Raw genomic sequence first — 57,671 nt, 5'->3', positions numbered from 1 at the left:
TATTACTGGACCGGCATCCAGGGCCGTGGCGAGTTCGTGCGCCTGGCATTGGAAGACGCAGGCGCCGACTACGTGGACATGGCGCGGGTCCACGGCGATGCGGTCATGCAGCCGTTCCTGGACGGTGGCAGCGAAGGCGCGCAACCGTTCGCGCCGCCATTCCTCAAGGCGGGACGACAGGTGATCGCGCAGGTCGCGGCCATCCTCGATTTCCTCGGCCCGACGCTGGATCTGGTACCGCAGGCAGCCTCGCGGCGGATGCAGGCGTTGCAGCTGCAGCTGACCATCGCCGACCTCGTGGCCGAAGTGCACGACACCCATCACCCGATTGCCGCCTCGAAGTACTACGAGGATCAGAAGAGCGAGGCGCTGGCGCGGGCTGCATCGCTGCGCAGCGAACGGCTTCCGAAGTATCTGGGCTATTTCGAGCAGGTGCTGGCAGCCAATGGTGGCCGCCATGCACTGCGCGAGCATTCCTACGTGGATCTGTCGCTGTTCCAGCTGATGAGCGGGCTGGACTACATGTTTCCGCGCCGCATGCAGGCGTTGGCAGCCACCCTGCCCCTGCTGCGTGCCGTGCAGGAGCGGGTGGCGAAACGACCGAACATCGCCGCCTACCTGGGCTCGGAACGGCGCCTGGCATTCAACACCCATGGCATTTTCCGCCACTACCCGGAGCTGGACGCCGAACGCTGATACCGCCGCATACAACGTCCCTATGTAGAACCGAGCCATGCTCGGCTCTACGACACGCCCGAGGCGGAAAGAGAGGGGTAGCGCAGGGCCATGCCCGGCGTCCCCGGTCAATGATCGGTGCCGTCACCCGGCGGCTTCACCGGCTGCTTCTGCAACGACAGCAGCCCCAGCAGCACTGCAAGCGCCACATAGGCGCCGGCAAACTGCCAGCTGATGATGCGCGCCAGCCCTTCCAGGTCCCACGGCAGGTAGATGCCGCCGCGCGGGTCCACCGAATGGATCAGACCGAACAGGGTCAGCAGCGCCGCCACCAGCAGGAAGCCGCAGGCCCGGCGCAGGCGGCCGTCCACCATCGCCGCCACCGCCGAAATCCACAGCATCGAGGTGATGATGAAGCCGTTGCCGAGAGTGAAGATCACCGCCAGTTCCGGCAGGCCATGCCCATCGAGCTTGGTCAGCAGCTGCGGCAACTGGTCCGGTGCGATCCAGCCCGGTGCCTTGATCGCCAGCAGGTAGGCCACCGACGGCAGGAAACCAAACACCATCGCACCGGCGTGCTGGCGCGGCGTGGCCTGGAAGGCCTGCGTGGTGATGTCGATGGCCACGTATACGATGATCGGCGCCAGCACCGCCAATGGCAGCCACTGCACCAGCCCGGAAATGATGCCCAGCATGCCGCCGATGCCGACGAACAGGCCGGTCAGCAGCGTATAGCCGCTGCGCGCGCCCATGTGCTTGTAGGCCGGCTGGCCGATGTAGGGCGTGGTCTGCGCCACGCCGCCGCAGACACCGGCCACCAGCGTGGCCACCGCTTCCACCAGCAGGATGTCACGGGTGCGGTAGTCATCGCCGGCCGCGCGCGCGCTCTCGGACACGTTGATGCCGCCCACCACCATCAGCAGGCCGAACGGCAGCAGCAGCGGCAGGTAGGTCATCGCGGTGGGCAGGCCCTCGAGGAAGCCCAGCGTCGGCAGCGGCAGCACCACCTGCGGCGGCACCCAGGCCGGCACATGGAAGCCCGGTGCACCCAGCCCGGCCAGGCCGAGGCCGTAATACAGCACGGTGCCGAACACGAAGGCCAGCAGCACGCCCGGGCCACGCACCGGCAGCCGGCCCTTGGCGATCAGCACGTACAGCAGCAGGCCCAGCGTGGTGAAGCCGACCAGCGGCGAACGCAGGGTTTCCAGCAGCGGCAGCAGACCCATCAGCACCAGCGCGATGCCGGCGATCGAGCCCAGCAGCGCGGCACGCGGCAGCGCGCGGGTGACCGCTTCGCCGAAGAACGACAGCACCAGCTTGAGCAGGCCCATGATGACCAGCGCGGCCATGCCCAGCTGCCAGGTGGCGATACCCGCCGCGTGCGGGTCCATGCCCTGCTGTTTGAAGGCGATGAAGGCCGGGCCGAGCACCAGCAGAGCCATGCCGATGCTGGTGGGCGCATCCAGGCCCAGCGGCATGGCGGTGACGTCGTCGCGGCCGGTGCGTGCAGCCAGGCGCCGCGCCATCAGGGTGTACAGCAGGTTGCCGACCAGAACGCCGAAGGCGGTGCCGGGGAACATGCGGCCGAATACCACGTCGGCGGGGAACTGAAAGATACCGACCAGGGCCATGGCGATGAAGCCAAGGATGGAGAGGTTGTCGACGACCAGGCCGAAGAAGCCATTGAAGTCGCCGGCGACGAACCAGCGACGCGGTGCGGCGGGAACGGGAGCGGACATGGAAGGGGCGGTGGGGGTGGGGACCGCCGATGGTAGGCCCAGCGGGGCCCGGGCGCCAATTCCACGCTGGAATGATGGGTTCCAGCCAACGGCTGGGCCCTTGGTGGCGGTGACCCCGGCGTTGCCGGCCAGCGCCGGCACTACCGGGGGGCAGGCGGCTCACTTCTTCAGGAAGTTGTCCACCAGCAGATGCTTCACGTCGTCGAAGCGGCCGTTCAACACCGCCTTGGCCGCGTACAACGCCGTGCCCGCCACCTGCTTGGCCTCGATCTGCGGCGGCATCACCAGCTCGGCGCGGCTGGTGTGCACATCCAGCAATGCCGGGCCGCGCTGTGCCAGGAAGTCCTGCACCGCGTCCTCCAGATCCTCGCTGCGGGTCACAGTGCGGCCGTGGAAACCGATCACCTCGGCCAGGCGACCAAAGTCCGGATTCTTCAGATCGGTGTAGTTGTCCAGCAGGCCTTCCACCTTCTGCTCCAGCTCGACGAAGTTGAGCGAGCCGTTGTTGAACACCACCACCTTGATCGGCAGGTTCTCCTGCACCGCGGTCAGCAGATCACCGAGCAGCATCGCCAGGCCGCCATCGCCGGACAGCGAGATCACCTGCCGGCCCGGAAAGGCCTTCTGCAGGCCCAACGCCTGCGGCATCGCGTTGGCCATCGTGCCATGCAGCAGGCTGGTCAGCGTGCGGCGGCGGCCGTTGACGCGGATATGCCGCAGCACCCACACCATCGGCGAGCCGCCGTCGGCGGTGAACAGCGCATCGTCTGCGGCGTACTTCGACAGCAGCGCCGTCAGGTGCTGCGGGTGGATCAGCTCGCCTTCGCCCGGTTGCTCTTCCTGCTCGCGCTTTTTCAGCGCCTTGTCGCGACGCTCGATGCACTCGTCCAGGAATGTGGCGTCCTCGCGCGGCGGCAACATCGACAACAACGCGTCCAGCGTCGGTGCGATATCGCCCACCACGCCCAGGTTTACCGGATGGCGGCGGCCGAGGTGGCTGCCATCGCGGTCGACCTGGATGATCGTCGCCTTGTCCGGGTAGAACTGGCCCCAGGCGAAATCGGCGCCGAGCAGCAGCAGCGTGTCGCACTCCATCAATGTGTGGAAGCCGGACTCGATGCCGAAGATACCGGTCATGCCCATGTTGTAAGGGTTGTCCGGCTCGACGAAATCCTTGGCGCGCGAAGTGTGCGCGACCGGTGCCTGCAGGCGCCGGGCAAGCTCCAGCAGCTGCGCATGCGCGCCCTGGCAGCCGGCGCCGGCATAGATGCCGATGCGCTTGCCCTGCGCCAGCAGCTCGGCGATGCGTTGCAGTTCGGCGTCGGATGGGCGCAGCACCGGCTGGGTATAGTGCACTGAGAACGGCACATCGTGCTTCACCTCGGCCTGGCTGATGTCGGCCGGCAGGATCACCACCGCCACGCCGCGGCGGCTGATCGCCGCCTGGCAGGCCAGAGTGACCACGCGCCGTGCCTGCTCGGCGCTGTGCACCTGCTCGCAGAACACCGTGCAACTGGCGTACACCGCCTTGAAGTCCACTTCCTGCGGGAATTCCATGCCCAGCTCGCTGGTCACCACCTGGCTGGCGATCAGCACCATCGGCGCGCGGTTGCGGTTGCTTTCGAACACGCCGTTGATGAAGTGCAGGCTGCCGGGGCCGCAGGAACCGGCGCAGGCGGTCAGCTCGCCGCTCACCAGCGAATCGGCACCGGCGGCGAACGCAGCCACTTCTTCATGGCGGACGTGCACCCATGCGATATCGCTGCCATGCATCGCATCGGTCACATGGTTGAGCGTATCGCCGACGATGCCGTAGCAACGTCGAACGCCAGCCTGCTGCAGGGCGTCCACCACGATTTCGGCCACGCGCTTGCTCATCGGATACATCCTCGAACGGGGGAACGTCCGAGGCTAGTCCCGAGGAAGTGATGCCCCCGTGGGCAAGTTGCGCATCGCCTTGATGTGCAAACTGCGGGTAGACGTCTCGTCAATCATTGACGTTGATCCACCCCTCCACCACGCCCTGCTTCGGGTTGCGGTAGCGCAGCTTCATCCAACCGTCCTGTTCATCCAGCATCTCCACGCGGTCGCCCTGCACCAGGTAACGCTTGGTGCTGGATGCACCGGGGCGGTCGAACAGAAACACGCGCGCCGCCAGCACGGAGGCCTGCTGGCCACGCAACGGTCCCTCGGGTGGCACGCCCAGGCCATCGGCAATCGCGCTTTCCAGCCCATGGCCGGCAGGATCATAGGTGCGCCAGACTGCCAACGGCCCCTGATCGTCGGTCTGCACCCAATGCAGGGCCGCGTTCAGCGTACCGCCCAGCATCAGAAGGCGCTCGCCGCGGTACAGATAGAGCTTTGCGCCCGCAAACCGATACTGGTCGGTGTACCACATCGGGCCGCTGCGGCAGCTGCTGGTCAGGGTGCGGGTCTTTGCGTCGACGCTCAGCCCCATCAGGTCAACGCAGCTGTCGTTGCCGTGCGTTTCGGCCTGCAGCGCGCGATACGAGGCACTGCCCGGATCGAACCGGTACACCGCCACCGCTTCATTGACCATGCCCACAGAGGCACGCGCGACCAGTTCCGGGTAGCCATCGAAATCGACGTCTTCGAGCGACCACCGCGAATTGCCGTCGGCATCGGCCGCGCCTGCCAGCGACTGGCGCTTGCCCGACGGCGAGAACCGCACCGCGATGCTGCCATCCTGCTGGGGGTCGGCCTGCGCCTGCACGTGCGCGGCGACCTGGAACCGTAGCGTTTCGCCGTCGTCGCCACGGGCCTGCGCCCACGGTGCCAGCAGTCCTGCCAGCACCACGCCCAACACGCATTCCCTGTGTTTCATCATCGCTCCCTGCAGCGCCACGGCGGCACCTTCAACTCAGAACGATACCTCGACCGGCTGCCGCGACCATAGCACCGACTGATGCTGGGTCTGCTGCTTCCACGCCAGACGGATCGCTTCGATATCGGCGCGACGCTGCGGGGTGTCTTCGTGCAGCACCACCAGCACCTTGGTGCGCAGGCGGTTGGGCGTGGCATCGCCACGGAACAGCCACTGGCCATAGGCATCGAACACGGTCAGGCCATCCGGGAAGCGGGGAGTCACCTGCTTGTCCAGGAAGGCGCGCCACTGCGCCTCACTGATGGTGTCGGCCTGCGGACGGTTGCCCGCGCCCTGCTCCTCGCCCACGCCGAAGTACAGCTCGCTGCGCACCCAGCCGTGGCCGGCCGACGGGCGCGCGGCATCGCCCTTCAGTTCGGCGGTGGTGGCCGTGGCATAGGCGCTGGGCGCCTGCGAGGACAGGCTGGCGCAGCCGCTGGTGGCCAGCAGCACGGCGAAGACGAGGCCAAGGTGTTTCATCGGTACAGCTCCGGGGAAAGGGGACAGGGCGAGCCGGCAGCGTACAGCGCCGCCGGCCCGGCGTGCTGATGCCTGCAGGGCATCAGCTCATGCCGGACCGGCAGGGGCTTGCATCGGCACCGGTCATCACGCGAAGATAATATATCGCTTCATCCGGATGGATGTAAGTGAAACTATCTCCCCCTTCCCCGTCGTCGTTGTTGCTGGAGTCCCCATGTCCGTCCACCTGCCCGCGTCGCCGCTCGGCCTCGCCATCGCCCTCGCGCTTTCCTCCGCCGCCGCCCCGGCCCTGGCCCAGGACGCCACCAACCTGGACACGGTGATCGTCACCGGCACCCGCGCCGCCGACCGCACCGTGCTTGAATCCACCTCGCCGGTGGACGTGCTCACCGCCGAGGACATCCGCAAGGCCGGCGTGGTCAACGGTGAACTGGGCAGCGCGCTGCAGGCGCTGCTGCCGTCGTTCAACTTCCCGCGCCAGTCCAACTCCGGCGGCGCCGACCACGTGCGCGCCGCGCAGCTGCGTGGCCTGTCGCCGGACCAGGTGCTGGTACTGGTGAACGGCAAGCGCCGCCACCACACCGCGCTGGTCAACACCGACAGCAAGATCGGCAAGGGCACCACGCCGGTCGACTTCAACTCGATTCCGGTCAGCGCGATCAAGCGCATCGAAGTGCTGCGCGATGGCGCCGGCGCGCTGTACGGCTCCGATGCAGTGGCCGGTGTGATCAACGTGATCCTCGACAACGGCGGCGACGGCGGCGAGATCGAAGCCAGCTACGGCGCCAACCACACCGACCTCAAGCCGATCGGGCGCACCCTTACCGACGGCCAGACCGGCAACATCAGCGCCAAGGTCGGCACCTCGCTGGGCGAGGACGGTGGCTTCCTGCGTGTCGGCCTGGAATACAAGCACCGCAACGGCACCAACCGTGCCGGCTTCGACCAGATTCCGCCGTGGGACCAGACCCCGGACAACCTGGCGCTGCAGGGCAAGCGCAACTACGTGCTGGGCGATGGCAAGAGCAAGGACATCAACCTGTGGCTGAACACCGAGATCCCGGTCGGCCAGACCTCCACCTTCTATGCCTTCGGCACCTTCAACCAGCGTGATACCGAAGGCGCGAACTATTTCCGCTATCCCGATGGCGATGCGAACTGGAAGCAGGTCTATCCGAACGGCTACCGGCCGATCTCCGAAGGCGAGAACCGCGATGTGCAGGCCGTGGCCGGCGTGCGTGGCCAGTGGGGTGAATGGAGCTACGACGGCAGCGTCGATTACGGCCAGAACGACTTCACCTACCGGCTGCGCGATTCGCTCAATGCCTCGCTGGGCCCGACCAGCCCGACCCGCTTCAAGACCGCCGACTACGCGTACGCACAGACCGTGGGCAACCTCGACCTGAGCCGCGTGTTCACCCAGAGCGACAGCATCAGCCACACGCTCGGCCTGGGCGTGGAAGCGCGCCACGAGCGTTACCAGACCCGCCCGGGTGACCCGGCCAGCTACGCCGCCGGCCCGTACACCGATCGCCCGACCGGCTCGCAGGCCGGTGGCGGCCTGACCCCGCAGGATGCGGCGCGCCTGTCGCGCGATGTCGCCAGTGCCTATGCCAGCCTGTCCAGCCAGTTCGGCGAGAAGTTCTCCACCGATCTGGCTGCACGCTACGAGCACAACGACGATTTCGGCGGCGAGCTGACCGGCAAGCTTGGCCTGCGCTACGAGTTCACCCCGGCCTTCGCGCTGCGTGGTGCCATCTCCAACAACTTCCGCGCGCCGTCGCTGGCGCAGATCGGCTACGAATCCACCTCCACCGGTTACAACGCCGGCGGCCAGCTGGTGCAGGGCCGCCTGCTCTCGGTCAACAATCCGATCGCACGCGGCCTCGGCGCACGTGACCTGAAGCCGGAGAAGTCGCTCAACACCTCGCTGGGCTTCACCAGCCGCATCGGCGAGCACTTCGACCTGTCGCTGGACTTCTTCCAGATCGACATCGACGACCGCATCGCATTGTCGGAAAGCATCACCGGCGACGCACTGACCGACTACGTGGCCGCCAACTACGGCGTCAGCGGCCTGCAGAGCGCCAGCTTCTTCGTCAACGCCGCCGACACCCGCACCCGTGGCGCCGAGCTGGTGAGCAACTGGCGCCAGTCGCTGGGCGATGGCCAGCTGCTGCTGACCGGCACCTACGCCTACACCAAGACCACGCTGAAGAACGTACTGGCCACGCCGGCGCAGCTGCAGGCGCTGAATCCGGACTACGTGTTGTTCGGCATTGAAGAGACCAACACGCTGACTGACGCGACACCGCGCACCCGTGGCAGTTTCTCGGCCGCATGGAGCAACGACCGTTGGTCGCTGAGCACGCGGGTGAACCGCTATGGCAGCGTCACCCGCGTGTTCAACTTCGGTGACGGCTACATCCCGCGCCAGACCTACCAGGCCGAATGGCAGCTGGATGCGGAAGTGGAGTACCGCATCACCCCGCGCTGGAGCGTGGCCATCGGCGGGCAGAACCTGACCGACAACTATCCGGATCGATCCAACAGCGATATCCACTACTTCGGCAACCTGCCGTATGACGTGCTGTCGCCGATCGGCAGCAACGGTGCGTACTACTACGGCCGCGTCCGCTATACGTTCTGATCGCTCGGGGTGTGATTGCCGTGGGCAGGCGCGGACCGTTGGTCCGCACTGCCTGGGTTCAATGCAGGCTGACCTGCCGTGCCGACCAAGGGTCGGCACCCACCGAAGCAGGGCCGTAGCCCGCCCTCGACCCCACGTACACGCACACGCTGGCAAGCTGTGCGCCATGGCTGAACCGCTCCCCCTGCGTCCGCCACCGCCCTTGCTGGACGACGCCTGCGCGTTGTTCCTCGATGTCGATGGCACCCTGATCGAATTCGCTGCACGCCCGGATGCCGTGCAGCTGCTGCCTGATGTACGTGAAGCCATCGGCCGCATCAGCGACCGCCTGGAAGGTGCCGTGGCACTGGTCAGTGGGCGGCCGCTGGAACAGCTGGACCGGCTGTTCGCCCCCCTGCAACTGCCCGCCGCCGGCCTGCATGGCCACGAGCTGCGCGGCCAGGATGGGCACGTACTGCGCGATGACCACGACGAAGACACCGCCGAATGGCTGCACGCCCTGCACCAGCAGGCGATGCGTTTCGCGCATGGCCATCCCGGCGTGCTGGTAGAGGACAAGGGCGTCGGCCTTGCCCTGCACTGGCGCGGCGCACCTCATGCGGCCAACGAAGTCCGCGCCTTCGCCGATCGCCATGCGCGCGGCCGCGCCGGCTATCGCCTGCAACCGGGCGACCACGTGGTCGAGTTCGTGCCAGTGGGCACCGACAAGGGCCGGGCGGTGCGCCGGATGATGCAGTACCTGCCTTTCCGTGGACGCCTGCCGGTGTTCCTCGGCGATGACCTCACCGACGAATTCGGCTTCGCCGCCGCCAACGGCCAGCATGGCTGGAGCGTGCTGGTGGGTGAACGCGAATCCAGCGCGGCGGTGTTCGCGCTGCCTGACATACGCAGCGTGCACGCCTGGCTGCGTGAGAATGCCTATTGACCCGGCCATCCCCCACGGCCGCAACCGAGATGTACCGCGTGATGACCCAACCCGATCTTGATCTGGGCGTGGTCGGCAACGGCAGCTTCGGCGCCCTGGTCGACAAACAGGCCCGCGTTGTCTGGAGCTGCCTGCCCACCTTCGACGGCGACCCGACCTTCTGTGCCCTGCTCGGCCCCAACCAGCAGAGCGGTGGCGACTTCGCCATCGAGCTGGAGGACTTCGCCGACAGCGAACAGGAATACCTCACCAATACCGCGATCCTGCGCACGATACTGCGCGACCAGCATGGCGGCGCACTGGAGATCCTCGACTTCGCCCCGCGCTGGCGGCAGAACGACCGCTTCTATCGCCCGGTCAGCCTGATCCGCCAGGTACGTCCGCTGGCCGGCAGCCCACGCATCACGGTGCGCGCACGTCCGCTGGCCGACTGGGGTGCGCGCGTGCCCGAGTCCACCTGGGGCAGCAACCACGTGCGCTGGATCCTGCCCGAGCACGTGCTGCGGCTGACCACCGACGTGCCGGTGCGCATGGTGCGCGACGGCCTGCCGTTCGTGCTCAACCATCCCGTGCACCTGATCCTGGGTGTGGACGAATCGCTGGACCGCTCGATCAGCGGTTACGTGCAGGAGGCCTTCCAGCGTACCCGCGACTACTGGCGCGAATGGGTGCGTTACCTGTCCATTCCACTGGAATGGCAGGACGCGGTGATCCGCAGTGCGATCACCCTGAAGCTGTGCCAGTACGAAGACAGCGGCGCGATCATCGCGGCCATGACCACCTCCATTCCCGAGGCGCCCGGCAGCGTGCGCAACTGGGATTACCGCTACTGCTGGCTGCGCGATGCGGCGTTCGTGGTGCGCGCACTGAACCGCCTCGGCGCCACCCGCACCATGGAGCAGTTCCTCGGCTACATCTTCAACCTGGCCACCACCGACGGTACGCTGCAGCCGCTGTACGGCATCGGCTTCGAAGCCAGACTGGATGAGGACGAAGTACCCAGCCTGTCCGGCTACCGCGGCATGGGCCCGGTGCGTCGCGGCAACCTGGCCTGGGTGCAGCGCCAGCACGACGTCTACGGCAGCGTGGTACTGGCCTCCACCCAGCTGTTCTTCGACCGTCGCCTGCAGGACCCGGGCGACGCGCACACCTTCGCCCGCCTCGAACCGCTCGGCGAGCAGGCCTTCGCGCTGCACGATGTACCCGATGCCGGGCTGTGGGAGTTCCGCGGCCGCACCGAGGTGCATACCTACACCAGTGCAATGTGCTGGGCCGCCTGCGATCGGTTGTGCAAGATCGCCGTACGCCTCAAGCGCGACGACCGCGCACGCTACTGGCGCGAGCGTGCCGATACCATCCACGCGCGGATCATGGCCGAAGCCTGGAGTGACCAGCTCGGTCACTTCACCGATACCTTTGGCGGCCACCGCCTGGACGCTTCGCTGCTGCTGCTGGCCGACATCGGCTTCATCGACGCAATGGACGCCCGCTTCATCGCCACCGTCGATGCGATCGGCCGCGACCTCAAGCATGGCAATTCGCTGTACCGCTATGTCGCGCCGGATGATTTCGGCGAACCGGAAACCAGCTTCACCATCTGCACGTTCTGGTACATCGATGCGCTGGCGGCGATCGGGCGCATGGACGAGGCACGCGAGATGTTCGAGCTGCTGCTGAAGCAGCGCAACCACCTGGGTCTGCTGTCGGAGGATCTGGCCTTCGACAGCGGCGAGGCCTGGGGTAATTTCCCGCAGACCTATTCGCACGTCGGCCTGATCACCGCCGCGATGCGCCTGTCGCGTTCCTGGCAGGAGGCCTCGTGAGTCGTCTGGTGGTGGTTTCAAACCGCGTGGCCGTGCCCGGCGAGAACCGTGCCGGCGGCCTGGCCGTGGGCCTGCTGGCTGCACTGAAGGAACGTGGCGGAATGTGGTTCGGCTGGAGCGGCAAGAGCGTGCGCGATGGCAGTGGCACGCTGCACCGGCAGACCGACGGCGACATCGAGTTCGTCACTCTGGACCTGAGCAAGCGCGAGGTGGACGGCTACTACAACGGCTTTGCCAACCGCACGCTGTGGCCGCTGCTGCACTTCCGCCTGGATCTGGTCGACTACGACCGCGGCACGCGCGAGACCTACCACAAGGTCAACGCACTGTTTGCCGACAGACTCGCGCCGCTGCTGCGCGAGGACGACATCGTCTGGATCCACGATTACCACCTGATTCCGCTGGGCGCGCTGCTGCGCGAACGTGGCATCGGCTGCCGCATCGGCTTCTTCCTGCACATTCCGATGCCCTCGGCCGACCTGCTGCAGGCCATGCCCGATCATCTGCGCCTGTTCTCCGCGCTGTACGCCTACGATCTGGTCGGCTTCCAGACCCAGCGCGACGCTGACCGCTTCCAGACCTACCTGCGCCTGTTCGGTGGCGGCCGCGTGCTCGACAACGGCGAACTGGAAGCCCCCGGCGGACGCCGTTTCCGCGCGGCCGCGTTCCCGATCGGCATCGACACCGACCTGATCGCACGCCAGGCCGGTACCGCAGCGACCAAGGCGGCAGTGAAGAAGCTGCGTGGCAGCCTGCGTGACCGCCAGCTGGCGATCGGCGTGGACCGGCTGGATTATTCCAAGGGCCTTCCGGAGCGTTTCCGTGGCTTCGAACGCTACCTGCAACGCCATCCCGACCAGCGCGGTTCGCTCACCTACCTGCAGATCGCGCCGGTCTCGCGGGGCGACGTCAGCGAGTACCGGCAGCTGCGCAGCACGCTGGAGCAGATTGCCGGCCACATCAACGGCGGCCATGCCGAGCCGGACTGGACACCGCTGCGCTACGTCAACCAGAACTTCACCCATGCCACGCTGACCGGCTTCTACCGGGCCGCGGCGGTCGGGCTGGTGACGCCGTTGCGCGATGGCATGAACCTGGTGGCCAAGGAATACGTGGCTTCGCAGGATCCGGACGATCCCGGTGTACTGGTGCTGTCGCTGCTGGCCGGCGCCGCCGACGAACTGAAGCAGGCACTGCTGGTCAATCCCTACGATCTGGACGGCATGGCCGATGCCATTGCCACCGCCGCCACGATGTCGCTGCGCAAGCGCAAGGAGCGCTGGCACGCGATGATGGATCACCTGCGGACCTACGACATCAACCACTGGCGACGCAGTTACCTGGAGACGCTGGAGGGCTGAGCCACCACCGCGCCTGGCCGTCCGGATGCGACGTCACCACGTCGATGACGACCGCAAATTGACGCTTTCGGCCCGAAAGCAATTGCGACTGAAACCATTGCAACGGGCGCATGCGCGCCCTCGCGGTCTGGCTACCGATGCACTCAGCACCCGGTGAAAGCCTTTGCGCACAAGGCTTCGGCGGGCGTGGACAGCCTGCAGGCAGGCCACCGAGCGGCGTGCGGCGCCCGCGATTTCATTCGGCATTGACAGCCGTTGCCCAGAGTGACGCCCCCTGAGCCACGCGTGCCGCCTCCACGGCCGCCGCGTGGCGTTGCACATCACCTGCCGGGGAGTCACCGCATGTCCGCCTACGACCGTTTCATCGAAGATGCCGCAATACGCCTGGAGCTGGGCCATCGCACCCGTTGGGTGGTGGACGTGATCAGCGCCTGGGTGGACTCGCATCCCGACGGATTGGCAGGCCTGCAGCGGCGGTTCGAACAGGCGGGCCTGGCCGCCCGTTTCCACTCCTGGCGACAGTCCGCCACATCGCTGCGGCTGCCGATCGTGGCCAGTGAACTGGAGCGCGCATTGGGCGCGCACACGCTGGCGATGATCGCCCACCGCAGCGGCATGTCTCCGGGATCGTTCCGCGTGGCGGCCTGCCATCTGCTGCCCGGCGTGGTCACCCTGCGCTCGGGCCCGGAGGGCGCCACCCACCCGGCCCTGGCCCGGCGCGCGCACGGCACCCGCTCGCCCAGGCGCATGGCCGGCTGCGTGCCCTCGCGCGCGATGTACGGCATGGCGATCCGCAGCGTGCTGTGGATGCTGGCGGTCGCCACCGTGCTGGGCCTGACCACCTGGGTGCTGCTGAAGGCGCGCACGCCGCTGTGGACCGTGCAGGACGTTCCGCGTGAGCACACCGCGCGACTGTCCCTGCATCAACACGGCACGCAGGTGCAGGTCAGCGGCAGCCTGCCCAGCGAAGGCGAGCGACGCCGCGCCTGGAACGCATTGCGCGCCGTGCACGGTGCCTCGAACCTGTACGGAGGCATTGCACTGGACCCGCGCGCGCAGTCACCCCGCTGGCTGGACCGCCTGATTGCCGATCTCCCCCATCTGAAGGGCGACGGCCTGCACCTGGAGTTCGCCGGCATGCAGCTGGCCATCGATACCACCGCCATGGAAGACGCACAGCGGCAGGCCATCTCGCGGCGCCTGCGCCAGGACTTTCCGACGCTGGAGATGAGTGGCCTGTGGGGCCCGGGCCTGGCCGCGCTGGCGCAGCTGCCCGCCGGCGTCGACACCGCGCAACGGGTTGCCGCACTGAACCAGACGACGTTGAAGTTCCATGCCGGTTCGTCCGAGCTGACCGGCGACTCGCGGCAGACCGTGCATGCGGTCGCCGATGCGTTGCGCGGTACACCGGCCGGCCTGCGCGTTGAGATCGGCGCGCACACCGACAGCGTGGGTCACGCCGAGGCCAACCTGCAGCTCAGCCAGCAGCGCGCCGAGGCGGTATCACAGGCGTTGCAGGCGCTGGGCGTCCCAGCCACCACGCTGGTCGCGGTTGGCTACGGACAGGATCGGCCAATCGCCGACAATCGCAGCGACAGCGGCCGCGCACAGAACCGTCGCATCAACTACCGCCTGCTCGACTGAGAAAAAGACAGCGGCCCCCTGTAGTGCCGAGCCATGCTCGGCTGCATCTGCTCGGCGCTACAGGAGACGGAAGGTCAATCCAGGAACCGCGCGCTGTGTTCCGGCGCCGGCAGATGGCACGCGTCGTGGCGTCCGAACCAGCGATAGCGATTGCGCGCCAGCATCCGATACGCCGCGTCACGCCAGGCGCGCGGCAGCACACGCAGCGCGCCGCTCAGGCGCCACACACCGCCCAGCCCGGCCAGTACACGCAGGATCGCATCGGTATCGGTCCACGCCCCGTGCGCATCCAGCAGCAGGAAGGACGCCGGATCCTGCGGGTCCAGTCCATGCTGGCGCAGCAGCGCACTGCCCTGCGCGCCCTGCATGGCCGCGAACCGGTACCGCCGCTGCCGGTCGAACCGCAGCAGGAAGCGCACCCAGCGGTTGCACAGCGCACAGACGCCATCAAAGACAATCACCGCACTGCCGGCATCTGCGGCGGTATCACTGCGGTTCGAGCCAGCCTTCATAGCGGATCAGGGCTCCTGCCCAGGGCAAGGTCACATCAACCAGGAAAGTGTAGCGCTGCTCGTGCCAGGCTTCGCGGCAGCACACACCGCCAAACCAACGCGCCGGCAACGGCACGCACCCGAAGGCCCAGACCCGCCGCACCGACCATTCGATGCCGCCCTCGCGGACCTGCAGATTGAACTCGAAGCACACCGCGCCGAGCTGTTCGCGCAGATATCCCTGGTGCGCCCACAGCCGCGACACCATCGGCCAGCGACCAAAGCGCCGCGCCCAACGTTCGCCCTGCCCGTGTGCGCTGAACAGGACTTCGGTAGGCAGCCCGTCGCCGTTATGCGGCAGGCGTGCCAGCGCAGCCAGCAGCGGCACCAGCCAGTGCCGGCCACGCTCGATCCGCGCCTGCCCCAGGTAACGGCAGGGCAATGGCGTGGCGTGCAGCGCACGCACCGGGCCGGCCAGGGTGGCGAACGCCGGCCCCAGCACGCGTGCGAACAACGGTGGGGTCAGGGTGCGATCCAGGCCAGCGTCGCCATGCGCCCGGTGCGACGATCGCGCCGGTGCGAATACAGATCCGGGTCGGCCATCGTCGACAGCGTGCCGCCGTACACCTGCGCCGGGTCCATTCCCGCCGCCTGCAGGCGCTGCCGCGCCAGTGCGAACAGATCCACCTTCCAGTGCCCTGCCCGGGTCGCCACGAACGCCGATGCGGCGGCCGCATCATGGCCGACGAACGCGTGATAGACCTCTTCACCGATCTCGTAGTCGGCCGGTCCGGCAGCCGGGCCCAGCCACGCGCGCAGCTGCGCCGGCGGCGTCTGCATGGCGGCCACTGTGGCCTCCAGCATGCCGTCGGCCAGCCCGCGCCAGCCGGCGTGGGCCGCGCCCACCTCGCTGCCGTCGGCGGCGGCGAACACCACCGGCAGGCAGTCGGCGGTCAGGATCGCCAGCACCACACCGGGCACCGAGGTCACCGCCGCATCGGCCACCGGCTCGCTGGCGCCTTCCACCGGAGGCGCCGTGAAGCGCAGCACGGTACTGCTGTGCACCTGGCGCAGCCAGTGCGGTGCCGACGGCAACGCCAGCCCCTGCCGCAGTAGCTGGCGGTTGTGTTCGACGTTGGCCGGCGTATCGCCATCGGCCGCGTGCCGGTTGCCCAGGTTGAACTGCGCGAACGGCGCCGGCGAGATGCCCGCGCCATGCCGCCGCGTGGTCAACGCATGAACGCCCGGAGGCGCCGGCCAGTCAGCCTGCAGCAGGGGCAGCGCGGCGGTCATTACCAGCGGTCCCGCTCGCGTGCGGCGAAGGCTTCACTGTCCTCGCGCAGCACCTTCATCAGGTGCAGCATGTCCTCCGGTACCGGCGCGGTGTTGCGCACCGGTTCACCGGTGATCGGGTGGGTGAACTCCAGGGTCTCGGCGTGCAGCGCTTGGCGCTTGAAGCCGCGAAGCGCGGCCACCAGCTCGTCGCTGGCGCCCTTGGGCAGCTTCAGCGCGCCGCCGTAGAGCGGGTCGCCGATGATCGGATGGCGCACGTGCGCCATGTGTACGCGGATCTGGTGGGTACGCCCGGTTTCCAGGCGGCACTCCAGCGCGGTGTGCGCACGGAAGCGCTCGCGCAGGCGGTAATGGGTGATCGCTTCCTTGCCGTCTTCGCGCACCGCCATCTTCAGGCGGTCACGCGGGTGGCGGTCGATCGGGGCATCGGCGGTACCGCCGGCCACCAGTGCGCCCATCACGATCGCCAGGTACTGGCGGTGCACATCGCGCGCGGCCAGCTGCTCGACCAGCGCGGTCTGCGCCTCCAGGGTCTTGGCCACCACCATCACGCCGCTGGTGTCCTTGTCCAGGCGGTGCACGATGCCGGCACGCGGCAACACCGCCACCGACGGGTCGCGGAACAGCAGCGCGTTGACCAGGGTGCCGCTGTGGTTGCCGGCACCCGGGTGGACCACCAGGCCAACCGGCTTGTTGATCACCAGCAGGTGCTCGTCCTCGAACAGCACGTCCAGCGGGATGTCCTCCGGCTGCGCATCGGTCTGGGTTTCCAGCACCACGTTGAGGGTCACGACCTCGCCACCGCGCAGCGGGTCGCGCGGGCGCACCTGTGCGCCGTCGAGCAGCACATCGCCGGCCTTGATCCACTCGGTCAGGCGCGAGCGCGAGTATTCGGGAAACAGTTCGGCCACGACGGCGTCGAAACGGCGGCCGGCGGCGGTGTCGGGGACGATGGCCTGGCGGGCCGATTCGGAGGGTTGTTCAGACATGGCAGGGGGCATTCTTTGAAATTTTGGGGTCCCGGCGGCCGGTTTCAGTCGCTGGACAGGACACTAGGCTATCATCGACCCTTCGTATTCCAGCCGCGTCCCGCCTCGACCCCATGATCCGACGCTCCGTCATGCTCTCCGCGCCCGTCCGCCTCACCGCCCTGCTGCTGGTGCTGGTCATCGCCGCCACCGGTTGCCATCGCGGCGCCAAGAAGGGTGATCGCCCCGACGAGGGCGTGCCGGTCGAACAGCTGTATGAGAAGAGCCACAAGCTGATGCAGGGTGGCAACTGGAGCGGCGCCGAAGCCAGCTTCCGCCGCCTGGTGGCCCAGTACCCCTACGGCCCGTACACCGAACAGGCGATGATCGAGACCGCCTACGCCCAGTACAAGGCCGGCAAGCACGATGACGCGGTGTCCAGCATCGACCGCTTCATCCGAACCTACCCGACCCACCGCAACATCGCCTACCTGTACTACCTGCGCGGCCTGGCCAACTCCAACCGCAGTACGGTTTTCCTGCGCCGCGTATGGTCGCTGGACGCCAGCCGTCGCGACCTGTCCACGCCGCACCAGGCCTATTCGGACTTCAACATCGTTGTCGACCGCTACCCGAACAGCCGCTACGCCGCCGATGCCCGCCAGCGCATGGTGGAGCTGCGTGACGTGTTCGCCCAGCACGAACTGGACAACGCCCTGTACTACATGCGCCGCGGCGCCTGGGTCTCGGCCGTGGGCCGCGCCAACTACCTGCTGGAAACCTACCCGCAGAGCGCCTTCCAGTACGACGCGGTGGCCGTACTGGCCGATTCCTACACCCACCTGGGCAACAAGACGCTGGCCGACGATGCCCGTCGCGTGCTGCAGCTGAACCAGCCGGACCACCCGTGGCTGGAAGGCAAGTGGCCGAAGTACCCGTGGATGATCCGCAAGTTGAACCCGTTTGCCGGCGAGAAATCCGCCAGTACCGGCCAGCGCAACGCGCGACTGGAAAAGAAATAAGAAAGCGAAGGGCCCCGCAAGGGGCCCTTTCTTTTTGTAGCGTCGAGCCATGCTTGACGGCTCTCCCCCGCCGCTTGCCCCGTCCCACTCGGCCCGGCACTAGGAATTCTACGAATCGGCCGCCGTTGCGATGCCGCTCCCAAACCGGACCCGCACGGCCCTCCACACTCCATCGCACGGCCATTCCCGCCTGCCTGGAGTCCGCATGACCTCAACCGTTTCCCGCACCCGGCCCCTGCTGGCCACCCTCGCCGCCACCCTGCTGGCCCTGCCCGTTGCGGCCGCGGCTGCCGAGCCCGGCGATCTGCTCACGGCAGCCCCCTATCGCGCCGACTGGGTGCCGTCGAAGGCGGCCCAGGCGTACCTGCTGAGCTATCACACCCCCGATCACAGCGGGCGGCTGGCCCAGGGCACCGGGCTGCTCTATCTGCCTGCCGGCACCGCGCCGGCGGGCGGCTGGCCGGTGGTCTCCTGGGCGCATGGCACCCAGGGCATTGCCGACCACTGCGCGCCGTCGGTGTCCGGCCCCACCCGCCCCGAGCGCGACGGGCGCTTCCTGGACCACTTCCTCGGCCAGGGCTATGCCGTGGTCGCAGCTGACTACCAGGGCCTCGGCAGCCCGGGCCAGCACACCTACCTGCACGTGCGCACCGCCGCGCGCAACAGCATCGACATGGTCAAGGCCAGCCACCAGTTCCTGAGCGGCGGTCGCCTGTCGCCACGCTGGGTGTCGGTGGGCTATTCGCAGGGGGCGTCGGCGGCGCTGAGCGCCGGCCACCAGGCGGCCGACTACGCCGGCCCCGCCCTGCAGTTCAAGGGCAGCTTCACCGCCGGCACGCCCACGGCCGTGGAAATCACCGCGTTGGTGATGAGGCCCGACAGCCGCACCGCCAATCCGGGGGCACTCAACGCCTACCACGCCTACCTGCTCGATGGCCTGCTGCAGGTGGCACCGCAGATCGACCGCGTGCTGAGCGCGCAAGGGCGGGCCCGTATCGCGCTGGCCCGCCAGCACTGCCTGACCGAACTGGCCGCGCAGCTGGAGGGCGCCAGCACCGGCGAGATGTTCAGCGCACCGTTGACCTCGGTGCCGGGTATCTGGACGCTGCTGCACGACTATCTGGGCGTGCCACGGCACGGGTTCACCCAGCCGCTGATGCTGGCCCACGGCACCCGCGACCAGGATGTGCCCTACCTGACTACCCTGCTGTACGCCGCCGGCCTGGCCCTGCGTGGCGAGCCGGTGGCCTTCCGGCAGTACCCGGTCGACCACCGCGCCACGCTGGATGCAGCAGCGGCCGATGGGCTGGCCTTCGTGCACGCACGGCTGGAAGACAGCCGCTTCGACCAAGCAGCCGAATTGGCGGGTGTGGAACAACAGCTCGACGCCGCGCGATGATGGGTTGGTAGAGTCGAGCCCTGCTCGACTGCGCTTCTTCGGCCACCGTGCGGACCAAGGTCCGCACCTACTTGATAGACGCGCGGTAGATCCACGCCATACGTGGATGCACGCTACCTCAGCCCTTGTAGCCGTTGCTGATCGGGTAACGGCGCTCGCGGCCGAACGCGCGGCGCGAGACCTTCGGCCCCGGCGCGGCCTGGTGCCGCTTCCATTCACTGATGCGCACCAGGCGCAGCACGCGGTCGACCACGGCCGCGTCATAGCCTGCGGCAACAATCTCGGTACGCGACTGTTCCTGGTCGATGTAGCGGTACAGGATGCCGTCCAGCACGTCATAGGCCGGCAGTGAATCCTGATCCAGCTGGTTCTCGCGCAGTTCGGCCGACGGCGGGCGGCTGATCACCGCCGGTGGAATCACCGGCGCGCCGCCCACGGTGTTGCGCCACTTGGAGAGGCCGAACACCTCGGTCTTGTACAGGTCCTTCAGCGGCGCATAGCCACCGCACATGTCGCCGTAGATGGTGGCGTAGCCCACCGCGTACTCGCTCTTGTTGCCGGTGGTCAGCAGCAGTCCGCCGAACTTGTTGGCCAGCGCCATCAGGATCACGCCACGGCTGCGCGACTGCAGGTTCTCTTCGGTCACATCCGGCGTGGTGCCCTCGAACATCGGCGCCAGCGATTCCATCAGGCCCTTGAACGCCGGCTCGATCGAGACCGCTTCCAGCTTCACGCCCAGTGCCTGGCACTGCTCGGCGGCCAGATCATTGGACAGGCCGGCGGTGTAGCGCGACGGCAGGCGCACCGCAGTCACGTTGTCCGCGCCCATCGCGTCCACCGCCATTGCCAGCACCAGCGCCGAGTCGATACCACCGGACAGCCCCAGCCAGACCTTCTTGAAGCCGTTCTTGCGGCAGTAGTCCTGAATACCACGGGTCACCGCACGCCAGGCCAGCGCATCCATGCTCTCGTCGCCGTCGTCCATCCACACGTGCGGCAGGAAGCGGCGGCTGGCACCGTCATACTCCACCACCAGCCACTGGTCGACGAAGGCGGCGGCGGCCGGGTGCACCGTGCCGTCGCCGTCGGCCACCACCGAGGCGCCATCGAACACCAGCGCGTCCTGGCCACCGACCACGTTGAGGTAGGCAATCGCCGCCCCGCTCTCGCGCGTGCGTGCGGCCAGCACCGCATCGCGCTGGGCATGCTTGCCGCGTTCGTAGGGCGACGCATTGGGCACCACCACCAGCTGCGCACCGGCGCGCACGGTATCGGCCAACGGCTCGGCGAACCATAGGTCCTCGCAGATCAGCAGGCCCACCGGAATGCCGTTGACCTCGAACACGCAGCTGCCACCGTCGGGATCAACATCGAAGTAGCGGCGTTCGTCGAACACGGCGTAATTGGGCAGCTCGCGCTTGCGGTAGGTCTGCTCGACCAGGCCATCACGCAGCACGCTGGCGGCGTTGTAGACCACCGCACCGGCGGCCTGCGGCCAGCCGACCACGGCGGTGATGCCACGGCAAGCCGCCGCGATGCGCGTCATTGCCTGCTCGCACTCGTACAGGAAGCCCGGGCGCAGCAACAGGTCTTCCGGCGGGTAGCCGCTGACCGCCAGCTCGGGGAACATCACCAGCTCGGCGCCGTATTCGTCGCGCGCCTGGCCGATCATCTCGATGATGCGCTCGGTGTTGCCGGCAACATCGCCGACCGGGAAGTCGAACTGCGCCATCGCGATGCGGATCGAAGCCATGGGAATCCAGCCTGTGGTTGCAATGCACCCATTGTAACGCCGCGCCATGCGCGCGCCGGGCGCGCCCGGTAGATCCACGCCATGCGTGGATGGGGCCGCCGGAACGCGGGACCCCAGACGCACAAAGGCCGCCCGGAGGCGGCCTTTGTGTTTTCGCATGCAGCAGTCGAGCAAGCTCGACTCTACAAGAGCAGCCGGTCTTACTTGACCAGCTTGGCGATGGCAGCGCCCAGGTCGCCCGGCGAGCGGACGGTGACAACACCGGCAGCTTCCATGGCGGCGAACTTGCCTTCCGCGGTGCCCTTGCCGCCCGAGGCGATCGCACCGGCGTGGCCCATGCGCTTGCCGGCCGGAGCCGACGCACCGGCGATGAAACCGACGACCGGCTTCTTCACGTGGTTCTTGATGTACTCGGCGCCGGCTTCTTCAGCGTCACCGCCGATTTCGCCGACCATGATGATGCCTTCGGTCTGCGGGTCTTCGTTGAACAGCTTCAGGCAGTCGACGAAGTTCAGGCCGTTGATCGGGTCACCACCGATGCCGATGCAGGTGGACTGGCCCAGGCCGACTTCAGTGGTCTGCTTGACCGCTTCATAGGTCAGGGTGCCCGAACGCGACACGATGCCGATCTTGCCCGGCTGGTGGATGTGGCCCGGCATGATGCCGATCTTGCACTCACCCGGGGTGATGACGCCCGGGCAGTTCGGCCCGATCAGCACGGTGTCCGGATGCGAACGGGTCAGCACGTTCTTCACGCGCAGCATGTCCAGCACCGGGATGCCTTCGGTGATGCAGACGATGACCTTGATGCCGGCAGCAGCGGCTTCCAGGATGGCGTCAGCCGCGTACGGCGGCGGCACGTAGATGACCGAGGCGTTGGCGCCGGTGCTCTGCACGGCGTCGGCCACGGTGTTGAAGACCGGCAGGTCGATATGGGTGGTGCCACCCTTGCCCGGGGTCACGCCGCCGACAACCTGGGTGCCGTACTCGATCATCTGAGTGGCGTGGAAGGTGCCCTGCTGGCCGGTGAAGCCCTGCACGATCACCTTGGTGTTCTTGTTGATCAAAACAGACATTGGAATTCCTTGGTGTCGGTATCAGGCGGCGTTCTTGACAGCTTCAACGATCTTCTTGGCGCCATCGTTGATGTTGTCAGCCGGGATGATGGCCATGCCGCTGTCACGCAGCAGCTGCTTGCCTTCTTCCACGTTGGTGCCTTCCAGGCGCACCACCACCGGAACCTTGACGCCCACTTCCTTCACGGCGGCGATGATGCCTTCGGCAATCATGTCGCAGCGGACGATGCCGCCGAAGATGTTGACGAAGATGCCTTCGACCTTGTCCGAGGACAGGATCAGCTTGAAGGCTTCAATGACGCGCTGCTTGTTGGCACCGCCGCCCACGTCCAGGAAGTTCGCCGGCTCGCCGCCGTTGAGCTTGATGACGTCCATGGTGGCCATGGCCAGGCCGGCGCCGTTGACCATGCAGCCGATGTTGCCGTCCATGGTGACGTAGTTGATGTCCAGTTCCGAAGCGATCACTTCGGTCGGATCTTCCTGGGTCTTGTCGCGCATGGCGACCAGGGCCTTCTGGCGGAACGCGGCGTTGTCGTCGCTGTCGAACTTGCCGTCCAGCGCGTACAGGTTGCCGTCGTCCAGGATGGCCAGCGGGTTGATTTCAACCAGGGCCAGGTCCTTTTCGTTGAACAGGCGGTACAGGTTCACCATGATGCTGGCGAACTGGCCGGCCTGCTTGGCGGTCAGGCCCAGCTTGAAGCCGAAATCACGGCCGTGGTAACCCTGCACGCCTTCGACGAAGTCGACGTTCAGCGAGTGGATCAGTTCCGGGGTTTCAGCAGCAACCTGCTCGATCTCCACGCCGCCTTCCGAAGAAGCGATGTAGGTGATGGTCTTGGTGCCACGGTCAACCAGCACCGACAGGTACAGTTCCTTGACGATCTCGCCGGCGGTGGTCACCAGCACCAGGTTGACCGGCAGTTCAACGCCAGCGGTCTGGTAGGTGGCCATCTTGGTGCCGAGCATCTTGGCCGCAGCGGCCTTCACGTCGTCGGTGGTCTTGCAGAACTTGACGCCGCCAGCCTTGCCGCGGCCGCCAGCGTGGATCTGCGCCTTGACCATCCAGGGGCCCTGGCCCAGGGAGTTGGCAGCGGCAACCGCTTCGTCCGGGGTCGCAGCGACCTTGCCGGCCGGGACCGGGATGCCGTATTCGGCAAGCAGTTGTTTTGACTGGTATTCGTGGAAATTCATGCGTCACCGTGGGAATAGGAACGACCGCACGCAATTCCTCAGGGCCCCGGCGGGGCGCCGGCATGGACCGCGGCGGGCCCACTATTGTGGCCGAGCCGGCGCCGGGGCGCAAAGAAGTCTGTACCAAACGCCAGACCCGGCCAGTTTTCCGCCGTCATTCAGGCGGTTGCGGGCGCCGGGCGGGCCCGGCCAGGCACCCGCCCGGGCCCGATTGCGCAGGAAATCGCTTCCACAAGCCTATACTTGGAGCGGCGGTGTCGGGGTAGAGTCGAGCAAGCTCCACGCTACATGGCGCGGTTCCGATGATCGGGGGAACATCGGCTACGCTGTCGGCCACCGCCGTCAAAACCCAGTTCCAGGCAGCCAGAAGGGGAGTTCCGGCGTGTCACCCAGTGCTTCATTGATTGACCGCATCGAATCGATCCCGCGGCGCGAGCTGTACTTCTTCGCGCTGTACCGGGTACTGATCGCCGCCGTCATCGCCGGCCTGCTGTACAGCCCGCTGTCGGCCATGGTCGGCGAAGCCCACCACCCGCGCCTGGCCGATACCGTCGCGGTGATCTACCTGCTGCTGTCGTTGCTGGCCCTGGCGATCGGCCGCAATGAACGCTGGCTGCGCCCGATCGTGGTCAGTGGCGTGCTGGTGGACATCGTCGCCGCCACCCTGCTTTCGCATGCCCTGCCCGGTGCCAGCGCCGGCATCTCGATGTCGCTGCTGTTCAACATCGCCGCGGCCGCCACCCTGCTGCCACTCAGCTGGGGCCTGGGCCTGGCGCTGGCCGCCAGCCTGGCCACCGGCGTGGAGTACACCTGGAAACTGCTGGAGGGCGGTGATCCCACCCGCACCCTGGCCGAACTGGCGATGTTCGCCACCAGCTACCTGGCCCTGGCCTTCATCAGCTACCAGGTGGGCAACCGCGCCCGTCGCAACCAGCAGCTGGCCAACCAGCGCGGCGACGAAGTGGCCAACCTGTTCCAGATCAATGAACTGATCATCCGCCGCATGCGTACCGGCGTGCTGGTGGTGGACGCCGACAACCGCATCACCCTGGCCAACGAAGCGGCCTCGATGCTGCTGGGCGACAACGACGGCAACGGCGAAAGCGGCCGCTTGGATCTGGCCAGCGCCGCGCCGGAACTGGCCCGCCGCCTGCAGCGCTGGCGCAATGGCTGGGCGCAGGAAGAACTGCCGTTGCAGCTCAATCCGGACCAACCGGAAGTGCAGCCGCGTTTCGCCCGCCTGCTGGCCGGCAGCGATCTGGCGCTGGTGTTCCTGGACGATTCCAGCGTGGTCTCGCGCCGTGCCGAATCGCTCACGCTGTCGGCCATGGGACGCTTCTCGGCCAGCCTGGCCCATGAAATCCGCAATCCACTGGCGGCCATCAACTACGCCGTGCAGCTGCTGGAGGAAGGCACCGGATTCAACGAGAGCGACCGCCGCCTGCTGCAGATCATCCGCCAGCAGTGCCAGCGCACCAACGGCATCGTCGAAAGCGTGCTGGGCCTGGCCCGGCGCGAACGCGCCACGCCGGAGAACGTCGACCTGGCCGCTTTCGTCCGGCGCTTCGTGCTGGAGTACAAACAGGGCCAGACACTGGAGACGGACAGCATCGAGCCGATCATCAACGACACCTCGGTGATGGCCCAGGTCGACAGCAAGCACCTGTACCAGGTGCTGACCGTGCTGGTGCACAACGCGCTCAAGTACGGGCGCATCGGCCAGCAGCCGGCACGCGTGCGCCTGCGCGTGGCCCAGCACGAACGCAGCGCGGTGATCGACGTGATGGACCGTGGCCCCGGTATTCCCGAAAGCGTGGCCGCGCAGCTGTTCCGCCCGTTCTTCACCACCTCCGAGCACGGCACCGGCCTGGGGCTGTATATCGCCCGCGAACTGTGCCGCGCCAATCAGGCGCGCCTGGACTACATCCCGGTGCCTGCCGGTGGTTCCTGCTTCCGCCTGGTGCTGCCCGGCCCGCACACCCTGCTGCCCACCTGATTCCGATTCTGTGCGTCAAACATTTGTCGCTTCCAGCCCCCTCGTTTATCTTCTCCGCCCATGAACGAAACCCGCAGCGCCCTCGTCGTCGACGATGAACGCGACATCCGCGAACTGCTGGTCCTGACGCTTGGCCGTATGGGGCTGCGCATCAGTACCGCGGCCAACCTTGCCGAGGCGCGCGAGCTGCTGGCCAGCAATCCGTACGACCTGTGCATCACCGACATGCGCCTGCCGGACGGCAACGGCATCGAGCTGGTGAGTGAGATTGCCCAGCACTACCCACGCACGCCGGTGGCGATGATCACCGCCTTCGGCAGCATGGACCTGGCCGTGGAAGCGCTGAAGGCCGGCGCCTTCGACTTCGTCAGCAAGCCGGTGGACATCGCCGTGCTGCGCGGGCTGGTCAAGCACGCGCTGGAACTCAACAACGCCGACCGCCCCGCACCCGGCCCCAGTGCCGAACAGGGCGCGCGGCTGCTGGGCGCCTCGCCGGCGATGGACGTGCTGCGCACCACCATCGGCAAGGTCGCGCGCAGCCAGGCGCCGGTCTACATCCTGGGTGAATCCGGGGTCGGCAAGGAGCTGGTGGCGCGCACCATCCACGCCCAGGGCGCACGCGCGGCCGGCCCGTTCGTGCCGGTCAACTGCGGCGCCATTCCGGGCGAACTGATGGAAAGCGAGTTCTTCGGCCATCGCAAGGGCAGCTTCAGCGGCGCCCATGCCGACAAGCCCGGCCTGTTCCAGGCTGCGCATGGCGGCACCCTGTTCCTGGACGAAGTGGCCGAGCTGCCGCTGCAGATGCAGGTGAAGCTGCTGCGCGCGATCCAGGAAAAATCGGTGCGCGCGGTCGGCGCCGCCAACGAAGAACCGGTGGACGTGCGCATCCTCTCGGCCACCCACAAGGACCTGGCCGAGCTGGTCGAGGATGGCCGCTTCCGCCACGACCTGTATTACCGCATCAATGTGATCGAGCTGAAGGTGCCGCCGCTGCGTGAGCGCCGCCAGGATCTGCCGGAGCTGGCCGCAGCGGTATTGGCGCGCCTGGCCCGCAGCCATGGACGCGGCACGCCACTGCTGGCGCCTTCAGCCCTGGAGGCGCTGGCCCAGTACAGCTTCCCCGGTAACGTACGCGAACTGGAGAACATCCTCGAACGCGCGCTGGCGCTGGCCGAAGAAGACTGCATCGGTGCTGATGACCTGCGCCTGCCCCAGCATTCACCGCGCGCACCGGGCAGCGCCGCGCCGGCTGAAGCCGTGGCCGACCTGCAACCCGGGAGCGCCGCCCTGCCCTCGTACATCGAGCAGCTCGAGCGCAGTGCCATCCAGCGCGCGCTGGAAGAGAACCGCTGGAACAAGACCCGCACCGCGGCACAGCTGGGCATCACCTTCCGTGCATTGCGATACAAGCTGAAAAAGCTGGGCATGGAGTAAACCCAGGGTCAGATCCCTTTTCACAGGAAAGGGCTCTGACCCGACGGCGGGCCGCGCCATCCACGCATGGCGTGGATCTACCTCAATCCTTGGTCACGCGGTTGATCTCGGCCAGGCTGGTGACGCCGGCCGCGGCCTTCTTCAACGCCGACTGGCGCAGATCATTCACTCCAATCTGCTGCGCCGCCTCGGCAATCTGCAGTGCATTACCGCCGGCCAGCACAATGGTTGCGATCTCATCGGTCATCGGCATCACCTGGTAGACGCCGGTACGCCCCTTGTAGCCTTCGGTGCATTCATCGCAGCCCACCGCCTCATACAGCTCGATGCCCGCATCCAGCTGCGCCTGGCTGAAGCCTTCGGCCAACAGCGCGTGTTCGGGCAACTGCGCCGGGCGCTTGCAGTTCGGGCACAGACGGCGCGCCAGGCGCTGGGCGATCACCAGCGTCACCGAACTGGTGATGTTGTACGGCGCAATGCCCATGTTCATCAGTCGCGCGATGGTCTGCGGCGCATCGTTGGTATGCAGCGTGGACAGCACCATGTGACCGGTCTGCGCTGCCTTGATGGCAATCTCGGCCGTCTCCAGGTCGCGGATTTCGCCGACCATGATGATGTCCGGATCCTGGCGCAGGAACGAGCGCAGTGCGGCGGCGAAGGTCATGCCGCGCTTGTTGTTCTGCTGCACCTGGTTGACGCCGGGCAGGCGGATTTCCACCGGGTCTTCGGCGGTGGAGATGTTGCGGGTCTCGTCGTTGAGGATGCCCAGCGCGGTATACAGCGACACCGTCTTGCCCGAGCCGGTCGGGCCGGTCACCAGCACCATGCCGTAGGGCTTGTGGATGGCATCCATGAACAGCTTCTGCTGGTCCGGCTCGTAGCCCAGCTTGTCGATGCCCAGCTTGGCGGCGCTGCCATCCAGGATACGCAGCACCACCTTCTCACCGAACAGGGTCGGCAGCGTGCTGACGCGGAAGTCGATCTGCTTGGTCTTGGACAGGTTCAGCTTGATGCGCCCGTCCTGCGGCACGCGCTTTTCGGCGATATCCAGCTGCGCCATCACCTTCAGGCGCGCGGCGATGCGCTGGTTCAGCTTCACCGGCGCACGCGCGACCATCTTCAACAGGCCATCGATGCGCAGGCGCACGCGATAGTCGTCTTCGTACGGCTCGAAGTGGATGTCCGAGGCGCCCTTGCGGATGGCATCGACCAGCACCTTGTTGACGAACTTCACCACCGGCGTGTCATCGCCCTTGGCGTCGATGCCGGAGTCGCCACCGGCATTGTCTTCGTCGCCGAGACCGACATCGAGGTTGGCCATCCCCTCGTCGTCGCCGCCGAGGGTGTCGCCCAGCGTGTCATGGCTGGCGTGCCACTGCTCCAGGGTGCGGCGGATCTGATCCTCGTCGACCAGGATGGTCTCCACCACCAGATTGGTGTGGAACTTGATCTCATCCAGCGCGTGGGTCGGGTTGCTGGTGCCCACGAACAGCTTGCCGCCGCGTTTGAACAGCGGCAGCACGTTGTGCTTGCGCAGCAGCTCCTCGCTGACCAGGTTCATCGCGTTCTGGCTGGCATCGAACGTGGACACGTCGAACAGCGGCATGCCGAACTCGACCGCATTGGCCGCCGCCAGCTGCGAGGCGCTGACCAGCTTGTTCTGCGCGAACCAGGTGGGCAGTGGCTGGCGGGCCGCCGTGGCCTTGGCCATGGCATCGCGCGCGGTGGCCTCGTCCAGGGCACCGTCCTGGACCAGGCGCCGGGCCAGGCCGGTGATGCCGACCAGATTGGGGGGGGAAACAACGCTCATGGTCTTCCTCGTATCACTCTTGCCCTGACGGCTGGGAATCAGCGGTTGCAGCCGGTACCGTGCCGGTGGAGGCCAGGTAGCTCAGCAGGCGCAGCGGCCCGCTCCGTTGGGCATCGGGCGCGAGCGCCTTCCAGTACTGGTCCGTCAGTTGACGCGAGGCTGCGCTGTCGCCCAGCTGCCGCGCCGCGTGTTGCATTGCACCGAACAGATAATAGCCGGAGCCGGCATCGGCCAGCAGCGCCGATCCATGCTCGCCCTGCAACAATCGCCGCCCTTCCGTGAGTACGGTGTGGTGATCATCGGTGGCCACTGCGGCCACCAGCGCCAGGCTGGCCGAAACGGTCGGGCTCTGTGGCGCGCACGCCAGCCACGCCGGCTGCGCCCACAGGGCCGCGCGTTGCGCGGTCGGCAGGAACGGCGTGGTGTCACCCGACAGCGCAAACACCAGCTGCGCGCTCTGCAGCGGAGCCTTGTCCAGTTCACAGCGGCTGGCCAGGCCGCGAAGTGCCTGCGCGCGCAGCCAGTCGGCGGCGCGAACCTCCTGCGCCGACGACGGAGTGCCCTGCAGGAAGGCAGCCAATGCGCGAGCAGCGGGGCGCGGGTCGTCGCGGCTCGAATCGGGCTGGGCCCGCTGCTTCACGCTGTCGCCGGCATGCATGTCTTCCGGTCGTGCCACGATGGCCCAGGGCGCCACCATCACTTCCTGGAAGTCGCGGGTGAACGCGCTCTGGAAACGCGCCACCGGCGCTTTCAGCTTCAGTGTCGGGAAGTAGTCGGAGTTGCGCGCGGCCGGGTACAGCGGCACGAACGCCCTCAGCGCTGCATCGTCCATCGACAGCGTGTCCTGCAGATCGGCCAGCGAGTGCACACCGATCCGTGCCAGCTCTTCGCGCAGCGCCGGTTGCTGGAACAGGCGGTCGTTCATCGGAGGCAGCTTGCCCTTCGGCGTGGCCACCAGGATCAGGTCGCCGCGGTTGGCCAGGTAGGCGCGCGCATCGGAGAACTGCTCCAGCATGCCTGCCAGCACCGAGCTGACCAGTTCGGGGGTGATCTCGTACATCTGCAGCCACTGCACGAACACGCCGCCTTCGTTGAGCTGCTGCGGCACGAACCTGTAGAACTCGTCACTGAACAGCGCCGCCGTGCCACCCACCCACGGGTTGGAGGGTTCGGAGATGATCAGATCGTACTTGCGCGGGCTCGCGGCGAAATAGGACTTGGCGTCATCGATCACCACATGCGAGCGCGGGTCCTTGAAGGCGCGTTCGACACGTTCACCGAACAGGCGCGCGCCCTCGACCATGGCCGGCTCGATTTCCACCGTATCCACCCGGCCGATGCGGCGATCGCCCAGCAGCGTGTGCGTGCTGAGGCCGGAGCCGAAACCGATCACGCCGACGCGCTGGTAGTCCTCGCGCAGCGCCAGCGGCAGTGCCGCCAGCAGGATCATGGTCGACTCGTCGCTGGTCGGCGCCTGCTGCATCGACACCGACATGGCCGCATCGACCTTGCCGTTGGTGGCGATGGCACGCATGTGCCCGCCTTCATGCGGGTTTTCGTAGACCGCCACGGTCGCGGTCTGGCCATCGCGCGAGAACAGCATCCGCGCGGTATCGGCCAGGCGCACATTGCCATGGCGGTAGACGGAGGAGTTGAGCACCAGCGGGTCGAACCGCACCAGCAGCACCGCCGCGATCACCGCGGCGATGCCCAGCGCACCGGCCCGCAGCACCGGCGAGCGCAGCCCGCGTTCATCCGCCGCCCGCACCCGCTGCAGCATCACCCAGCCCAGCGCGATATCCACCACCGCGGCCACCAGCAGGGCGTACTTCAAGCCCAGCAGCGGCATCAACAGATGGATGGCCGCCAGCACGCCCACGATCGCACCCAGCGTATTGAAGGCGTAGGCCTGGCCGATCGAGCGCTCGCCATGGCCGCTGCGCAGCAGGGCCAGGGTCAGCAACGGCAGCGTCATGCCGGCGAAGAACGCGGCCGGGAACATCACCAGCCCGGCAATCACCGCACTGGCCAGGTTGTACAGCACGTAGCCATCTGCGCTGCGCACGATGACCCGCATCAACCAGCCTACCCAATCGAACGCCTGGGCGTATACGAACATCGAGGCCAGCGCGGCCAGCCCCATCCAGACCTGCACCCAGCCGGCCACACGCAGCGGTGACTGCATGCGGTCCGCGCGCCGGCGCAGCCACAGCCCACCGAAAGCGATGCCCAGAATGAAGGCCGCCAGCATCAGTTCGAAGGAATGCAGCGTGGTGCCCAGTGCCAGCGACAGCATGCGCACCCAAGTGATTTCATACACGAACGACGATGCGCCGGTACCGGCGGCCACCAACAACACCAGCAGCACCGGCACCGCATTGCGGCGCGGCCCGTCGGATGCCGGTGCGGGCGCCGGGCTGGCGACCACGGCCGGGACGCTGGCGTCACGGGCCAGGGGATAGACGACGATGGCGACCACGATGTTGAGCAGGCCCGCACTGAGTACGGTGCCAGGCAGACCCACCGCTGGCAGCAGCAGGTAGGTGGCCACCAGCGCACCGGCCGCCGCGCCCAGACTGTTGGAGAAATACAGGCCGGCGAGCACTTCGCCCTGCGCCATCGGCTGCAGGCGCATGTAGCCGGCGCTCATCAGCGGGAAGGTTGCCCCCAGCAGGATGCACTGCGGCAGCACCAGCGCGGTGGCCAGCGCCCAGCGCAGCGCGGTGGAGGACGATCCCTCCATGCCGGGCATGAGGTGGGTGTAGGCCCAGCCGGTCACGCCCTGGAACAGGCCGTCGAAGCCGATGCCGAGCACACCGATTACCAGCTCGATGATCGCGTAGGCCAGCAGAGGCCGGCGCAGCAGCGCGCTGCGCCGGCTGACCAGCCATGCACCCAGTGCCATGCCGCCCATGAACAGGATCAGCACCAGCGACTGCGCATGCGAGGAATGCCCGAGAAACAACCCCAGGTACTGCGTCCAGATGGACTGGTAGATCAGCCCGGCGAATCCGGACAGGATGAAGATCAGCAGCAGCCATGGGACATGGCTGTTGGATGGACGGTTCATTGCGGCTCCCCAGTCGCACGGTCAATCGTCAACAAGACACCAACGCTGCACAACGTGCAAGTCCCGGAGGGTCGAACGACGTGGATCGCTTCCCTGCACAGGCCCTGGCGCAGCCTTCAACCCCAGCAGCATCACTCCTCGATGCGTGGAGGCTGCTGCCGCACCACCGTCATGACCCGCAGCGCCGTGGCTGCCTTGATGAATGGGTTGCACATCTGGACCAGGAACGCGTTGTGCCCAGGTTCGTCCAGCCCGGTCGGCTCGCGGCACGCGCTGGGCACGTAGAACGTACCGAATGCCTGGTCGAACACTGAAAACACCGTCGCGAAGTTCTTGCCGACGCCCTCCCCCTGGCGCACGTGGTGCCACCGGTGCATCGCCGGAGAGACCAGCACCCGCCCCAGCCATCCAAATGTCCATGGCACGTTGGCATGGGTCAGCAGGCCGTAATAGTGCCTGACCAGCGCATTGGCATAGATCGCCCAGAGCGGCACGCCCAACAGCAGCAGAATGCCGATATCGATCAGCGCGGCATTGAGCCGGTTCAATGGGTGCTGGCGATAGGCCGAGAACCAGCTCAGCTCGCGATCGCTGTGGTGCATCGCATGGATCGGCCAGAACCAGCGGGTATGTTCGAGCCGGTGCCGGACATAACTGATGCCGTCGGCCACGAACAGCACGATCAGCAGCACGCCCCACGCCGGCAGCGCATTCCACAGCTCCGCGGTCCAGGCCATCTGCCAGCCCCGGCTGGCCCGATACATCCAGATCAGCAGCATCCCCAGAAGCGGCATCAGCAGCACCACCTCCAGCGCCAGGCACAGCAGGTTCACGCGGGCGCCCTGTGGCCACACGCGCCGCAGGATGCCTGCAATGTTCCGGCGCTGCAGGATCAGCGCAAGCAGCAGGAAGGCCCCGGCCTCGACGCTGACCGAGGCATAGGCTTCATACAGTTGAGCGCCCAGGTCGAACTCCATTTTCGGCACCAGAACCGCCAATGCACCCATGGAGCACCTCCAGATCAGGATTCCACGCAATCAACAAACAAAAAGGCCCCGTTCGCACGGGGCCTTCTTCAATCGCACTCAGCCGCAGCGCTTACAGCGAGGCTGCCGGCTTGCCCTGGCAGGAACCCGGGCGGAACTTGGTGTCGATCGAGCCTTCGCAGGTCCATTCCGGGATCACGCCGTTGGCCACCTTGCTGGAGTCCGGGGTCAGGGTGATGGTCTTGCCGTCGATGTTGCCGTCACCAATCGCCTGAGCCTCGGCGATGATGGCCTTGCCATCCCACGACAGCGACTTCACATACTTGGTCGGCTGGAAGTCCGGCTGCCACTTGTTGTCCGGCAGCTTGTTGTTGCTGGCCACGTATTCCGACAGGTCGGTACGCAGCGAAGAAGCCGCCAGGATCACTTCCGAGACCTTGGCCTTCTTGGTGTAGTTCGAGTAAGCCGGCAGCGCGATGGCGGCCAGGATGGCGATGATCGCAACGACGATCATCAGTTCGATCAGGGTGAAGCCCTTCTGGTTCTTCATGGTGGTACATCCCCAAGATGAGTGGTGGTTGATGTCGGGGCCGACGGCCGGCCGGCCAGATGACCGGATGAGCAGGCTGCCCGTCCCCGCGGGTGGATCGACGCAGGTAACGTGCCAATCTCCCATGGCAGCGTCTCCCCGATTTCCCCGCGCCAATGATGGCAGCAATTTCGCGGATGGGAACCCCCCCGCGTCGAATCTGCGATGGACGCGGCAATGTGACGCGGTACGTCACCTTTCGTCTCGGCAGGTCGAAAACCCTGCGCAGCGTCACGCCAGCGGGCTCCCCGGACGGCCCCGAACCGGCTACCATCGCCGGTCAGGATGCCCGCCTGGGGATGGCGGGCCTTGGGGAGCCAACATGTCTGTCAGTCGCAGTGCGATCAAGAAAGAGCCCGTGGCCCGTGCCACGATGGAGCTGCAACCGTTTGTCTGGGAGGGGACCGACAAGCGGGGCATCAAGATGAAGGGCGAGCAGTTGGCCAAGAACGCCAACCTGCTGCGTGCCGAACTGCGCAAGCAGGGCATCAACCCGGGCCAGGTCAAGCCCAAGCCGAAGCCGTTGTTCGGTGCCGCCGGCAAGCCGGTGACGCCCAAGGACATCGCCTTCTTCAGCCGGCAGATGGCCACCATGATGAAGTCCGGCGTGCCGATCGTCTCGGCGCTGGAAATCATCGGCAGCGGGCACAAGAACCCGCGCATGAAGAAGATGGTGGACGGCATCCGCGCCGACATCGAGGGCGGTTCCTCGCTGTACGAGGCCATCAGCCGCCATCCGGTGCAGTTCGACGAGCTCTACCGCAACCTGGTCCGCGCCGGCGAGAGCGCCGGTGTGCTGGAAACCGTGCTGGACACGATTGCCTCCTACAAGGAGAACATCGAAGCGCTGAAGGGCAAGATCAAGAAGGCCCTGTTCTACCCGGCCATGGTGCTGGTGGTGGCGTTCCTGGTCAGCACCATCCTGCTGGTGTGGGTGGTGCCGCAGTTCGAGGAGGTCTTCCAGAGCTTCGGCGCCGACCTGCCGGCGTTCACCCAGATGGTGGTGAACCTGTCGCGGTTCATGGTGTCCTGGTGGTGGCTGATCGCCATTGTGGTGATCGGTGCGGTGGTGGCCATTGCCATGACCTACCGGCGCTCGGAGAAGATGCAGCACACCGTCGACCGGCTGGTGCTGAAGGTGCCGGTGATCGGCCAGATCATGCACAACAGCGCCATCGCCCGCTTCGCCCGCACCACGGCGGTGACCTTCAAGGCCGGCGTGCCGCTGGTGGAGGCGCTGGGCATCGTGGCCGGCGCCACCGGCAACAAGGTCTATGGCGACGCCGTGCTGCGCATGCGCGACGACGTGTCGGTCGGCTACCCGGTCAACATGGCCATGAAGCAGCTGAACCTGTTCCCGCACATGGTCATCCAGATGACCGGCATCGGTGAAGAGGCCGGCGCCCTGGATGCCATGCTGTTCAAGGTGGCTGAATACTACGAGCAGGAAGTGAACAATGCCGTGGATGCCTTGAGCAGCCTGCTCGAACCGATGATCATGGTGTTCATTGGTACCATTGTCGGTGGCTTGGTCATCGCGATGTACCTGCCCATCTTCAAACTCGGCGCCGTCGTCGGCTAAAGGCATCAATGGCATTTCTCGACCAGCACCCCGGCCTTGGCTATCCCGCCGCGGCCGCTTTTGGACTGCTGCTGGGCAGTTTCCTCAACGTGGTCATCCTGCGCCTGCCCAAGCGGCTGGAGTGGCAGTGGAAGCGCGACGCGCGCGAGGTGCTGGAAGAACCGGACTTCTACGAGCCACCACCGCCGGGGATCGTGGTGGAGCCCTCGCACTGCCCCCACTGCAAGCACAAGCTGAGCTGGTACGAGAACATCCCCCTGTTCAGCTGGCTCGTTCAGGGGGGTAAATGCCGCCACTGCAAGGCCCCCATCTCACTGCAGTACCCGCTGGTGGAGGCGCTGACCGCTGTGCTGGTGCTGGCCTGCGTCTGGCAGTTCGGCTTCGGCTGGCAGGGCTTCGGCGCCATCGTGCTGACCTGTTTCCTGGTCGCCCTGTCCGGCATCGACCTGCGCACCCAGCTGCTTCCGGACCAGCTGACCCTGCCGCTGATGTGGCTGGGCCTGATAGGCAGCATCGACAACCTGTACATGCCAGCCAAGCCCGCCCTGGTGGGCGCGGCGGTGGGCTACCTGTCGCTGTGGACGGTCTGGTGGCTGTTCAAGCAGCTGACCGGCAAGGAAGGCATGGGCCACGGCGATTTCAAGCTGCTGGCGGCCCTCGGCGCCTGGAGCGGGCTGAAGGGCATCCTGCCGATCATCCTGCTGTCTTCGGTGCTGGGCGCCATCATCGGCTCGATCTGGCTGTACAGCCGCGGCCGTGACCGCGCCACCCCGATTCCGTTCGGCCCGTACCTGGCCATCGCCGGCTGGCTCTACTTCATGTGGGGCGCGCCGCTGGTGGAGCATTACCTGGTGTTGAGCGGGCTGCGCTGAGGGGATCCCCCATGAGCCGTTATGTGGTGGGCCTGACCGGTGGCATCGCCGCCGGCAAGAGTGAAGTGACCCGGCGCTTCGAGGCGCTGGGCATCGTGGTGGCCGACGCCGATCTGGCCGCCCGCGCGGTGGTGGAGGCCGGCAGCCCGGCCCTGGCGCAGATTACCGCGCGTTTCGGCGCCGGGATGCTTCTGCCCGATGGCCAACTGGACCGGGCCCGGCTGCGCGCCCATGTCTTCGCCGACCCGGCGGAACGGGCGGCGCTGGAAGCCATCACCCACCCGGCCATCCGCCGGCTGATGCAGCAGCAGTGCGAACAGGCCCGGAGCCCTTATGCGATTGCGGCCATTCCGCTGCTGACCGAGGTGGGTGGCCGGAAAGCCTACCCATGGCTGGACCGGGTGCTGCTGGTGGATGCACCGGAAGGGGTGCAGCACGCCCGCCTGATGCAACGCGACGGCATCGATGCCGCGCTGGCCGACCGCATGATTGCCGCCCAGGCCAGCCGCACACAGCGCCAGGCACTGGCCGATGACGTGGTGGTCAATGATGGGCAGCCGGACGACCTGCAAGCGCAGGTGGAACACCTGCATGCGCAGTACCTGGGGCTGGCCGGGGGCTGAGGCGGGTTGCCGGCCAGCGGCCGGCACTACCCAGGCGCATCCAGCGCGCGTCCTGGATCTGAGGCGTTCCGAATCCGCGCGCAGGCTTGCCGCAGCTATTGCAGGGTTGCTGCGCCACGGGCCATTTCGGCCTGCAATTGCTGCTGCGCGTAGCAGGTCAGCTCGCGCGCGGCCAACAGCAGGCCTTCGATGGCATCCGGTGGCACGACCTGCAACGGACCTCCGCGGGTGCGCGCGATATGCGCGGCATACATCATCCGGGTCAAGGTGGAGATGCCTGCCACGGTGTGCCTCAAGCCGGCCGGGGTGCCGGCCTGCGGGGGCTTCAAGCCGGCGCGCCGCGCAGCGTCTGCGGTGAAGCCGTCGACGTCCATCTGTGCCATCAGGATCGGCATCAGGCCATCGGGCCGGGACAGCACATCCTCGACGCGCTGGGCGACCGCGGTGGAGAGCTGGCTGACCGAATCGCCAACCAACTGGTGCAGGTTCGGGTAACGGGCATGGTGTGACACAAGGAGGCTCCTGGCAGGCGACGGACGATCCGACACTGGCATCTGGCCATCTGCGCTTCGGCCCGTCAGGAGGCAAACGCGTCAACGAGGGTGCGGGTGCTCGGAACCGTGAGCCACCGCACGCCGAGGCAGGCGGAAACAGTCATGTTCCGGTAGATCCACGCCATGCGTGGATGGCCGATGCCGAGTACCGGGCATCAATGCCAACCCAGGTTGGCACCTACCAGGGCAGCGTCATGTGCCAACCCGGGTCGGCCACGCCGCCGTTACAGCGGCTTGGGCGAGAACGTCAGTGTGGCGATCACGCCGCGCTGGCCACCGGGCCGCACACTCACCTGCCAGCCGTACAGGTCGCACAGGCGGCTGACGATCGACAGGCCGATGCCGCCGCCCTGCGAATGGCCCGCGTGGGTACCGCGGTAGCCACGCTGGAACAGCTTGGCCGCGTCTTCCTCGCTCAGGCCCGGACCGCTGTCGGTCACCGAGACGGCGTTGGCGCCCACATGCACGCGCACTTCGCCATCCTGGGAATACTTCACCGCGTTGCCGATCAGGTTGCCCAGCGCCACCGACAGTGCGGCTTCGGGTGCGTCGATCACCAGATCACGCTCGCCTTCCAGCGCCAGCTCCAGCGGCTTGCCGCCCAGCTGCGCGCGGTGTGCATCCAGCAGCTGCTCGGCCACGCGGGCCACGTTGCTGGTGCCTTGCCCGCGCTCGTTGCGCGACAGCAGCAGCAGCGCGCCAATCAGATCGCTGCATTGCTGTTCGGCACGCTGGATGCGCTGCAGGCGCTGCAGCACCTTCTCGTCCAGCCCGGGGCGGGTCAGCAGCAGTTCGGTGGCGCCACGGATCACCGCCAGCGGCGTGCGCAGCTCGTGGCTGACGTCGGCGTTGAACTCGCGGTCACGCTGTACCACTTCGGTCAGCCGCGAGGAGTAGTCGTCCAGCGCCTGTGCCAGCTGCCCCACTTCATCATCGGGGAAGCGCGGCGCCAAGGGCTCCGGATCACTGGTGCCGCCACGGTAGGCACGCAGCCGCGCCGCCAGATCCGACACCGGCTTCATCACCTTCGAGGCCGACCACCAGCCGAGCACCAGCGACAGCACGCTGAACACCAGCACCGACAACACCAGCGCGCGGTTGAGCTGCTTGCCACCGCGCACGCTGTCGGTCATGTCATAGGCGAGGAAGAACCAGGCGTCATCGGCCTTGCGCACCGCGAGCTTGTAGGCGTAGGGCTGCCCCTGTTCGTCGGTGCCACTGAGGTTGTAGTTGCCGTTCTGCAGGTCGGCCCACTGCGGCCAGGACTCGCGCGCCTTGTCGAACTTGTCGGCCGAGTACGCGTAGGCCCGGATCTGCTGTACCGGCACTGCCGGATTCCGACCAGGATGCTCGTAGAAGCGGCGTGCGTACTCTTCGATGTTGTGGTTGATCACATCCTCCACCAGCTGGTTTTCCACCCGCATGCGGGCCCAGTTGGTGGCGAAGGCGAACAGTGTCGTCAGGCAGAAGCCCAACAACACGAATGAAACGATGATGCGGCTGCGCAGACGCCGCCGATAGGGCGTACGTCGGCGCTCCCCCTTGGTTGCCACGGAATCAGGCTTCCGGGGTGGCGATGCGGTATCCGATGCCATGGCGGGTCTGGATCAGCGGCACTTCAAAGGGCTTGTCGACCACGGCGCGCAGGCCATGGATATGCACGCGCAGCGAATCCGAGTCGGGCAGTTCTTCGCCCCACACGCGGGTTTCCAGTTCTTGGCGGGTCACCACGGCCGGGGCCGCTTCCATCAGTGCCTGCAGGATCTTCAGCGCGGTCGGGTTGAGCTGCAGCAGCTTGCCCTGGCGGCGCACTTCCAGCGTGTCCAGGTTGTATTCCAGATCGCCGGTCTCCAGCACGCGGGTCTGCACGCCCTTGCCGCGTCGCGACAGCGCGTTCAAGCGCACTTCCACTTCCTGCAGCGCGAACGGCTTGATCAGGTAGTCGTCGGCGCCGGAGTCGAAACCGGCCAGCTTGTTGTCCAGCGAATCACGCGCGGTCAGCATCAGCACCGGGGTCTGCTTGCGCGCTTCGTTGCGCAGCTTGCGGCACACTTCAATGCCATCCATGCCCGGCAGGTTGAGATCCAGCACGATGGCGTCGAACTCGTGGACCACCGCCAGGTGCAGGCCGGTCACGCCGTCGGCAGCGAAGTCCACGGTGTGGCCACGATCCTCAAGGTAGTCGCCAAGGTTGGCGGCGATGTCGCTGTTGTCTTCGATTACGAGAATGCGCACTGGAACCTCTGGTTCTTGAAGGGTCGTCGGGGGCCAGGCCCACCGCCCCAGAATGGCCTGGGGGCGGTGGACGCGACGTCTACCTGCTGAACGATACAGGTTCCAGTCTTAACATTTCGTACCGAAGGCACGAGGCGGATAGGCCCCCGTGGGCACCGCTCAGCGGCTGAGGCGCTGCTGGTCGGTCAGTGCCTGGCGGCTGTCGTCCTGGGCCTTGCGGCGCTGGGCCACGGTCAGGCACACGCTCTGGGGCATGTTGCTGCCGGTCAGGCGCTCGCGGCGGCAGATCATGCGGCTGTCGGCCTGGGCCCGGCTCATGATCGTGTTGACGATCTCCTGCTCGTTGAAGACGTCCGTGCGCTCCTGCGCTGCCAGCTCGTCAACCTTCTCGCGGCCGTTCATCTTGACCTTGATCCGGTTCAGCGCCTGCTGCACGCGGCTTTTGTCTTCCAGGCCGATCTCGCTGTAGTCCTCGCTGCCCATGGCCGTTTCAACGCGGCGGATCTGCTCGGAGACCGGCGTGGTGGCGTCCATGCGTACGGCCTCCTTCTGTGCCTTGGCCTGCACAGTGGCTGCCAGGCCCAGGGAAAGCATCAGCGCGAGCGTGGTGGTGCGGTACATGACGAGCTCCATGTTCGTCCGTGAATAGGGCCCCGACTTTACGGTTCCACCGATGCGTTCACAAGGGACGCACGGCAGGGTGACCGTTGGCGGGGCCCTGCCAGAACGCCAACCATCAGCGCCTGAAGTTCTTGTCGTCCGCCGGGAAGCTCTGGATGCCATTGAGCACCTTGCGGCTGTCCTCCTGCGCCTTGCGCCGCTGGGCGACGGTCATGCAGACGCTCTGCGGCATGTTGCTGCCGGTCGAGCGCTCGCGGCGGCAGACCATGCGGCTGTCGGCACGGGCCCGGGTCAGGATCGTGTTGATCACTTCCTGGTCGTTGAAGACCGCGGTCTGGTCATTCGGGCTGAGCTGCTCAACACGCTCGTGCTCGCCCATCCGGTCGCGGATACGCACCACCGCCTGCTGCACAAGGCTCTTGTCTTCCAGCCCGATCTCACTGTAGTCGTCGCTGTTGATGGCGGTTTCCACGTTGCGCAGCTGTTCGGCCACTGGCGCGCTGCCATCGAGCTTCACGCTGGCCTTCTCGGATTTGGCCTGGGCGGTGGTGGCCAGGGCCAGGCCCAGCACCAGGGTGAGGGAAATCATGCGCTGCATCGTTATCTCCATGTCATCCATGAGTGGAACGTCCGAGCTGCGGTCGCACCGGCGCCCCGCAGGGCAGCGCCGGCACAGGCCGACAGACGGTGCGATCAACGCCCCGCGGGCGGCGGTGCGAGGGTGTTGTAGCTGCGCTGGTCATTGATCAGCGCCTTGCCCTTCTCTTCGATACGGCGCCGCTCGGCCACCGTCAGGCAGCGGCTCTTGGGCATGTTGCTGCCGGTGGTGCGCTCGTACCTGCAGATCTGCCGGCTGTCGTCGTGCCCGCGCACCAGCAGGGTGTTGATCCGCTCCTGCTCGTTGAAGACTTCGGTCTGCAACTGCGGCGGCAGTTCCTGCACGGTCTGCCGCTCACCCATGTGCTGGCGGATGCGCGACAGCGACTGCTGCACCTGGTTGCGGTCTTCCAGGGACAGTTCAGCGTATTCCGGGGTGCCCAGAGCGGTTTCCACCTGGCGCATCTGTTCGGCCACCGGCGCCTGCCGGTCCATCTGTACAGCGGCTTTCTCTGGTTTGGCGGCAACACCGCCAGACAGGCCCAGCAACAACGCGATCATCATGATGCGGTACATGCCAACCTCCCGATCCATCCCGGAACGAAGGCCCAACTCTACGACCCTCACGCGGCCTCCACAAGGGACCGGCGCTGCTGCCCCGCAGCATAAAAAAGGCCCAGACGGTGCACCCGCCTGGGCCTGAAGTCGTATCCCGATTACCGATCCTGCTGAGAGGCAGAGCTGCGGTTCGCTGAAGCCTACGCCGGGTCCGATTAAAGCCTTGTTAAAAGTCCGGCTCACCCGCCATGAGAATCTCAAGCTACTGAATAATCAGGGCTTTTTCAGCTTCTCGACATGCGCAATGATGCGCGTGGCGACATCGACTCCGCAGGCTGCCTCGATGCCCTCCAGGCCAGGGGTGGAGTTGACCTCCAGCACCAGCGGGCCACGGGCGGAGCGGATCAGGTCCACCCCACACACCGACAACCCCAGCGCCTTGGCCGAGCGCACCGCCACCTGTTGTTCGGCGCGGCTGGCCTTGGCCGCCACCGCGGTGCCACCGGCATGCAGGTTGGAGCGGAAGTCACCTTCAGGGGCCTGTCGCTGCATCGAGGCCACCACCTGGTCGCCGACCACGAAGCAGCGCAGGTCGGCGCCCTTGGCCTCGCCGATGAATTCCTGCATGAGGAAATTGGCGTACAGGCCGCGCAATGCCTCGACGATGCCGCGCGAGGCGCTGGCTTTCTCGGTGAGGATCACGCCGCGGCCCTGGGTGCCCTCGTTGAGCTTCACCACATGCGGCGGCGGCCCGAGCATGGATAGCAGGTCCACAGTGTCATCGGGGTTGTCGCCGAATACCGTCACCGGCATGTCGATGCCCTTGGCCGCCAGCAGCTGGTGCGCACGCAGTTTGTCGCGCGAGCGCAGGATCGCGTCGGAGGGATTGGGGGTGCGTGCGCCCATCAGCTCGAACTGGCGCAGCACGGCGGTGCCGTAGCGGGTGATCGAGGCACCGATGCGCGGGATCACCACATCCACGCCGGTCATCGGCCGGCCCTTGTAGTGCATCGAGAAGCCATCGGCGGCGATGCGCATGTAGCAGCGCAGCGGGTCGAGAATGCGCACCGTATGGCCGCGTGCGCGCGCCGCCTCGACCAGCCGGCGGGTGGAATACAGGGAGCTGTTGCGGGACAGGATGGCGAGCTTCATCGCGGCAGGATCGGTCGGCAGGCGCGAAGCATAGCGCGGGCGTGTGGCGGGCGGATGATGCTCCGCAGGCCGCCGCATCTGCGTGCATGCCGGGGCTGTGCGAAGATGCCTTTCGCCGGCTACAGGACAGGACACGGCCGGCCTACATAATCCAAGGAGAACCACAGATGCGAATGGGAATTCCGCTGTTGTTGCTGTTTGGCCTGGTGGGGGGCGCCGCGCACGTACAGGCTGCGCCGACCCATGCAGTCTCCCGGCTCTACTTCGATGCCAACAACACCCTGATCGGCCAGGGCCTGCGTTACTGCACGGGCAAGACACAACACCAGGGCGTTGCCTCACACGCCAATACCCGCTGGATCGATGTTTCCTACGCCTGCCAGGGCGATTCGACAGACGTTTCCTACGGCAGCTGGGTGCCTGCGCAACTGCGGCAGGACTTCTGCACGCTGTATGACGCCTGCACATCACTGATGCCGTGGCCGGAACCCGGCCTGCCCGGCACCCTCGGCAATGGCTTCTACTCTGACTGACAGCCGATAGCCGCCCTGCTGTCTCCGGCGATGGCAGCATCGTCGCCGGAGATTCCACCCACTACGCCCCCGGAGACTTCATGCCGCTGACGATCCTTCCGCGATTCTCCGAAGTGGACGTACTCGGCCACGTCACCAACACCGCCCTGCCCGTCTGGTTCGAGGAGGGCCGCCAGGAGATCTTCCGGCACTTCAGCGGCGAGGCCAGCATGCGCGACCTGACGCTGATCCTGCGCCGCTACGAGATCGACTTCCTGCAGCAGATACAGGCAGGACGCGAAGTGCGTATCGAGACCCGCATCGAGAACATTGGCCGCTCCTCGCTGTCGATCGTGCAGCAGGCATTCCAGCTCGATGTACTGGTCGCCAGCGGACGCTGCGTGATGGTGCATTTCGACTATGCGGCCAATACGTCGCGCGAGATCGATGCAGGGCAGCGACAGGCGTTGTCGGCGCTGTTCACCGAGGAGTATGCGCAACGGATGCGCGAAGCAAGCGAGCCTGCCACCCAGGCCTGATCAGGGAGAAGGGATGCGAAGGCTGAAGCGTCCATTGCGAACCCGCAGTGCCAACGGAGTGTCCCGCCACTCCACAGGAAGTTCCAACGACGTGTGTACTGTCGGGCAACGCGTGATGTCGTCAAACTCCCAGCGTTCCTCGTAGGCCTCGCATCGGAGCGTGCCGTCATCGGCGGCTTCGATCACGTCGATCCAGGCTCCACTCCGGGCCTTGCCGCTGCCGCCCATTGCACGGCGGCCAATGGCCTGCCAATGCCCCTGCCAATGTAGGAGCCACACGCCCTCGATGGGACGCAGATCCCCATCAAGCACGCTGCCCGCCACCACCACGCATCGCCCCGCCGGGCTGCTGATCACCGTATCCAGATCGCAGGCATGGCGGTCACTGCGTTCGCCATCAAGACACAGGGCGTACGGACAGATGCGCGTGAACAGGGTCGGATGCGCGGTCAGACGCAGGTCGTCGGGAATCAGCGGGATGGCCTGCAGCACCCGGGCATCAGGCAGGACATGCCGCAATGCCTGCGGCAGCCCGGCGGCCAGCGCCGGATGCCCCTGTTCCAGCCATAGACCCCGACAGGGGCGCAGCGTGGTCGATCGGCTGGGAAGACCACGCAGCCACATCGCAGCTTCGGCATCCCCGCCACGCTGCCGATGCTCGTGCAGTACCTGCCAGAACAGGCTGGGCACCATCGCCTGCAGGTGCATCACCCGCTTGTCCGCTTCGTCGTAGACGATCACCGCTTCGCTACGATCAATGTAGCCACTGGCCACACGCAGCGCGCTGCCCGCCAGCGTCTGCCACTCGCCACTGGCATCATGGCTGCCGCCGGTAGACACGCCTTCCACAATGGCGCCATCGCGCAGCATCTGGGTGCTGTAGGCCGGCCCTCCCATGCCCAGCTCGCCCCACTCCAACAGAACATCATGGATGGGCGGCCGGGGAGCAAAGGGCCGCTGCGCCCGCGAGCGCAGCCGTGCGCCGCCTACAACATCACCGACCAGATCCAAGCGCTGCAGCACGCCGCCCACTGCAAGGCACGCGGCAAGGGCGACAACCACGCCCAGCGGAGACCACCAGGCCACACAGACAGCGACCAGGACCAGGAACGGCAACCATTGGGTGAAACGGCGGAGAGCGATTCGATCAGCGGACATGCGGGCATGCTGGCTACGACTGCGCACCATTCAAACCTTCAAGGTCGTGGCAGGCAATGCCTGCCCACAGTTTCCTTCCGACCTGGTGGACTTCGTCCCGCGCTGAGTCAGGCGCCTGGCAGGCCGGAAATGCCGCCGAATCGATTCTCCTCCTCGCTACCCGGCAGGAGCATGACAGGGAAGAGGACGAATACACCCAACGGGATGAAGGCGATCACGACGTACCAGCCAGACTCGTCGATGTCGTGCAGTCGTCGCACAGCCAGGGCCAGCATCGGTGGAAGGAGGACGATGACGGCGCCAACCGTCATGAACCACCCCAGCGTCCGGAACGGATCGAAGGCATCCCCATCGAGGAGCACGGTGCCCGTCAGCCAGTATCCGCCGTCCATCAAGGTGTAGCTCACCGCCACCACCAGAGCAGCAAGCAGGGAGTACGACCAGAATTCCTTGCGGTTGGATCGCCCTGAAAAGTCAAAGCAACGCCTGATGGGCACAAGTGCGGAAATCATTCACGCTCCGGGCAGCGGACGATGGGGCAACGGTTAACGGTCTTTTAGCATCGCCAGGCCCAGCACCAACTGAATCCTGCGGCGGTACGGCCCCGGCAGACAGCGCAGGTTGCCTGAGTCAGCCATCGCGGCCAGGGTCGTTGCTGCGCAAGCGGGCGCATGAGCCACTCGGGCAAGTGCCGTGAAGTCTCCAGACGGTCAGCGCGAGCCTCGGCAGAAGAGCTGCGTGCCGCGACGAGAACAGCCAACGGCGAGAAGGCCCCCAGAATGTAGGGGCCAACCCGATGGACATAGGGAGGGAGCGGAAGGAGCACCGGGCAAAGATCAAATACGAACTACTACAGGGCAACTCGGATTGATCAAATTCCAGATGCTGGCCAACTAACCAATTGCCAGCACTCTTTGGATCCCGGCGATCACTGGACCATCGTTGGCGGGTCGACCGTTACTCTGCCGCAGCAAGACCCACCGCCGCCGGTTCCACCACCGACCCAGCCACCACCACCGCCACCGCCACCGCCACCGCCACCGCCACCACCGCCACCGCCTCGTGCGGGAGGCGGAAGGATGTTCGATACTTCCTTGCCAGAGTCGAAGTTCTCACCGCGCCAGGTGTACTCGACACAGGAAATGCCATTGCAGACGGTAACAATGTCACCGACCATGATGCGATCAGGTCGTGTGACCTGCCAGATGCTGCCGCGCGTGGGATTGCGGCGATCTATTTCGTCGGAAAGAAGTTTACTTGTTCCCTCGTCTGGATTCGGTGTAGTCAGCATGCAACCTATGCTGCACTGAATAACTCCTGGATGCTTCCTTGCCTGGAGGCTTCCGGACGCCAGCAGCAGTGCGACCCCGAACAGAATTGAGATAGCCGAGCTATCAAGAGAAACAACACTCAGCGCATTCCTAACCTGCATAGATAGTCCTTATCTTGAGATGCAACAGTTCTTGAAGATTTCCTCAGACAGCGCGAGCGCCTCGGATCGCTGCCTGCTTGTGAGATCGTTCTCGGCTTTGACAATGTCGTTATTGTCGTAAAGCTGGGGATTGATGCGATTCAGAACACGCGTATAAGCAAGTGCTGCAACCGGATCTCTATCGCGTGTTCGCCCATAGCTGTAGGCCCTTCTTAAACTTCCCAGCGCCGCAATGTTTCCTTGATTGGCCATCTCGTTGAGATACCTGGATGAATTTTCTTTCCATTGAGCAAGCCTTTCTGGATCATGGATGACTTCATCGAGCGACCCGAGGACTTCTTGTGGCGACACTGCATAAGCGAGCATTGCCTCTTGCGACCCCATGGCCGCAGCTTTTGATAGCCAATCGGCGTGATAGATATCTTGATCCAGCGCCAGTGATTCACACTCCTTGAGAAGTCGTTCTGATCTTTCAAGGAACCAGCCGCCGGAACCGAGGCTGGTAGCGGATTGGGCCAACTCGTCGGCGCGATCAGAGGTGAATGCCTGGCATTGCTCGATGGTGAGATAGATTTCGTAGGTCGCCGTGGCGTCACCCGCTTCGGATCGCCGAATCAGCTGCTTCACATGGGCCAATGCGTCGCCTGGCGCACGGAATTCACGACCACGGATGATCTCGTAGGCTTTGGGGCCCAAAGGCTTGTATGACCCTGGCGGAATTTTTTTTTCGGCCTCCAGTTTATGGGCTGTCGTTTCGCGCAAGGAGGCTGAATTCCCGTTCTGAACGGGCGCATTCTCTTGCACCTCGTTCTTGTCGAGCGTTCGCTGAGCGTCATTCGTTTGTGGCCGGTAACCCCAAACCACACCGATCACAATGCTCGTCGCCACTACGGCTACTCCGATGCCGATTAGCTTCTTCTTCATCTATTGATCTCACGTCTCCGTCGAAACGGAATGGTTACAGGGGGAGGCAAGGTTCTAGTTTTACCGCCGACCTGTACAGAGTAAAAACGTTGAACGAAGCACATCCCCCCCGGTGCCTGCCGGGACCGGATTCATGATTCGTTCACATGATGGCGTATGAGCAGAAGAGGCGCTGCTTGGGCAGATGCGACATGAACACCCAGACTGTCCGATGCCTGTCAGCGTCGTACTCGCCGGCACTGTTTAGACGTTGCGTCTGGAGAGCGCAACAACCGCCAGAACACTGAGGTCGCAATACAGCGTGTGCTTGGTTGCGTTTCCGGGCCGATCTTCCACTGCGTCCATGCAAGCGGACACCCGCCGCGCCCCATCGCGGCAGGCTGATGAAGAGCACGAACGAGGAAGCGCGAACCAATGAAGGCACGCAGATCGATGGGCGCAAGAAAGCGGGCATGTAGCCCACCGGGACGGGGAAGAAGCAACGGTTTGGGGAAGAACGATACCTACGCAGGTCGTTTGAGCATTCGTTCTTCTGCCGGTTCACCTGTGCGCCATCAAGACCCTGGGCGCAGATCCGGTGACAAATGGAGCGGGCGATGGGAATCGAACCCACGTCAGTAGCTTGGGAAGCTACGCAATAAATGATTACAAATCAATCACTTAAGTTTAATTACCGCTCCGCAATTGCGCTATTCCACTGCTAGGATTCGCCTCCTTTTTAAGGGTCCATGCGCCGATTGCGGAGCGGAGCCGGCTCCCATCTTCCGTCAGTGGCGGAGTCGCAGCTAACATGGCTTGAACATCAGGGAGGGGACTGGATGACCATCAGCGATTGGATGATTGTGTGCGCCACATTGGCCGGCCCGATCATCGCCGTGCAAGTCCAGAAGGCGATTGAGGCGGCGCGAGAGGCGAGAAGCCAAAAACGGTGGGTCTTCCATCAACTGATGACGACGCGGGCCGCGCAGCTGTCGTTTCAGCACGTTCAGGCCCTGAACATGATTGATCTGGCGTTCTATGGGAAAGGCCCTGGGAAACGCAGCGTCAAGGAACAGCGGGTCCTGGATCTCTGGAAAGAGCATCTCGACCTGCTCTCGGATCGAGCCCTTCAAGACCGAGACATTGACGCCTGGATCACTAAGCTGCAGGACTCCCATGTCGAACTGATGATGGCGATCGCAGATGACGTGGGCTACCACTTTGACCGTGTCGTGCTCCGTAAGGGCGCATATAACCCGGAGGCCCATGGCGTCGAAGAACACGAGCAAAAGCAACTTCGCCGCTTGGCTATTGGGGTACTTGAGGGAAGAAACCCCCTCACGATGAACGTTGCCAGCTTCCCCATCGACGAAGACGCACAGAACGCTCAGACCGAACTATCAAGGCGGCTGAGTGAGCTGGTCTCGGAAGGAGAGTTAAAGGTTAGGCTCTCTCAGCCGGAAAGGACCACCTCCCCGCCTGATGAAGGGACGGCTTAGAAGTCTGCCTGACTCTATAAGAACATCAATAACTTGCATTGAATTCAATTCTGGAGCCGCCCGTCTGCAGCCCTTCAGCCGCCAGGGGATGCGCATCAGTTTTCTGAAGGTTCCGGGGCTTAGACCGTATGACGCAGCGGGTGGTGCCCTGCCCTCACCCACGCCTTGTGGGCGCCCCACGCGCGGGGCTTGGGCGCCGCCGGCAGTGGCCTGGGCGGCTCCAACGCTTCCTTCACTCGCGCGGTGGCGGTGGCCGTTGCCTCGACGAGGCGCCGGGCCTGTTGCTGCTGCTCTGGCGTCGGAGGGAGGCCGGGCAGCGGTTCGAGCGGATCGCTAGGCGTCGCGGCCAGCAGCTGGGCAACGGCAGCGCGCAGCCTCATCTCCGGGTACAGTCTGGCCGCGCACCAGCGTTCGGCGTAGCGCTTGCCCTGGGTGAAGCTGGCGGCGCGCTCATCCTTGGTCTGCCACATCTTCCGGGCGTCGAGGTGCACACGCACGCCATGGTCCTTGGCCGGCGTTATCTGGGCAATCTGTCGTCCACTCCACCACAGCACCCAAGCGTCGCCCATCTGGACCCAGCCAGAGGGGATCGGAGCGGTACGAAATCCTTGGTAGCCGTGTAGGGGAAGCATTGCCGGGAGAATACGGTTGGCCGTCGCAGATCCTGCGAACACGGCAGCGACCTGCCTGAATCGTTTGGACTGCGTGCCGGCGCGGCGCTGCTCACGCGCCCCCGGGTTGAGCTGCCTGCGGCCCCGGATCCGGCATGGTCAGGATGCCTGCCCGTGCGGCTCCGCGCTATCGGGCAACCACCCACTGACGTTCGGGGTTCTCCCTACGCAGCCAGCTTGTGCTCGTAGAACGGGTGCCGCTTGTCGTCAAAGATCCAGTACAGCGCTGCCAGGTCGCCCGGGTCTGGATTGAGCCAGGCGTCCACATGCTCTGGCTTGATGTTGATGATCGTCCGGTCGTGGCCAGCGGCGGCCACCTCTGGCTCCGGGTCGTCGGTGATGGCGGCGAACGACAGCAGATCGGGCTCCTTGCCGGCCGGATCCTTCCAGTACGACCACAGGCAGGCCACCAGCATCGGCTCACCGGTGCGCGGCGTGAACTGCACCACCTGGTTCTTCCCATCCGGCCCCTCGACGTTCTCGTAGAACGTGTCCACCACCAGCAGCCCGTGCGTATGGCCGAAGGCCGGTGCCCAGAACTTCTCCAGGCTGTCGCGGCGGGCGTTGTAGGTGCCGGGGAAGCGCTGGTCGTAGTTGACCGGCTTTCCGGCCAGACGGCACTGGTAGCGCATGGGCCGGATCACCAGCTTGCCGCCCTCGGAGACAATCACCGGGGCATACACGCCGGGGAAGATGCGGCTATCACGGTCCTTCGGCTCAGTGCGCTTCAGGTCGGCCAGTTTGGCCAGGGCGCGATCGATCTTGTTGCCGGCGATCCGCACATCCTCCCGGGCCTTCTTGGTTTCCTTCACCTGCAGCGCGCGCTCGGCATCTGCCAGGCGCTTGCGGTTGGCAAACAGCTCCTGCTCCAGCACCGCGGCCTCGGTCCGATTCCACTGATCCACCTCGGCCCACACCGCCAGCTCCGCCGGCGACGCGCCGGCCCGGAAAGCATCGTCCATTGCCTTCGGGGTCTTGGGCCGTTTCTTGCCCAGGTCGTGGGTGTAGAGGGCGGCGAACTCCTGCAGCGACAGGGTGGCGCCGGTCATCCGGACCAGCTTCTGATAGGCGGCGGTGATCTGGGCGGAATAGCACATTGGCGAAGTCTGGCCGCAGCCGGCGTCTGGGTGGCGTGATGGCTACAGGCCGCTCACGTCCACCACCATCACATCCATCCCGTTGCCTACCGCCACCGGGGCGGGGTGACCGAAAGCGGCATAGGTCCCCTCCCCGCTGTTCCAGCTTTCAATGTCGTACCCGTCGCCGCGGGAGTAAACGAACCCGGTAGAGCACGCCCATTGCCAAGGTGCCGTAGGCGTAACCTGAACCCCATGCCATCGGTAAGCCGGGCGCGTGACGGCATAAGCGTACTGGCCACTACCCGCAATCCGCACCTGTGCGCTGGGGGACACACCTGGCGTAGTGCGGAAGTCAGCCACGCGCATGTACTTTCGCGTCGAGTCGTAGACGATCCGCCCCTGGGCATCGAAGGTCTGCATTCCATACAGGCCGGTTGCATGCGGTCGATCGAAGACGAACACCTCTATCGTGTCGCCCGGTGCCGCGCCGGCACCGTGCCGGCTGATGAACCCAAACTCGAATCCGCCCGCGACCGGACGGGCCCGGCAGACCGTGAATGGATGCGCGCAGCGCGCGGCGACGATGGGTGCATCGCCCTGCACGGTCAAGAACGCCTGATTCCCGTAACCGCCAGTGACCGGTCCACCGGCATTCTGAAACACCAACGTGTGCTTGCTGATCAGCGCGTAGTTGAAGAATCTCGAATCGATGATGACGTGATTGTTGGTGTTGATGATCTCAAATCCGCCCTCTGCCATCAGTAGGTCCCATAGTAGAAATCGGATTCAAATCCCCACGAAACCGTGGTTCCGCTGAAGGTCACCTGCCCGAACTCCTTGGGGTACATCAACCCGTTCTGATCCAGAATCGGAAAGAAGAAGGGCTGCCCCTGTGCCAGCGCTGCGTCCTGCGCAGAGCCATTCTGCGAGGAGGTGACCCTGCCGAGAAGCCGCGTCATCCTTGAGTTCACAGAGACCTCAAGCTGCCCTTGCGGGCCGAATGCCTCAAATCCAGCGGGCATGTCTATTCCTCCAAACCGATGAGGGGCGCCCCCGCAAGGCCGCCCCATTCCAATCAACCCGAGTTCCCCCAGACACCGAAGCGCGCCCGCATAACCCCGTATTCGTCGTAGCAACGCCAGTGGCCATCGCTGTACTCGGTGCGCCGGCCGCCAGACGGAGAGGAAACGCGGAACACTTCAGCGAGCACGTCGAAGGCGCTCACCTGCCCATTGACGCCCAGCTTGATGCCGCCAATCTTGGCTCCCGCCTGCACATCCACCCGCCACTCGGCGGAAGACTCCAAGCCGCCAGGCGAGTAAGGCGACGGCTGCGTTTGACCTTCCCTGGCCTCCTCAAGCATCACGTTCGTGTGCCAGAAAAAGCCATCGTTCGCCGTCTGCCCTTGCGTCCCGCCCCACAACTCCACCATGGCGAACACCGCACCAGCCGGGGCCTGCATGATGACGAAGCCACGAGCCCAGCTCGCCAGCGACCTGCCGCCCTGTGCAGTAACAGGCTGCGAGTAGATTGCCGCCACCTGAGTGCCTGCGGCGTTGTAGAAGCCGAGACCGATGTGAGCACCGGCACGATGCGCAGCCATGTATGCCGAGAAGATATAGAACTTTCCAGCGACAATCGGTATGCGCTGCTGATTCCCATACACGCACCACTGGTCATTGCCAGGAGCACCCGCGCGCGTACCGCCAATCGACTTGCCGCCTTCCGGATCCCAGTCGGCGCCCGCAGGGGACACGGAGCCGCTCCATCCACCGGGATTCCAGGTGATGGCCCAGCCGGCCGAACCACTCCGGAAGGCGGAATTGGTCAGGAGGTTGCCACTACCGGCCTGCGAGGCCCGCATGGTCTGAACAACAGACGCGTCGGCCTTGCCATCCAGTGAAGTCCGCACTCCCTGAATCGCAGTGGCGTTCGTCTCAATGTTCTGGCCATCCTGGACAACTTGCGCCTTGAGCTGATTGAACCCAGCTGCACTAACGTCCCCGACCTGGGTCTTGAGACTGGTCAGATTCTCCGCAGTCGCATCCAACTTGCCTCCCTGCTGGGTGACAGTGGCACTCAAGGCGGTGAGAGCCGAGGCGTTGGCCGAGATGGTGATCTCGTCCGTCACATCGTAGAACTCGATGCGATCAAACAACACCGTCGCGTCTGCGGTGCCCGCCCCCTTACCGACCCATACCTGGCACATGACTTCGGATCGGTCGTCGCCTACGGGGTGCTCCAGTTCAAAGCGCTGCCACGCCGCCGAAAGCGTGGTGATGGTCTGATCACTGCTGCCCTCGCCACTGCTACCGCGAATCCGGCAACGTGCGGTGATTGTCGGCGTGCCTGCGGCAGCCCGAGCCACGATCACGCTACGCAGCTTTCTGCCGCTTCGCCCCACCTTGAGCGGTATCCAGGCGCCGTCGTTGGCGTAGATAGTTGGGGAGGCGGCTGATCCGACCTTGTTGGTGATGCTGGCCGCACTACCTGTCTGTCCGCCGCCGGCTACCCACTCAACGAGCCCGTTCGTAGCGCTGGCGTTCGCCACGCGCCACGGGTAGAGAGACCCGTCGAACAGCGCATTGGTGTTGAGATTGTCCCCCCGGTTGAACGTCGCAGCGAGGCCCGAGCGCAGGTCAGTGATCTGCTGCGCCGTCGCGTCGATCCTCCCCTCCGTCGAGGTCAGGCGTGTGGTCAAACTGGCAATTGCCGCCGAGTTGGCGGTCGTTGCGCTGATGGCCTCCTGCCCACTCGGACGGTACTCGCCCGCAACCAGCCCCCTCTGCAACATCACGTTGTCGAGCTCCAGGGCACAACCACCGGGAGCACCACGCGCGAACATGCGCCCGACGAACACTCGCGCGGTCACGGCATCGGCCGGCGCCTTCATCGTGAGCACTGCGCGCTGCCACTGGGAGGTAAGGACCAGGTCCGGCATCGTGCTCGTGGCAGCGACGCCTCCGTCCACCTTCATCCACTGCACATACGTGCGCGCAATGTTCCCCTGCGTACCGCGCAGGTAGGTAGAAAGGACGTAGTCCTGTCCTCCTTGGATCGGAACGCGCTTGTCGCTCGCGTTCGGCGTTGCCAGACCTACGTACTGATCCACCGCGGTACTGGTAGCGCTGATGCGGAACGCACGACCTCCACCTGGAAGAGGCGACGGGACGTAGGAGTAGCTGACGGCCGTCATGGTCCCTTCGGTCTGCCAACCCGTCGGCACACTGGTGTCAGTCGGCGAAACCTCATAGCTGCTGTTTGACAGCAGGTTGTCGCCGCCGATGCCGTCCAGCTGGCTGCTCAACTTCGTCACGCTGGAGCTGACGGTCTCGATCTTGCCTTCCGCACTCGTGACCCGATTGCCAAGCTGCTGCAAGGCTTCCGCGTTAGCGTTGGTGCGGCCACCCACGTCGGTTACGTCGTTGCGCAGAGCAGTGATCTGCGACGATTGGGAATCGACGGTCGATCCAAGCTGACTGACAGTTGAAGTCAGCCCTGACAGCGCCGAAGCAGTCGCGTTGATCGTGCCTTGCAGCTCATTGGTGCTCGCCGACCACTGCGTTGCCACCTCACCCTGCTGGAACTGCACGTTGTCCCAGTCCATCTGGACGGTGATCGCAGCGCCGCTGTTGGGCAGGACCGTGCGGTAGTAGACGCGGGCAAATGCCGCGTTTGCCGGCGCAGCGCGCGGCGTGCTGACGATGCGTCTCCAGGTGTTCTCATTGTGGGTGAACACATCCTGCGCCGCACTTCCAATCGTTGCCCCACTGGCATCGAGGAACCAGATGATCAGCGCGGGTGATGCCGGGCCGCCGCCATTTCGAACGAAGGCACTGGCCACGTACTTCTGCCCCGGCGATACCTTCAGAGCCTTATCCGGGGTGCGCGTCTCAATGTACTGGCCCGCCGAGGCAGTGGCCACCGAGGCGACGCGAAGCGCCTTCACAGAACCCGGCAGGTCGGAGTCGACGTAGCTGCGCGTGGTCGAAGGCGCGTTACCGCCCCAGACCCACCACGTCGGCGGAGACGTGTCGTTCGGGCGATCCTCGAAGCTGCTGTTTGGCAGCAGGTTGTCCCCTCCAATGTTCTGGAGCGAGACGTTGATGCTGGTGATGGACTGCGCCAGCGCGTTGGTGGTGGTGGCAGTGGCCTCCTGCAACGCCGTGACGGAGGCTGCGGTTGCCAGCGAGCCCGTCCCAGCCGGCATGCGGGCTTCCATCGTGCTGATGCGCTGCACCTGCGCCTGGTCCGCCGCCACGCGAGCGCGCAGCTCCTCGTACGCAAGGCCCGCGGTCAGCTGGGCCGGGTCCGTTCCCGTGTAGTTGCCACGCATCTGCACCGCCAAAGCCGTGCGCTGGCTCGCCTCCGCGGCGTCGGCAGTGATACGGGCCTGCGTCTCCTCCTGCACCAGCGCCACCGAGGCGCCAGGCTGAGGCCGCCCCACCGCGATGTAGTCGACCAGGTAGTAATTGGCGACGGTCTGCGCCGGGCCCAGCTGCAAGCGGATCGCGTCAACCGTGGCCGGCCACCAGGCAATGTCCTGCACATCAACGGTGGCTACGCCGTTCACGTCCCACGCCGGCTCGGCGATAGCGGCACGCTTCTGCGCGTTCCACGCCTGATCCGCCGTGGTAATCCACTGCAGGAAGCCGCCCCATGCCGGCGCGCCCACCCTCTTCACGCGCAGCTTGACGAAACGATAGGCGCTGCCATCAATGGCCAGCGCCACCGGCGACTGTACCCACGGCGCAGAGGCATGGTTGGCAGGCCGCAGCCAGCCATCCACGAGCGTCGGGGCACCATTGCCCGTCCATCCTTCGATGGTCTGGTTGAACGGCCACAGCTTGATGCTGTCGAACTGTGTACCGCTGCCGGCGGCCACCTCCGACACAGCGCGCGCCAACGACTCATCGGCGCTCTGCCGCAGCTGCTCCTCCCTGGAAATGGCCGCCTCACGAGCCAGCTTCTCGTTCAGGATCGCGTCGATACGGGCCTGGGCCTCTGCGCTGATCGCCTGCAGGGCTTCGCTCACGCCCTGCTGCCGCAACAGCGCCTCGGCTACCAGGTCCTGTGCCGCCTGCGCCAGCCCGGCGGCACGCGCCTCCGCCTCATCTGCAATCGCCTGGATGCGAGCGCTGATCTCGGCAGCCAGCTTGGACTGTTGCTCTGCGAGATCCGTGGACGTGGTCGGCGGGGTGACGCCCACCACGGTCCCCGCTCCGGTCTTTCCCCGCACGGTCGGGGTGATCTGAAACCACCAGGTGTTCCCGCTCCCGTCGTTGTAGACGTATCGGGTCTCGGTGGTGCGGTGGATCTCCAGCCACGGCCCGTTCTGGCTCTCGCTCCGCGAGATGACGTAGATCACACCCTCCAGATCGACGGCATCCCATTCAAGGACAACGCCGTCGGCTACCGGCGTGGGATTGACCCCATTGGCCGGCGGTACATCCGGCGCCTTGAACGGCACCGGAAACCAGGTTGAGAACCGCGGCGCCACCGGAGACGCGGACGGCAGCCCGCCCACGCCGATTTCCACCAGCGTGAGTTTCCTTGCTTGCATTGCTGATTACCTCGCGTTGAGTGCTTCGCGCAGCGCTGCACTGCTGGCGGCGCGTACGCCCTGGGTAGTGGTAGACACGAGCTGGCGGAGCAGCTGGTTCTGCTCGGCGAGCAGAGCGTTGCCCTGCTGTACGGCGGCGGTGGTTTGCGTCTGAGCCTCGTTGTTCACAACCAGGTCGAACACGGCCCGGCTGAAGTTGTCCGGCAGCGCCTCGATGGCGTCTGCCAACGCCCCCATGCTGGTTCCGTCCGGCTGATTGAGATCTCCGACCTTCATGCCATCGATGAGGCCGGTGACTCGGCCATACAGGCTGTTGTAGTCCTGCCCGCTGGCGTACAGGTTCCGACCGAAGCCCAGCGCGGCCTGAGCTGCCGCCTGCGCGGCGCTGGTGTCGCCACCGGCCACGGCCCGCTCCAGCTCCTTCATCGCTTCGCCCAGCTTCTCCTGGTCCGTCAGCGGCGAAAGGTCACTGATCGAAAGGCCGTACTGCATGGCCTTCTTGTCCTTGTCGATCTGCGCCTGCAGCTTGCCCATGTTCGTGGCGCGTAGTGCCTCGATCTTGGCCAAGTCCTCCGCGCGCGCGCCCGAGAGGCCGAGCGCCTTGGCGTAATCGTTGGCCGACTTCACCTGTTGCCGATACGTGCGCTCAATCGACAACGCCTGCGACTGGTACTGCGTCAAGTTGGCCGTCATCAGCTGGGTGCTCACGTCGGCCATGAGGCTGGCATAGTTGCCGAGCAGCCCGGTCACCTTCTCGACCTGGGTGGCCAGGTCTGTGCCGGCGACGCTGGCCAGGTCCTGGAAGTAGTCCACCGCCTTGTTGACCTTGTCGACCTCCAGTCCATTGAGCGCCCGACCCAACTCGTCGGCGTTGCCAACGGCCAGCGCAATCGACGCACTGAGCGCGGTGAACACGTCCGATGCTTGGAAGTAGCCGTCCAGTTGGCCATCAAACCCCGCCGCCTTGACCGCCTCGCTGTAAAGTCGGTCGGTCATGTCGCCGAGGTAGGCTTCCAGCTGTGCCTTGGCCTCGGTGGAGTCGGCCGACAACTGGAGCTTGCCGAGATCGACGCGGACGGCACCCAGCTGCCTGGTAAGGTCCACGCCCAGCTGCTTGGCCAGATCGGTCGCAGCACCGCGCACCTGCCGCGCGGCCATATCGAAGGTCCGATCAATCCCCGGGTCTAGCGCGCCGTACTGCGTCCACTTCTTGTCGCTACGGAACAGTCCTCCCTTGGCCTTGATATCGGCGTAGCTCTGCGCGTCCATTCCGCCGAAGCCGTAGCTGCCGACGATGCCCTGCCCCGTGACCTTGGGCGCCTGGCGGCCGAACAGCTTGGCGTGGATGCTGGACCCGGACAGGATCGAGGCGACTTTGTCGTTGAAGCCCAGACCACGGAACGCCTTGTCGGCCAATCCGACCGCGCCGGCCGTGGCGATCTTGCCGGCCCAGCTCTCACCGTTGGCGATGTTCCAGCCCTGGTCGAACAGCTGGGCGTTCTTCATCATGCCGGCCACGATCCAGCCGATGATCGGCACCGCCGCTGCGGCCGAGCTTGCAGCACCTGCTGCCCCAGCCCCCGCTCCTGCACCGCCACCACCGATCAGACCGGAGAAGCTGGAGCCGGTCATGCCGGCCATGCTGGTCACGTCGCCGAAGCCGGTCAGGGTTCCCGCCGCAGCGCCGGCAGAGCGGCCAAAGCCGAACAGGCCCTGGCCCTTGGAAAGCAGACCGGCCACGGTGCTCACGTTCTGCCCACCGGCCGCCGAGCCGTTGCCGCCGAACAGGCCCATCAAGCTCTGCAGGTTCAGGCCACCGCCCTGCCCGTTGGCCGAATTCAGAATCTGCGTCTGGATCGGGATCACCAGCTTCTGCTGCAGAAACTCGCGGGCCAGGTCGCGCAACCCCCGCTTGGCCGCATCCCTCAGGTCGTCCCACAGGTTGTCGAAGTCCCGCATACCGCCGGCAACGAAGTCGGCCATGGCGTCAGCGGCATCGCCCACGCCGTTGATGACCACGCCGGCCCATGCCTCAACGTTGGCAGCTGCCTCCTCCGCACGCAGCGACAGATCGGCCGATGCCCGGGCGGCGCCCAGCATGGACTGCTCGTACTGCTCGTAGCTCGCCGCCCCCTTGGATAGCGCCAGCGCCTCCTTGCCGCCAGCGGCCTCCACCGCCTTCTGCAGCTCCTGCCGCATGTCCCGCTCGTTCATCATCTCGCGCCGCGACAGTTCGCGTGCACGGCCAACCTTGCCGAGCAT

Annotated in this window: 48 protein-coding genes (2 of these 48 running past the window's edge); 16 read left to right on the top strand and 32 right to left on the bottom strand. The window is 65.9% G+C overall.

Annotated features, from left to right (window positions below; all coding sequences use genetic code 11):
- On the top strand, positions 1-696 hold the 3' portion of the coding sequence (locus tag LZ605_RS20410; protein ID WP_249843106.1) for a glutathione S-transferase. 15 nt of this gene lie to the left of the window's left edge; 696 of the gene's 711 nt are visible here — the last part of the coding sequence; its start codon lies beyond the left edge, outside the window; the stop codon is at positions 694-696.
- 107 nt (positions 697-803) lie between these two features.
- Here the strand turns inward: LZ605_RS20410 and LZ605_RS20405 are convergent, their stop codons facing one another.
- The 4 genes from LZ605_RS20405 to LZ605_RS20390 all read right to left on the bottom strand — a co-directional run bounded on the left by LZ605_RS20405 (position 804) and on the right by LZ605_RS20390 (position 5,778).
- The gene (locus LZ605_RS20405; RefSeq protein ID WP_249843105.1) at positions 804-2,414 is read right to left on the bottom strand and encodes a hypothetical protein; all 1,611 of its coding nucleotides are present in this window, start codon (positions 2,412-2,414) and stop codon (positions 804-806) included.
- 159 nt (positions 2,415-2,573) lie between these two features.
- The gene (locus LZ605_RS20400; RefSeq protein ID WP_249843104.1) at positions 2,574-4,292 is read right to left on the bottom strand and encodes a thiamine pyrophosphate-dependent enzyme; all 1,719 of its coding nucleotides are present in this window, start codon (positions 4,290-4,292) and stop codon (positions 2,574-2,576) included.
- 109 nt (positions 4,293-4,401) lie between these two features.
- Positions 4,402-5,259: an XAC2610-related protein gene (locus LZ605_RS20395; protein WP_249843103.1), complete on the bottom strand. Its 858-nt coding sequence runs from the start codon at positions 5,257-5,259 to the stop codon at positions 4,402-4,404.
- Positions 5,260-5,295: 36 nt separating this feature from the next.
- Positions 5,296-5,778: a DUF3574 domain-containing protein gene (locus LZ605_RS20390; RefSeq protein WP_249843102.1), complete on the bottom strand. Its 483-nt coding sequence runs from the start codon at positions 5,776-5,778 to the stop codon at positions 5,296-5,298.
- A 214-nt stretch (positions 5,779-5,992) separates the two neighbouring features.
- Here LZ605_RS20390 and LZ605_RS20385 point away from each other — a divergent pair, with 214 nt between their 5' ends.
- From LZ605_RS20385 to LZ605_RS20365, 5 genes are all read left to right on the top strand, one after another.
- On the top strand, positions 5,993-8,428 hold the full coding sequence (locus LZ605_RS20385; RefSeq protein WP_249843101.1) for a TonB-dependent receptor plug domain-containing protein: 2,436 nt from the start codon (positions 5,993-5,995) through the stop codon (positions 8,426-8,428).
- Between the two features lie 166 nt (positions 8,429-8,594).
- Positions 8,595-9,353: a trehalose-phosphatase gene (gene otsB / locus LZ605_RS20380; RefSeq protein WP_249843100.1), complete on the top strand. Its 759-nt coding sequence runs from the start codon at positions 8,595-8,597 to the stop codon at positions 9,351-9,353.
- A gap of 41 nt (positions 9,354-9,394) precedes the next feature.
- Entirely contained in the window at positions 9,395-11,176 is a 1,782-nt protein-coding gene (locus LZ605_RS20375; protein ID WP_249843099.1) for a glycoside hydrolase family 15 protein, read from the top strand.
- Positions 11,173-12,537: an alpha,alpha-trehalose-phosphate synthase (UDP-forming) gene (gene otsA / locus LZ605_RS20370; RefSeq protein ID WP_249843098.1), complete on the top strand. Its 1,365-nt coding sequence runs from the start codon at positions 11,173-11,175 to the stop codon at positions 12,535-12,537. The genes LZ605_RS20375 and otsA overlap by 4 nt, the downstream gene beginning before the upstream one ends.
- A 342-nt stretch (positions 12,538-12,879) precedes the next feature.
- Complete coding sequence (locus LZ605_RS20365; RefSeq protein ID WP_249843097.1) at positions 12,880-14,181, top strand: OmpA family protein; 1,302 nt, start codon at positions 12,880-12,882, stop codon at positions 14,179-14,181.
- A 74-nt stretch (positions 14,182-14,255) separates the two neighbouring features.
- Here LZ605_RS20365 and LZ605_RS20360 read toward each other — a convergent pair whose 3' ends face one another.
- Genes LZ605_RS20360 through rluD form a run of 4 tightly spaced genes read right to left on the bottom strand, consistent with a single transcriptional unit; the run spans position 14,256 to position 16,954 of the window.
- The gene (locus tag LZ605_RS20360) at positions 14,256-14,693 is read right to left on the bottom strand and encodes a thiol-disulfide oxidoreductase DCC family protein (RefSeq protein WP_249843096.1); all 438 of its coding nucleotides are present in this window, start codon (positions 14,691-14,693) and stop codon (positions 14,256-14,258) included.
- Positions 14,668-15,174, bottom strand: coding sequence for a DUF4166 domain-containing protein (locus tag LZ605_RS20355; protein WP_249844961.1), 507 nt, complete (start codon positions 15,172-15,174; stop codon positions 14,668-14,670). Before LZ605_RS20355 ends, LZ605_RS20360 begins: the two co-directional genes overlap by 26 nt.
- Before the next feature lie 20 nt (positions 15,175-15,194).
- The gene (gene pgeF, locus LZ605_RS20350) at positions 15,195-15,965 is read right to left on the bottom strand and encodes a peptidoglycan editing factor PgeF (RefSeq protein WP_249843095.1); all 771 of its coding nucleotides are present in this window, start codon (positions 15,963-15,965) and stop codon (positions 15,195-15,197) included.
- The gene (gene rluD, locus LZ605_RS20345; protein WP_107231748.1) at positions 15,965-16,954 is read right to left on the bottom strand and encodes a 23S rRNA pseudouridine(1911/1915/1917) synthase RluD; all 990 of its coding nucleotides are present in this window, start codon (positions 16,952-16,954) and stop codon (positions 15,965-15,967) included. The genes pgeF and rluD overlap by 1 nt, the downstream gene beginning before the upstream one ends.
- A 113-nt stretch (positions 16,955-17,067) precedes the next feature.
- Here rluD and LZ605_RS20340 point away from each other — a divergent pair, with 113 nt between their 5' ends.
- Positions 17,068-17,955: an outer membrane protein assembly factor BamD gene (locus LZ605_RS20340; RefSeq protein ID WP_107231747.1), complete on the top strand. Its 888-nt coding sequence runs from the start codon at positions 17,068-17,070 to the stop codon at positions 17,953-17,955.
- Positions 17,956-18,160: 205 nt separating this feature from the next.
- On the top strand, positions 18,161-19,354 hold the full coding sequence (locus tag LZ605_RS20335; protein WP_249843094.1) for a lipase family protein: 1,194 nt from the start codon (positions 18,161-18,163) through the stop codon (positions 19,352-19,354).
- A gap of 118 nt (positions 19,355-19,472) precedes the next feature.
- Here the strand turns inward: LZ605_RS20335 and LZ605_RS20330 are convergent, their stop codons facing one another.
- From LZ605_RS20330 to sucC, 3 genes are all read right to left on the bottom strand, one after another.
- Positions 19,473-21,107: an NAD+ synthase gene (locus LZ605_RS20330; protein ID WP_249843093.1), complete on the bottom strand. Its 1,635-nt coding sequence runs from the start codon at positions 21,105-21,107 to the stop codon at positions 19,473-19,475.
- 200 nt (positions 21,108-21,307) lie between these two features.
- Positions 21,308-22,183 (bottom strand): succinate--CoA ligase subunit alpha, encoded by an 876-nt coding sequence (gene sucD / locus LZ605_RS20325; protein ID WP_005410793.1) that lies wholly within the window; start codon positions 22,181-22,183, stop codon positions 21,308-21,310.
- Between the two features lie 21 nt (positions 22,184-22,204).
- Positions 22,205-23,374: an ADP-forming succinate--CoA ligase subunit beta gene (sucC, locus tag LZ605_RS20320; RefSeq protein ID WP_004154430.1), complete on the bottom strand. Its 1,170-nt coding sequence runs from the start codon at positions 23,372-23,374 to the stop codon at positions 22,205-22,207.
- Positions 23,375-23,756: 382 nt separating this feature from the next.
- Here sucC and LZ605_RS20315 point away from each other — a divergent pair, with 382 nt between their 5' ends.
- Entirely contained in the window at positions 23,757-25,370 is a 1,614-nt protein-coding gene (locus LZ605_RS20315) for a sensor histidine kinase (protein ID WP_249843092.1), read from the top strand.
- Positions 25,371-25,430: 60 nt separating this feature from the next.
- Positions 25,431-26,804, top strand: coding sequence for a sigma-54-dependent transcriptional regulator (locus LZ605_RS20310; RefSeq protein ID WP_249843091.1), 1,374 nt, complete (start codon positions 25,431-25,433; stop codon positions 26,802-26,804).
- Between the two features lie 82 nt (positions 26,805-26,886).
- Here the strand turns inward: LZ605_RS20310 and pilB are convergent, their stop codons facing one another.
- From pilB to LZ605_RS20290, 4 genes are all read right to left on the bottom strand, one after another.
- Complete coding sequence (gene pilB / locus LZ605_RS20305; RefSeq protein WP_249843090.1) at positions 26,887-28,614, bottom strand: type IV-A pilus assembly ATPase PilB; 1,728 nt, start codon at positions 28,612-28,614, stop codon at positions 26,887-26,889.
- 13 nt (positions 28,615-28,627) lie between these two features.
- Positions 28,628-31,684 (bottom strand): fused MFS/spermidine synthase, encoded by a 3,057-nt coding sequence (locus tag LZ605_RS20300; protein WP_249843089.1) that lies wholly within the window; start codon positions 31,682-31,684, stop codon positions 28,628-28,630.
- A 131-nt stretch (positions 31,685-31,815) separates the two neighbouring features.
- Complete coding sequence (locus LZ605_RS20295; protein ID WP_249843088.1) at positions 31,816-32,691, bottom strand: sterol desaturase family protein; 876 nt, start codon at positions 32,689-32,691, stop codon at positions 31,816-31,818.
- Positions 32,692-32,782: 91 nt separating this feature from the next.
- On the bottom strand, positions 32,783-33,220 hold the full coding sequence (locus LZ605_RS20290) for a pilin (protein WP_249843087.1): 438 nt from the start codon (positions 33,218-33,220) through the stop codon (positions 32,783-32,785).
- A gap of 361 nt (positions 33,221-33,581) precedes the next feature.
- Here LZ605_RS20290 and LZ605_RS20285 point away from each other — a divergent pair, with 361 nt between their 5' ends.
- From LZ605_RS20285 to coaE, 3 genes are read left to right on the top strand one after another with little or no spacing between them, the layout of a single operon-like run.
- Positions 33,582-34,841, top strand: a complete 1,260-nt coding sequence (locus LZ605_RS20285) for a type II secretion system F family protein (protein ID WP_249843086.1) — start codon at positions 33,582-33,584, stop codon at positions 34,839-34,841.
- Between the two features lie 8 nt (positions 34,842-34,849).
- A complete protein-coding gene (locus LZ605_RS20280) occupies positions 34,850-35,713 on the top strand; it encodes a prepilin peptidase (protein ID WP_249843085.1) in 864 nt (287 codons plus the stop codon).
- An 11-nt stretch (positions 35,714-35,724) separates the two neighbouring features.
- Complete coding sequence (coaE, locus tag LZ605_RS20275) at positions 35,725-36,336, top strand: dephospho-CoA kinase (protein ID WP_249843084.1); 612 nt, start codon at positions 35,725-35,727, stop codon at positions 36,334-36,336.
- Positions 36,337-36,431: 95 nt separating this feature from the next.
- On the opposite strand, the gene LZ605_RS20270 is transcribed toward coaE, so the two are convergent.
- The 7 genes from LZ605_RS20270 to rimK form a co-directional block, all read right to left on the bottom strand.
- A complete protein-coding gene (locus LZ605_RS20270) occupies positions 36,432-36,848 on the bottom strand; it encodes a hypothetical protein (RefSeq protein ID WP_249843083.1) in 417 nt (138 codons plus the stop codon).
- Between the two features lie 266 nt (positions 36,849-37,114).
- Positions 37,115-38,485, bottom strand: a complete 1,371-nt coding sequence (locus LZ605_RS20265) for a sensor histidine kinase (protein WP_249843082.1) — start codon at positions 38,483-38,485, stop codon at positions 37,115-37,117.
- Positions 38,448-39,125 (bottom strand): response regulator transcription factor, encoded by a 678-nt coding sequence (locus LZ605_RS20260; protein WP_005410804.1) that lies wholly within the window; start codon positions 39,123-39,125, stop codon positions 38,448-38,450. The genes LZ605_RS20265 and LZ605_RS20260 overlap by 38 nt, the downstream gene beginning before the upstream one ends.
- 159 nt (positions 39,126-39,284) lie before the next feature.
- A complete protein-coding gene (locus LZ605_RS20255) occupies positions 39,285-39,746 on the bottom strand; it encodes a hypothetical protein (RefSeq protein ID WP_107231725.1) in 462 nt (153 codons plus the stop codon).
- Between the two features lie 115 nt (positions 39,747-39,861).
- Complete coding sequence (locus LZ605_RS20250) at positions 39,862-40,344, bottom strand: hypothetical protein (protein ID WP_249843081.1); 483 nt, start codon at positions 40,342-40,344, stop codon at positions 39,862-39,864.
- Between the two features lie 95 nt (positions 40,345-40,439).
- A complete protein-coding gene (locus LZ605_RS20245; protein ID WP_107231723.1) occupies positions 40,440-40,919 on the bottom strand; it encodes a hypothetical protein in 480 nt (159 codons plus the stop codon).
- A 255-nt stretch (positions 40,920-41,174) separates the two neighbouring features.
- Positions 41,175-42,053: a 30S ribosomal protein S6--L-glutamate ligase gene (rimK, locus tag LZ605_RS20240; RefSeq protein ID WP_107231722.1), complete on the bottom strand. Its 879-nt coding sequence runs from the start codon at positions 42,051-42,053 to the stop codon at positions 41,175-41,177.
- A gap of 167 nt (positions 42,054-42,220) precedes the next feature.
- Between rimK and LZ605_RS20235 the strand changes: the two genes are divergently transcribed.
- On the top strand, positions 42,221-42,586 hold the full coding sequence (locus LZ605_RS20235) for a hypothetical protein (protein WP_249843080.1): 366 nt from the start codon (positions 42,221-42,223) through the stop codon (positions 42,584-42,586).
- Positions 42,587-42,666: 80 nt separating this feature from the next.
- On the top strand, positions 42,667-43,104 hold the full coding sequence (locus LZ605_RS20230) for an acyl-CoA thioesterase (RefSeq protein WP_249843079.1): 438 nt from the start codon (positions 42,667-42,669) through the stop codon (positions 43,102-43,104).
- Here the strand turns inward: LZ605_RS20230 and LZ605_RS20225 are convergent, their stop codons facing one another.
- From LZ605_RS20225 to LZ605_RS20210, 4 genes are all read right to left on the bottom strand, one after another.
- Entirely contained in the window at positions 43,105-44,262 is a 1,158-nt protein-coding gene (locus LZ605_RS20225) for a hypothetical protein (protein ID WP_249843078.1), read from the bottom strand.
- A 107-nt stretch (positions 44,263-44,369) separates the two neighbouring features.
- A complete protein-coding gene (locus tag LZ605_RS20220) occupies positions 44,370-44,774 on the bottom strand; it encodes a DUF805 domain-containing protein (RefSeq protein ID WP_107231718.1) in 405 nt (134 codons plus the stop codon).
- A gap of 445 nt (positions 44,775-45,219) precedes the next feature.
- Positions 45,220-45,378: a hypothetical protein gene (locus LZ605_RS20215; protein ID WP_249843077.1), complete on the bottom strand. Its 159-nt coding sequence runs from the start codon at positions 45,376-45,378 to the stop codon at positions 45,220-45,222.
- 325 nt (positions 45,379-45,703) lie between these two features.
- On the bottom strand, positions 45,704-46,618 hold the full coding sequence (locus tag LZ605_RS20210) for a hypothetical protein (RefSeq protein WP_249843076.1): 915 nt from the start codon (positions 46,616-46,618) through the stop codon (positions 45,704-45,706).
- 818 nt (positions 46,619-47,436) lie between these two features.
- Here LZ605_RS20210 and LZ605_RS20205 point away from each other — a divergent pair.
- On the top strand, positions 47,437-48,096 hold the full coding sequence (locus tag LZ605_RS20205; RefSeq protein ID WP_249843075.1) for a DUF6680 family protein: 660 nt from the start codon (positions 47,437-47,439) through the stop codon (positions 48,094-48,096).
- A 119-nt stretch (positions 48,097-48,215) separates the two neighbouring features.
- On the opposite strand, the gene LZ605_RS20200 is transcribed toward LZ605_RS20205, so the two are convergent.
- The 6 genes from LZ605_RS20200 to LZ605_RS20175 form a co-directional block, all read right to left on the bottom strand.
- Positions 48,216-48,728 carry a hypothetical protein gene (locus tag LZ605_RS20200; RefSeq protein ID WP_249844960.1) on the bottom strand — a complete coding sequence of 171 codons (513 nt, stop codon included), beginning with the start codon at positions 48,726-48,728 and terminating at the stop codon, positions 48,216-48,218.
- A gap of 203 nt (positions 48,729-48,931) precedes the next feature.
- On the bottom strand, positions 48,932-49,864 hold the full coding sequence (locus LZ605_RS20195; protein WP_249843074.1) for an SOS response-associated peptidase family protein: 933 nt from the start codon (positions 49,862-49,864) through the stop codon (positions 48,932-48,934).
- Positions 49,865-49,906: 42 nt separating this feature from the next.
- Entirely contained in the window at positions 49,907-50,605 is a 699-nt protein-coding gene (locus LZ605_RS20190; RefSeq protein ID WP_249843073.1) for a hypothetical protein, read from the bottom strand.
- Positions 50,605-50,868 carry a hypothetical protein gene (locus tag LZ605_RS20185; RefSeq protein WP_249843072.1) on the bottom strand — a complete coding sequence of 88 codons (264 nt, stop codon included), beginning with the start codon at positions 50,866-50,868 and terminating at the stop codon, positions 50,605-50,607. The genes LZ605_RS20190 and LZ605_RS20185 overlap by 1 nt, the downstream gene beginning before the upstream one ends.
- Positions 50,869-50,921: 53 nt before the next feature.
- Positions 50,922-55,409 (bottom strand): hypothetical protein, encoded by a 4,488-nt coding sequence (locus LZ605_RS20180; RefSeq protein ID WP_249843071.1) that lies wholly within the window; start codon positions 55,407-55,409, stop codon positions 50,922-50,924.
- 6 nt (positions 55,410-55,415) lie between these two features.
- Positions 55,416-57,671: the 3' portion of a phage tail protein gene (locus LZ605_RS20175; RefSeq protein ID WP_249843070.1), read on the bottom strand. Its footprint extends 1,536 nt past the window's final position; the window shows 2,256 of its 3,792 coding nt (coding positions 1,537-3,792); its start codon lies beyond the right edge, outside the window — the gene reads right to left on this strand; the stop codon is at positions 55,416-55,418.

This window comes from Stenotrophomonas maltophilia, assembly GCF_023518235.1.
GTDB lineage: Bacteria > Pseudomonadota > Gammaproteobacteria > Xanthomonadales > Xanthomonadaceae > Stenotrophomonas.
The sequence above is the reverse complement of the archived record's forward strand: the minus strand, read 5'-3'. Positions and strand labels throughout refer to the sequence as shown.

Excerpts from the sequence above, each read along its gene's own strand:
- LZ605_RS20180 (WP_249843071.1), bottom strand. The coding sequence starts at position 55,409 with ATGCAAGCAAGGAAACTCACGCTGGTGGAAATCGGCGTGGGCGGGCTG.
- LZ605_RS20340 (WP_107231747.1), top strand. The coding sequence starts at position 17,068 with ATGATCCGACGCTCCGTCATGCTCTCCGCGCCCGTCCGCCTCACCGCC.
- LZ605_RS20200 (WP_249844960.1), bottom strand. The coding sequence starts at position 48,728 with ATGCTTCCCCTACACGGCTACCAAGGATTTCGTACCGCTCCGATCCCC.
- LZ605_RS20365 (WP_249843097.1), top strand. The coding sequence starts at position 12,880 with ATGTCCGCCTACGACCGTTTCATCGAAGATGCCGCAATACGCCTGGAG.
- LZ605_RS20225 (WP_249843078.1), bottom strand. The coding sequence starts at position 44,262 with ATGTCCGCTGATCGAATCGCTCTCCGCCGTTTCACCCAATGGTTGCCG.
- LZ605_RS20210 (WP_249843076.1), bottom strand. The coding sequence starts at position 46,618 with ATGAAGAAGAAGCTAATCGGCATCGGAGTAGCCGTAGTGGCGACGAGC.
- LZ605_RS20220 (WP_107231718.1), bottom strand. The coding sequence starts at position 44,774 with ATGATTTCCGCACTTGTGCCCATCAGGCGTTGCTTTGACTTTTCAGGG.
- coaE (WP_249843084.1), top strand. The coding sequence starts at position 35,725 with ATGAGCCGTTATGTGGTGGGCCTGACCGGTGGCATCGCCGCCGGCAAG.
- pgeF (WP_249843095.1), bottom strand. The coding sequence starts at position 15,965 with ATGACCGCCGCGCTGCCCCTGCTGCAGGCTGACTGGCCGGCGCCTCCG.
- sucC (WP_004154430.1), bottom strand. The coding sequence starts at position 23,374 with ATGAATTTCCACGAATACCAGTCAAAACAACTGCTTGCCGAATACGGC.
- LZ605_RS20280 (WP_249843085.1), top strand. The coding sequence starts at position 34,850 with ATGGCATTTCTCGACCAGCACCCCGGCCTTGGCTATCCCGCCGCGGCC.
- LZ605_RS20205 (WP_249843075.1), top strand. The coding sequence starts at position 47,437 with ATGACCATCAGCGATTGGATGATTGTGTGCGCCACATTGGCCGGCCCG.
- LZ605_RS20360 (WP_249843096.1), bottom strand. The coding sequence starts at position 14,693 with ATGAAGGCTGGCTCGAACCGCAGTGATACCGCCGCAGATGCCGGCAGT.
- LZ605_RS20235 (WP_249843080.1), top strand. The coding sequence starts at position 42,221 with ATGCGAATGGGAATTCCGCTGTTGTTGCTGTTTGGCCTGGTGGGGGGC.
- LZ605_RS20195 (WP_249843074.1), bottom strand. The coding sequence starts at position 49,864 with ATGTGCTATTCCGCCCAGATCACCGCCGCCTATCAGAAGCTGGTCCGG.
- LZ605_RS20385 (WP_249843101.1), top strand. The coding sequence starts at position 5,993 with ATGTCCGTCCACCTGCCCGCGTCGCCGCTCGGCCTCGCCATCGCCCTC.
- LZ605_RS20285 (WP_249843086.1), top strand. The coding sequence starts at position 33,582 with ATGTCTGTCAGTCGCAGTGCGATCAAGAAAGAGCCCGTGGCCCGTGCC.
- LZ605_RS20395 (WP_249843103.1), bottom strand. The coding sequence starts at position 5,259 with ATGAAACACAGGGAATGCGTGTTGGGCGTGGTGCTGGCAGGACTGCTG.
- LZ605_RS20230 (WP_249843079.1), top strand. The coding sequence starts at position 42,667 with ATGCCGCTGACGATCCTTCCGCGATTCTCCGAAGTGGACGTACTCGGC.
- LZ605_RS20330 (WP_249843093.1), bottom strand. The coding sequence starts at position 21,107 with ATGGCTTCGATCCGCATCGCGATGGCGCAGTTCGACTTCCCGGTCGGC.
- LZ605_RS20255 (WP_107231725.1), bottom strand. The coding sequence starts at position 39,746 with ATGTACCGCACCACCACGCTCGCGCTGATGCTTTCCCTGGGCCTGGCA.
- pilB (WP_249843090.1), bottom strand. The coding sequence starts at position 28,614 with ATGAGCGTTGTTTCCCCCCCCAATCTGGTCGGCATCACCGGCCTGGCC.
- LZ605_RS20310 (WP_249843091.1), top strand. The coding sequence starts at position 25,431 with ATGAACGAAACCCGCAGCGCCCTCGTCGTCGACGATGAACGCGACATC.
- LZ605_RS20405 (WP_249843105.1), bottom strand. The coding sequence starts at position 2,414 with ATGTCCGCTCCCGTTCCCGCCGCACCGCGTCGCTGGTTCGTCGCCGGC.
- LZ605_RS20295 (WP_249843088.1), bottom strand. The coding sequence starts at position 32,691 with ATGGGTGCATTGGCGGTTCTGGTGCCGAAAATGGAGTTCGACCTGGGC.
- otsB (WP_249843100.1), top strand. The coding sequence starts at position 8,595 with ATGGCTGAACCGCTCCCCCTGCGTCCGCCACCGCCCTTGCTGGACGAC.
- LZ605_RS20250 (WP_249843081.1), bottom strand. The coding sequence starts at position 40,344 with ATGCAGCGCATGATTTCCCTCACCCTGGTGCTGGGCCTGGCCCTGGCC.
- LZ605_RS20265 (WP_249843082.1), bottom strand. The coding sequence starts at position 38,485 with ATGGCATCGGATACCGCATCGCCACCCCGGAAGCCTGATTCCGTGGCA.
- rimK (WP_107231722.1), bottom strand. The coding sequence starts at position 42,053 with ATGAAGCTCGCCATCCTGTCCCGCAACAGCTCCCTGTATTCCACCCGC.
- LZ605_RS20185 (WP_249843072.1), bottom strand. The coding sequence starts at position 50,868 with ATGCCCGCTGGATTTGAGGCATTCGGCCCGCAAGGGCAGCTTGAGGTC.
- LZ605_RS20300 (WP_249843089.1), bottom strand. The coding sequence starts at position 31,684 with ATGAACCGTCCATCCAACAGCCATGTCCCATGGCTGCTGCTGATCTTC.
- LZ605_RS20375 (WP_249843099.1), top strand. The coding sequence starts at position 9,395 with ATGACCCAACCCGATCTTGATCTGGGCGTGGTCGGCAACGGCAGCTTC.
- LZ605_RS20190 (WP_249843073.1), bottom strand. The coding sequence starts at position 50,605 with ATGGCAGAGGGCGGATTTGAGATCATCAACACCAACAATCACGTCATC.
- sucD (WP_005410793.1), bottom strand. The coding sequence starts at position 22,183 with ATGTCTGTTTTGATCAACAAGAACACCAAGGTGATCGTGCAGGGCTTC.
- LZ605_RS20335 (WP_249843094.1), top strand. The coding sequence starts at position 18,161 with ATGACCTCAACCGTTTCCCGCACCCGGCCCCTGCTGGCCACCCTCGCC.
- LZ605_RS20290 (WP_249843087.1), bottom strand. The coding sequence starts at position 33,220 with ATGAAGAACCAGAAGGGCTTCACCCTGATCGAACTGATGATCGTCGTT.
- LZ605_RS20400 (WP_249843104.1), bottom strand. The coding sequence starts at position 4,292 with ATGAGCAAGCGCGTGGCCGAAATCGTGGTGGACGCCCTGCAGCAGGCT.
- LZ605_RS20245 (WP_107231723.1), bottom strand. The coding sequence starts at position 40,919 with ATGTACCGCATCATGATGATCGCGTTGTTGCTGGGCCTGTCTGGCGGT.
- rluD (WP_107231748.1), bottom strand. The coding sequence starts at position 16,954 with ATGTCTGAACAACCCTCCGAATCGGCCCGCCAGGCCATCGTCCCCGAC.
- LZ605_RS20390 (WP_249843102.1), bottom strand. The coding sequence starts at position 5,778 with ATGAAACACCTTGGCCTCGTCTTCGCCGTGCTGCTGGCCACCAGCGGC.